The 57,144-nt window shown below is 64.9% G+C and carries 54 protein-coding genes and 1 tRNA gene (1 of these 55 only partly in view); 24 read left to right on the top strand and 31 right to left on the bottom strand.

The features are described from left to right. On the bottom strand, positions 1-1,032 hold the 5' portion of the coding sequence (gene fusA, locus Y882_RS05135; RefSeq protein ID WP_046970815.1) for an elongation factor G. It extends 1,098 nt beyond the left edge of the window; only the first 1,032 of its 2,130 coding nucleotides appear in the window; its start codon is at positions 1,030-1,032; its stop codon lies beyond the left edge, outside the window. 416 nt (positions 1,033-1,448) lie between these two features. On the opposite strand from fusA, the gene Y882_RS05130 reads away from it, so the two are divergent. The 4 genes from Y882_RS05130 (at position 1,449) to Y882_RS05115 (ending at position 5,205) form a co-directional block, all read left to right on the top strand. Next, on the top strand, positions 1,449-1,823 hold the full coding sequence (locus tag Y882_RS05130; protein WP_046970814.1) for a TraR/DksA family transcriptional regulator: 375 nt from the start codon (positions 1,449-1,451) through the stop codon (positions 1,821-1,823). An 82-nt stretch (positions 1,824-1,905) separates the two neighbouring features. Then, the gene (gene msrB / locus Y882_RS05125; RefSeq protein WP_046970813.1) at positions 1,906-2,394 is read left to right on the top strand and encodes a peptide-methionine (R)-S-oxide reductase MsrB; all 489 of its coding nucleotides are present in this window, start codon (positions 1,906-1,908) and stop codon (positions 2,392-2,394) included. A 30-nt stretch (positions 2,395-2,424) separates the two neighbouring features. Further along, on the top strand, positions 2,425-3,717 hold the full coding sequence (locus Y882_RS05120) for a thiolase family protein (RefSeq protein WP_046970812.1): 1,293 nt from the start codon (positions 2,425-2,427) through the stop codon (positions 3,715-3,717). 54 nt (positions 3,718-3,771) lie between these two features. Continuing rightward, the gene (locus Y882_RS05115) at positions 3,772-5,205 is read left to right on the top strand and encodes an amidohydrolase family protein (RefSeq protein WP_052949688.1); all 1,434 of its coding nucleotides are present in this window, start codon (positions 3,772-3,774) and stop codon (positions 5,203-5,205) included. 171 nt (positions 5,206-5,376) lie between these two features. Here Y882_RS05115 and Y882_RS05110 read toward each other — a convergent pair whose 3' ends face one another. Beyond that, positions 5,377-6,615 carry an OprO/OprP family phosphate-selective porin gene (locus Y882_RS05110; RefSeq protein ID WP_046970811.1) on the bottom strand — a complete coding sequence of 413 codons (1,239 nt, stop codon included), beginning with the start codon at positions 6,613-6,615 and terminating at the stop codon, positions 5,377-5,379. 219 nt (positions 6,616-6,834) lie between these two features. Here Y882_RS05110 and Y882_RS05105 point away from each other — a divergent pair, with 219 nt between their 5' ends. From Y882_RS05105 to Y882_RS05080, 6 genes are all read left to right on the top strand, one after another. Further along, positions 6,835-8,592, top strand: a complete 1,758-nt coding sequence (locus Y882_RS05105) for an amidohydrolase (RefSeq protein ID WP_244466233.1) — start codon at positions 6,835-6,837, stop codon at positions 8,590-8,592. 257 nt (positions 8,593-8,849) lie between these two features. Next, positions 8,850-9,599 carry an SDR family oxidoreductase gene (locus Y882_RS05100; RefSeq protein WP_046970810.1) on the top strand — a complete coding sequence of 250 codons (750 nt, stop codon included), beginning with the start codon at positions 8,850-8,852 and terminating at the stop codon, positions 9,597-9,599. A 48-nt stretch (positions 9,600-9,647) separates the two neighbouring features. Then, positions 9,648-10,595, top strand: a complete 948-nt coding sequence (locus Y882_RS05095; RefSeq protein WP_046970809.1) for an alpha/beta fold hydrolase — start codon at positions 9,648-9,650, stop codon at positions 10,593-10,595. 153 nt (positions 10,596-10,748) lie between these two features. Further along, positions 10,749-11,465, top strand: a complete 717-nt coding sequence (locus Y882_RS05090; protein WP_046970808.1) for an HAD family hydrolase — start codon at positions 10,749-10,751, stop codon at positions 11,463-11,465. Positions 11,466-11,505: 40 nt separating this feature from the next. After that, positions 11,506-12,318: an NAD-dependent protein deacetylase gene (locus Y882_RS05085; RefSeq protein ID WP_244466251.1), complete on the top strand. Its 813-nt coding sequence runs from the start codon at positions 11,506-11,508 to the stop codon at positions 12,316-12,318. Positions 12,319-12,394: 76 nt separating this feature from the next. After that, on the top strand, positions 12,395-13,321 hold the full coding sequence (locus tag Y882_RS05080) for a CHAD domain-containing protein (protein WP_046970807.1): 927 nt from the start codon (positions 12,395-12,397) through the stop codon (positions 13,319-13,321). Here the strand turns inward: Y882_RS05080 and tadA are convergent. Next, complete coding sequence (tadA, locus tag Y882_RS05075) at positions 13,318-13,806, bottom strand: tRNA adenosine(34) deaminase TadA (RefSeq protein WP_046970806.1); 489 nt, start codon at positions 13,804-13,806, stop codon at positions 13,318-13,320. The genes Y882_RS05080 and tadA overlap by 4 nt on opposite strands. Positions 13,807-13,847: 41 nt before the next feature. Beyond that, entirely contained in the window at positions 13,848-14,759 is a 912-nt protein-coding gene (locus Y882_RS05070; RefSeq protein ID WP_046970805.1) for a LysR family transcriptional regulator, read from the bottom strand. A 116-nt stretch (positions 14,760-14,875) separates the two neighbouring features. On the opposite strand from Y882_RS05070, the gene Y882_RS05065 reads away from it, so the two are divergent. Both Y882_RS05065 and Y882_RS05060 read left to right on the top strand, forming a co-directional pair. Beyond that, positions 14,876-15,739 carry an NmrA family NAD(P)-binding protein gene (locus Y882_RS05065; protein WP_046970804.1) on the top strand — a complete coding sequence of 288 codons (864 nt, stop codon included), beginning with the start codon at positions 14,876-14,878 and terminating at the stop codon, positions 15,737-15,739. Between the two features lie 24 nt (positions 15,740-15,763). Next, positions 15,764-16,465: an SDR family NAD(P)-dependent oxidoreductase gene (locus Y882_RS05060; protein ID WP_046970803.1), complete on the top strand. Its 702-nt coding sequence runs from the start codon at positions 15,764-15,766 to the stop codon at positions 16,463-16,465. A 41-nt stretch (positions 16,466-16,506) separates the two neighbouring features. Here Y882_RS05060 and Y882_RS05055 read toward each other — a convergent pair whose 3' ends face one another. The 4 genes from Y882_RS05055 to Y882_RS05040 all read right to left on the bottom strand — a co-directional run bounded on the left by Y882_RS05055 (position 16,507) and on the right by Y882_RS05040 (position 20,928). Continuing rightward, positions 16,507-17,637: a porin gene (locus Y882_RS05055; RefSeq protein WP_046970802.1), complete on the bottom strand. Its 1,131-nt coding sequence runs from the start codon at positions 17,635-17,637 to the stop codon at positions 16,507-16,509. 81 nt (positions 17,638-17,718) lie between these two features. Next, on the bottom strand, positions 17,719-18,204 hold the full coding sequence (locus tag Y882_RS05050; protein WP_052949686.1) for a GAF domain-containing protein: 486 nt from the start codon (positions 18,202-18,204) through the stop codon (positions 17,719-17,721). Beyond that, positions 18,201-19,571 (bottom strand): MFS transporter, encoded by a 1,371-nt coding sequence (locus Y882_RS05045; RefSeq protein ID WP_046970801.1) that lies wholly within the window; start codon positions 19,569-19,571, stop codon positions 18,201-18,203. Before Y882_RS05045 ends, Y882_RS05050 begins: the two co-directional genes overlap by 4 nt. Positions 19,572-19,683: 112 nt before the next feature. Beyond that, positions 19,684-20,928, bottom strand: a complete 1,245-nt coding sequence (locus tag Y882_RS05040) for a metal-dependent hydrolase family protein (protein WP_046970800.1) — start codon at positions 20,926-20,928, stop codon at positions 19,684-19,686. 130 nt (positions 20,929-21,058) lie between these two features. Between Y882_RS05040 and Y882_RS05035 the strand changes: the two genes are divergently transcribed. After that, positions 21,059-21,991, top strand: a complete 933-nt coding sequence (locus Y882_RS05035) for a LysR family transcriptional regulator (protein WP_046970799.1) — start codon at positions 21,059-21,061, stop codon at positions 21,989-21,991. Between the two features lie 51 nt (positions 21,992-22,042). Here Y882_RS05035 and Y882_RS05030 read toward each other — a convergent pair whose 3' ends face one another. From Y882_RS05030 to folD, 4 genes are all read right to left on the bottom strand, one after another. Further along, a complete protein-coding gene (locus tag Y882_RS05030) occupies positions 22,043-22,393 on the bottom strand; it encodes a gamma-glutamylcyclotransferase family protein (protein ID WP_046970954.1) in 351 nt (116 codons plus the stop codon). A 74-nt stretch (positions 22,394-22,467) separates the two neighbouring features. Continuing rightward, positions 22,468-24,048, bottom strand: coding sequence for a glutamine-hydrolyzing GMP synthase (gene guaA, locus Y882_RS05025; RefSeq protein WP_046970798.1), 1,581 nt, complete (start codon positions 24,046-24,048; stop codon positions 22,468-22,470). Positions 24,049-24,173: 125 nt separating this feature from the next. After that, positions 24,174-25,631 (bottom strand): IMP dehydrogenase, encoded by a 1,458-nt coding sequence (gene guaB, locus Y882_RS05020; protein ID WP_046970797.1) that lies wholly within the window; start codon positions 25,629-25,631, stop codon positions 24,174-24,176. 186 nt (positions 25,632-25,817) lie between these two features. After that, on the bottom strand, positions 25,818-26,684 hold the full coding sequence (folD, locus tag Y882_RS05015) for a bifunctional methylenetetrahydrofolate dehydrogenase/methenyltetrahydrofolate cyclohydrolase FolD (RefSeq protein WP_046970796.1): 867 nt from the start codon (positions 26,682-26,684) through the stop codon (positions 25,818-25,820). Positions 26,685-26,749: 65 nt separating this feature from the next. Here folD and Y882_RS18760 point away from each other — a divergent pair, with 65 nt between their 5' ends. After that, positions 26,750-27,871: a GNAT family N-acetyltransferase gene (locus Y882_RS18760; RefSeq protein WP_052949685.1), complete on the top strand. Its 1,122-nt coding sequence runs from the start codon at positions 26,750-26,752 to the stop codon at positions 27,869-27,871. On the opposite strand, the gene moeB is transcribed toward Y882_RS18760, so the two are convergent. The 8 genes from moeB to ndk all read right to left on the bottom strand — a co-directional run bounded on the left by moeB (position 27,872) and on the right by ndk (position 36,132). Continuing rightward, on the bottom strand, positions 27,872-29,038 hold the full coding sequence (moeB, locus tag Y882_RS05000) for a molybdopterin-synthase adenylyltransferase MoeB (protein WP_046970795.1): 1,167 nt from the start codon (positions 29,036-29,038) through the stop codon (positions 27,872-27,874). Positions 29,039-29,309: 271 nt separating this feature from the next. Next, complete coding sequence (der, locus tag Y882_RS04995; protein WP_046970794.1) at positions 29,310-30,710, bottom strand: ribosome biogenesis GTPase Der; 1,401 nt, start codon at positions 30,708-30,710, stop codon at positions 29,310-29,312. Between the two features lie 23 nt (positions 30,711-30,733). Then, on the bottom strand, positions 30,734-31,960 hold the full coding sequence (gene bamB, locus Y882_RS04990) for an outer membrane protein assembly factor BamB (protein WP_211259119.1): 1,227 nt from the start codon (positions 31,958-31,960) through the stop codon (positions 30,734-30,736). Further along, a complete protein-coding gene (locus Y882_RS04985) occupies positions 31,957-32,601 on the bottom strand; it encodes a YfgM family protein (RefSeq protein ID WP_046970793.1) in 645 nt (214 codons plus the stop codon). The genes bamB and Y882_RS04985 overlap by 4 nt, the downstream gene beginning before the upstream one ends. Before the next feature lie 151 nt (positions 32,602-32,752). Beyond that, positions 32,753-33,781, bottom strand: a complete 1,029-nt coding sequence (locus tag Y882_RS04980) for a helix-turn-helix domain-containing protein (RefSeq protein WP_082120928.1) — start codon at positions 33,779-33,781, stop codon at positions 32,753-32,755. After that, a complete protein-coding gene (gene pilW / locus Y882_RS04975) occupies positions 33,778-34,578 on the bottom strand; it encodes a type IV pilus biogenesis/stability protein PilW (protein WP_046970792.1) in 801 nt (266 codons plus the stop codon). Before pilW ends, Y882_RS04980 begins: the two co-directional genes overlap by 4 nt. Continuing rightward, on the bottom strand, positions 34,568-35,707 hold the full coding sequence (rlmN, locus tag Y882_RS04970; RefSeq protein WP_046970791.1) for a dual-specificity RNA methyltransferase RlmN: 1,140 nt from the start codon (positions 35,705-35,707) through the stop codon (positions 34,568-34,570). The genes pilW and rlmN overlap by 11 nt, the downstream gene beginning before the upstream one ends. After that, the gene (ndk, locus tag Y882_RS04965) at positions 35,707-36,132 is read right to left on the bottom strand and encodes a nucleoside-diphosphate kinase (RefSeq protein WP_046970790.1); all 426 of its coding nucleotides are present in this window, start codon (positions 36,130-36,132) and stop codon (positions 35,707-35,709) included. The genes rlmN and ndk overlap by 1 nt, the downstream gene beginning before the upstream one ends. A 237-nt stretch (positions 36,133-36,369) precedes the next feature. Between ndk and Y882_RS04960 the strand changes: the two genes are divergently transcribed. The 3 genes from Y882_RS04960 (at position 36,370) to Y882_RS04950 (ending at position 40,774) form a co-directional block, all read left to right on the top strand. Then, positions 36,370-36,993 (top strand): TetR/AcrR family transcriptional regulator, encoded by a 624-nt coding sequence (locus tag Y882_RS04960; RefSeq protein WP_046970789.1) that lies wholly within the window; start codon positions 36,370-36,372, stop codon positions 36,991-36,993. A 75-nt stretch (positions 36,994-37,068) separates the two neighbouring features. Then, positions 37,069-39,453 (top strand): 3-hydroxyacyl-CoA dehydrogenase/enoyl-CoA hydratase family protein, encoded by a 2,385-nt coding sequence (locus Y882_RS04955; protein WP_046970788.1) that lies wholly within the window; start codon positions 37,069-37,071, stop codon positions 39,451-39,453. 112 nt (positions 39,454-39,565) lie between these two features. Beyond that, positions 39,566-40,774 carry an acetyl-CoA C-acyltransferase gene (locus tag Y882_RS04950; RefSeq protein WP_046970787.1) on the top strand — a complete coding sequence of 403 codons (1,209 nt, stop codon included), beginning with the start codon at positions 39,566-39,568 and terminating at the stop codon, positions 40,772-40,774. A gap of 211 nt (positions 40,775-40,985) precedes the next feature. On the opposite strand, the gene Y882_RS04945 is transcribed toward Y882_RS04950, so the two are convergent. Then, positions 40,986-41,369 (bottom strand): YidH family protein, encoded by a 384-nt coding sequence (locus Y882_RS04945; RefSeq protein ID WP_046970786.1) that lies wholly within the window; start codon positions 41,367-41,369, stop codon positions 40,986-40,988. Positions 41,370-41,496: 127 nt separating this feature from the next. On the opposite strand from Y882_RS04945, the gene Y882_RS04940 reads away from it, so the two are divergent. The 3 genes from Y882_RS04940 (at position 41,497) to cycA (ending at position 44,328) form a co-directional block, all read left to right on the top strand. After that, positions 41,497-42,036 carry a DUF2058 domain-containing protein gene (locus tag Y882_RS04940; protein ID WP_046970785.1) on the top strand — a complete coding sequence of 180 codons (540 nt, stop codon included), beginning with the start codon at positions 41,497-41,499 and terminating at the stop codon, positions 42,034-42,036. Positions 42,037-42,107: 71 nt separating this feature from the next. Further along, positions 42,108-42,845: a 2OG-Fe(II) oxygenase gene (locus tag Y882_RS04935; RefSeq protein ID WP_046970784.1), complete on the top strand. Its 738-nt coding sequence runs from the start codon at positions 42,108-42,110 to the stop codon at positions 42,843-42,845. 70 nt (positions 42,846-42,915) lie between these two features. Beyond that, complete coding sequence (cycA, locus tag Y882_RS04930; RefSeq protein ID WP_046970783.1) at positions 42,916-44,328, top strand: D-serine/D-alanine/glycine transporter; 1,413 nt, start codon at positions 42,916-42,918, stop codon at positions 44,326-44,328. Between the two features lie 133 nt (positions 44,329-44,461). Here the strand turns inward: cycA and Y882_RS04925 are convergent. From Y882_RS04925 to Y882_RS04910, 4 genes are all read right to left on the bottom strand, one after another. Further along, positions 44,462-44,537: transfer RNA gene (locus Y882_RS04925), tRNA-Gly, on the bottom strand. A 60-nt stretch (positions 44,538-44,597) separates the two neighbouring features. Beyond that, positions 44,598-45,206 (bottom strand): CDP-diacylglycerol--glycerol-3-phosphate 3-phosphatidyltransferase, encoded by a 609-nt coding sequence (gene pgsA / locus Y882_RS04920; protein WP_046970782.1) that lies wholly within the window; start codon positions 45,204-45,206, stop codon positions 44,598-44,600. A gap of 129 nt (positions 45,207-45,335) precedes the next feature. Then, positions 45,336-47,165, bottom strand: coding sequence for an excinuclease ABC subunit UvrC (gene uvrC / locus Y882_RS04915; RefSeq protein WP_046970781.1), 1,830 nt, complete (start codon positions 47,163-47,165; stop codon positions 45,336-45,338). A 17-nt stretch (positions 47,166-47,182) separates the two neighbouring features. Beyond that, positions 47,183-47,656: a low molecular weight protein-tyrosine-phosphatase gene (locus Y882_RS04910; RefSeq protein WP_046970780.1), complete on the bottom strand. Its 474-nt coding sequence runs from the start codon at positions 47,654-47,656 to the stop codon at positions 47,183-47,185. A 164-nt stretch (positions 47,657-47,820) separates the two neighbouring features. Here Y882_RS04910 and Y882_RS04905 point away from each other — a divergent pair, with 164 nt between their 5' ends. Continuing rightward, the gene (locus tag Y882_RS04905) at positions 47,821-48,234 is read left to right on the top strand and encodes an energy transducer TonB (RefSeq protein WP_046970779.1); all 414 of its coding nucleotides are present in this window, start codon (positions 47,821-47,823) and stop codon (positions 48,232-48,234) included. 57 nt (positions 48,235-48,291) lie between these two features. Further along, positions 48,292-48,450: an LPXTG cell wall anchor domain-containing protein gene (locus tag Y882_RS19910; protein ID WP_156171322.1), complete on the top strand. Its 159-nt coding sequence runs from the start codon at positions 48,292-48,294 to the stop codon at positions 48,448-48,450. Positions 48,451-48,454: 4 nt separating this feature from the next. Here the strand turns inward: Y882_RS19910 and kdsB are convergent, their stop codons facing one another. From kdsB to Y882_RS04880, 5 genes are all read right to left on the bottom strand, one after another. Beyond that, entirely contained in the window at positions 48,455-49,228 is a 774-nt protein-coding gene (gene kdsB / locus Y882_RS04900) for a 3-deoxy-manno-octulosonate cytidylyltransferase (RefSeq protein ID WP_046970949.1), read from the bottom strand. A 211-nt stretch (positions 49,229-49,439) separates the two neighbouring features. Then, positions 49,440-50,741, bottom strand: a complete 1,302-nt coding sequence (gene aroA / locus Y882_RS04895; RefSeq protein ID WP_046970778.1) for a 3-phosphoshikimate 1-carboxyvinyltransferase — start codon at positions 50,739-50,741, stop codon at positions 49,440-49,442. Positions 50,742-50,783: 42 nt separating this feature from the next. After that, the gene (gene pheA, locus Y882_RS04890; protein WP_046970777.1) at positions 50,784-51,872 is read right to left on the bottom strand and encodes a prephenate dehydratase; all 1,089 of its coding nucleotides are present in this window, start codon (positions 51,870-51,872) and stop codon (positions 50,784-50,786) included. A 79-nt stretch (positions 51,873-51,951) separates the two neighbouring features. Then, positions 51,952-53,037: a 3-phosphoserine/phosphohydroxythreonine transaminase gene (serC, locus tag Y882_RS04885; protein ID WP_046970776.1), complete on the bottom strand. Its 1,086-nt coding sequence runs from the start codon at positions 53,035-53,037 to the stop codon at positions 51,952-51,954. An 88-nt stretch (positions 53,038-53,125) separates the two neighbouring features. After that, positions 53,126-53,893: an FHA domain-containing protein gene (locus Y882_RS04880; protein ID WP_046970775.1), complete on the bottom strand. Its 768-nt coding sequence runs from the start codon at positions 53,891-53,893 to the stop codon at positions 53,126-53,128. Positions 53,894-54,054: 161 nt separating this feature from the next. On the opposite strand from Y882_RS04880, the gene Y882_RS04875 reads away from it, so the two are divergent. Then, positions 54,055-54,330 carry a polyhydroxyalkanoic acid system family protein gene (locus Y882_RS04875; RefSeq protein WP_046970774.1) on the top strand — a complete coding sequence of 92 codons (276 nt, stop codon included), beginning with the start codon at positions 54,055-54,057 and terminating at the stop codon, positions 54,328-54,330. Positions 54,331-54,411: 81 nt separating this feature from the next. Continuing rightward, positions 54,412-54,630: a translation initiation factor IF-1 gene (gene infA, locus Y882_RS04870; RefSeq protein ID WP_019466733.1), complete on the top strand. Its 219-nt coding sequence runs from the start codon at positions 54,412-54,414 to the stop codon at positions 54,628-54,630. A 165-nt stretch (positions 54,631-54,795) separates the two neighbouring features. Here infA and Y882_RS04865 read toward each other — a convergent pair. After that, positions 54,796-57,144 (bottom strand): YadA family autotransporter adhesin (locus Y882_RS04865; protein ID WP_046970773.1); only part of this gene is annotated, 2,349 nt, incomplete at its 5' end.

Genomic DNA, 57,144 nt, shown 5'->3' with positions numbered 1-57,144 from the left:
GAAGGTGAGCGTGCCGAACTGGTCGTTGATCACCTTGAAGGCCAGCGCACGCGCCGGCGCATCATCGATCACGCCCTGCTCGCCGGTGACATGGCCGTCCTCATCGACCAGCGCGATGCCGCCGTTCTCGCCGGGGTACGGCATATAGTCGATCACCGCATCCAGCAGCTGCTGCACGCCCTTGTTGCGATAGGAGGAGCCGCAGAACACCGGCACCAGCTTGCCGGACACGCAACCCTTGCGGATGCACTCCTTCAACATCTCAGGATCGAACTCGCCGGTTTCGATCAGGCGATCAAACGCGGCGTCGTCCATCGCCAGGGCGTATTCCAGCGTTTCGTGGCGCAGTTTTTCCAGGTTGTCCACCCACGCCTGGTCGGCCGCCGTGCTGAACTTCACGCGGCTGGCCACTTCGTTGAGGGGCACGGTATCCCAGGGGCTGTCCTTGTCGTCGCCCTTCCACAGGTAGGCTACGCCAGCGACCAGGTCGGCCATGCCGACGAATTCGTCATGGCTGCCCAGCGGCACCTGGCAAAGCAGCACGCTGGCGCCAAGGCGCTCGCGGATGCCCTTCACGCAGTGCTCGAAGTTCGCGCCGGTGCGATCCATCTTGTTGACGTAGCACAGGCGCGGCACGTTGTACTGGTCGGCCAGGCGCCAGTTCGTTTCGGTCTGCGGCTCAACGCCCGCCACGCCGTCGAATACCACCACCGCGCCATCGAGCACGCGCAGGCTGCGATTCACCTCGATGGTGAAATCGACGTGTCCCGGCGTATCGATCAAATTGATCTGGTGACCCTTCCACTCGGTGGACACGGCCGCGGACTGGATGGTGATGCCGCGCTTGCGTTCCTGTTCCAGATAGTCGGTGGTGGTCGAACCCTTGCCATCCTTCGTGTCGTGCACGTCGACGATCTGATGCTTCTTGCCGGTGTAATACAGGATGCGCTCGGTCGTGGTGGTCTTGCCGGCATCGATGTGCGCGATGATGCCGATGTTGCGATACAGCTCAAGCGACTTCTTGCGTGCCATGGGGTCCTGCCTTGATGAAAAGGTGCATTCCGACCAGGCACTCCACCGATAACGACAGGCTGCCCAGCGCTCCGCCCGATATAGGGTCGTTCAGCCAAGCATCAACGTTGCGTGAAAATCCATGGAATCAGCCACTTGCAAAAGCAGCGTCGGAAGCTTGCGTGAAAAGCCCGCCCCGGGAGGCTGCCTGATGGACGCACCTCCTGGCCATGGACACGAACTGGCAACGGTTTGCACGTAACGTCACGGCCTCTGCGGTCGACCGCCATGCAGCGAAACCGTTTGGACGTCTACTCCGTTGTCCCGCTCCCAAATCCACCCAGAAAGCGGAGCCAGCGCGGGGTTCTTGCCTTCACCGCGCGCGAACGAAAGCTGTGCAATAGCTAGTTGATATTTCACCTGCCGGAGTCGTCCCCATGGCCGCCGAACAACACCTCACCCCCGAGTTCATCGCACAGCAGCGCAAGCGCCTGGAGGCGTTGCGCAAGCAGGTGCTGGGCGGTGAACTGGACGTCAATGCGCGCAAGCGTGCCTTCACCGAGGAGCACGGCGACGAGGCCGAAGAGTTCGAGGATTCCGCGCAGGACCTGGCCCAGGAAGAAGTGCGCCAGGCCACCCACGACGTGGACGAGCAACGTGTGAACAACATCGAGCGCGCCCTGCAGAAGATCGACGACGGCACCTACGGCTACTCCGATGAAAGCGGGGACCCCATCCCCAAGGCCCGGCTGGAAGCGGCCCCGGAATCGGTGCTCACCGTGCAGGAAGAACAGGCCCGCGAGCGCCGCTGACCCCTTGAGCCCGCCGCGTTCGCCCCGATCTTGAGGGCGTTCGGGCACACGCTGCCCATGGGTTCATCGAGGAGAGCACGCAGTGAGCAGTCGTCCCACTTTCGACCTGTCCCCTCCCACCCCGCTGCAGTTCGATGCGCTGGCCGCCAAGTTGACCGCGGAGGAGCGCGAGGTGCTGCTCGATCACGGCACCGAGTCGCCGTTCTGCGGCGTGTTGCTGACCGAAAAGCGCGCAGGCGTCTACGGCTGCCGGCTGTGTGGCCTGCCGCTGTTCCTCGCCGGCAACAAGTTCGACAGCCGCACCGGCTGGCCGAGCTTCACCACGCCGTTCGACGAAACACACCTGGCCTATGTGCGCGACAGCAGCTACGGCATGGTGCGCACCGAGATCCGCTGCGCCCGCTGCGGCAGCCACCAGGGCCATGTGTTCGACGACGGCCCGCCGCCGACGCACCAGCGCTACTGCATCAATTCGGTGTCGCTGGAATTCGTCGCCGCCACTGACCCACTGCCCGACAAGCTGGGCCGCGGCGCACCTGAAGGCGCCGTGTGGAACCTGTTCGCCAACTGATTCCTTCATCCTCGCCATCAGGACACGTCCATGCCTTTGAAGTCGCGTTATAGCCGACCCGTGTGGCTTGCCTCGGGTGTACGTACGCCCTTCTCCAAGGTGGACGGCGCACTGGCCTCGCACGACGCCATAGCGCTGTCGGTGCCGGTGGTGCAGCACATGCTGGCCAGCCTGCCCGAGGGCAAGCGACCGGATTTCGCCGCGTGGGGCGCGGTAGTGCCCAACCTCACCTGGAGCAATATCGCGCGCGAAGTGCTGATGGACGCCGGTGCGCCGGCGACCATCCCGGCGTTCTCCACCATCATGGCGTGCTCCACCAGCATGATCGGCATGATCGAAGCGGCCGGCATGCTCGACGACGACAGCCTGCAACTGGCCCTGGTCGGCGGCGTAGATAGCCTGAGCCGCATCCAGCTGGGTCTGCCGCAAAGCCTTTCCGACTGGATCCGCCAGTTCCAGAAAGCGCGCTCGGTCGGCGAGAAGGTCTCGCACGCCCTCACGCTGAAGGCGGGTGACGTCCGCCTGTATATCCCGGGCATCGTCAATCGCACCTCGGGCCTGAGCATGGGCGAGCACACCGAGATCACCGCCAAAGACTGGCATATGCGCCGCGAGGATGAGGATGCCTGGGCACTGGGCAGCCACCAGCGCACGGTGGCGGGCTGGAATAGCGGGTTCTTCGATGACCTGGTGATACCGGTGGGCGACTTCCGCCGCGACAGCATTCCACGCGCGGATAGCACGCTGGAGAAACTGGCCAAGCTCCCACCGGCATTCGATCGCACGACCGGAGAAGGCACATTGACCGCGGGCAATTCGTCGCCGCTCACGGACGGCGCCGCCGGCCTGTGGGTCTCGAGCGAGAAAGGCCTCGAGCGCATTCCGTCGCACGTGCCACGCGTCAAGCTGGTCGACTGGGAAATCGCCGCCGTCGACTTCCGCGTGGAAGGCCTGCTGATGGCGCCCGCGTTCGCCATACCCAAGCTGCTGGCTCGCCACAACCTGCGCTATGACGACGTGGCCCTGTGGGAAATCCACGAAGCCTTTGCGGCGCAGGTGCTGTTCCACATGGCTGCATTGGAAAGCCGCGAGTTTCTCGCGCGCAAGGCGGGCGTGGACCGCGACTTCGGGCCGTTCCCGCGCGATCGCGTGAATCCGAACGGCGGCAGCCTGGCCATCGGCCATCCCTTCGGTGCCACCGGTGCGCGCATCCTCAGCCAGGCGGTGAAGGAGCTCGCGGCGCAGCCTGCGGGCACGCTGGGCATTGTCAGCATCTGTGCCGATGGCGGCCAGGGCACGGTCGCGCTGCTCGAAGCGGGCTGAGCCATCGGCAACGCTGCTTGCTACGATGCTCCCACTTTCGAGAGGGGGAGCACCATGGCATTGCAGCGTTCGCTTTTCACCGTCGCCATCACCGGCCTGCTGTGCGCAGCCAGCGCATCGGCCGCCGACACCAAGCCGGCGAGCGACAAGGACTTCGTCGCCTACGATCAACCGCTGATCGCCTTCACCCATGCCACCGTGATCGACGGCACGGGCGCGAAGGCCGCGCGTGACCAGACGCTGGTGATCGACCACGGCCGCATCGTGGCGCTGGGCAAGAGCAGCAAGGTGAAGCTGCCGCAGGATGCCAAAGTGATCGACGCCCAGGGCAAGACGCTGATGCCCGGCTTCGTGATGGTCCACGAGCACATGTTCTATCCGGCCGGCGGCGCCGAGTACAACGAGATGAGCTACAGCTTCCCGCGCCTCTATCTTGCCGGCGGCACCACCACCATGCGCACCGCCGGCTCGATGATGCCGTACGCCGACATCAATGTGCGCGACGCCATCGCCAAGGGCACCGTGATCGGCCCCGACATGGACGTGACCGGCCCCTACCTCAACGGCCCGGGCCTGCCCATTCCGGCGGTGCACGTGCTGAGTGGTCCGGACGATGCCGAGCGCACCGTCAACTACTGGTCCGACGAGGGCGTCACCTCGTACAAGGCCTATATGCAGATCAGCCGCGATGAGCTGAAGCGCGTGATCGACACGGCGCACGAACGCAAGGCCAAGGTGACGGCGCACCTGTGCTCGGTGACCTATCGTGAAGCGGTGGACATGGGCATCGACAACCTGGAGCACGGCTTCTTCGTCGCCAGCGATTTCGTCAAGGACAAGCAGCCCGACCAGTGCCCGAAGAGCCCCGGCGTCAACGACTCGCTGGCCGCGGTCGATCCGAAGTCGGCCGACGTGAAGCTGCTGATGCGCGACATGATCAGCCACCACGTCGCGCTGACCTCGACCCTCACGGTGTTCGAAACCTTCGTGCCGAACCGGCCCAAGGCGCCGCAGGGTGCACTCGACCTGATGCTGCCGGAAGTGCGCGCGCAATACGAAGCCACCTGGAACAAGGTGCAGGGGTCCAAGGCGCGCATGACGCCGGAGACTTACCTCAAGCTCGCCCGCATGGAAAAGCAATACGCCGACGCCGGCGGCCTGCTGCTCGCCGGCACCGATCCCACCGGCTACGGCGGCGTGGTGCCGGGTTATTCGTCCAAGCGCGAAGTGGAGCTGCTGGTGGAAGCGGGCTTTGGCTTCGAGCAGGCGGTGAAGGTGGCCACCTCCAATGGCGCGAAGTATCTGGGCCGTGATGCCGACGTAGGGACGCTCGCCGTGGGCAAGCGCGCTGATCTGGTGGTGATCGATGGCGACCCGGCGAAGCATGTGGCCGATATCGAGCACATGGCCTTCGTGTTCAAGAATGGCGTGGGTTACGACACGCAGAAAATCTTCGACGCGACGCGCGATAGCGTGGGCCTGCACTAAGGCATTCCCAAGGCCTTGCCTTGTAGGAGCGCACCCTGTGCGCGATCTCATCGAAACGAGCGGCTGCCAGACGCTCGCGGCGCCCCGGGGTCGCGCACAGGGTGCGCTCCTACAATTTTTTGAGACGGTCTTGCTGCTGGCGCAAGACCTCTTCGACTGGCACCAGTCCCGTCAGAAATAAACCTGCGCCCGCATCTCGAAAATCCGCGGATTCACCTGCAGATTGCCGCGATCACTGAAGGCCCACACATAGTTGGCCTGAAACTTCAGATGCTCGCCGATGTACCAGTTCGCGCCAGCCGTCCAGTCGTGTTCCTTGCCACCGGTGATGGCGCCATCGTTGAGATCCAGCTCGCTGTAGCGCACCGCCAACTCCACTGCACCCCAGGCATGGGTCGGTCGCACCGCCTGCAGGTCGCGGCCGTTGTAGCGGCGATCGGCCACATTGCCGTCGCTGTAGAAGCGCGACTCGCCGGTGAGCGTCCAGGTGGTAAACACATAGTAGCCGTTGATATCGACGTTGGGCTTGCCGTTGTAGCGATCCACCTGCGCCTGCAGATACTCGCCCTGCAGCGACCACGGTCCCTGGATCCACAGTGCCTCCAGTCCCTGGCGATCGACGCTCTTGCTATAGGGCAGATTCCCCGTATCGACCAGGCGCACCGGTGACAGCCCATCTTCCGGCCGCGCGCGCAGGCGGGCCGACGGTGGCACCGAGCCCTCGTCGGCCCAGTCGAGCTTTTCGCGCGATGCGGACAGACCCAGATGCAGCACATGACCAGGCTTGTTGAGCGGTATCCACGCCGCACGTGCGGCCCAGGTGCGTCCCGGATTATTGCCGTCCAGGTCCTTGCGCCAGAAATAGTCGCCAACGTTGAGGATGAAATGCGGCCTCACCCAGGCCCAGTCGAGACCCGCGCGACGCCCTTCCCATACGGCCTGCGTGGGCAACGCGGTTTCGACGAAGGTGGTCGCGGACGAACTGGTCACACCCTCGAAGCCCACCGGCGTTTTCGAATAACCGAAGCGGAAGTTGCCGATGTCCTCGCCGATCACGCCGCTGCTGCGAAATCGGATGAAGGTATCGACCCACTGCTTGGCCTGGAAGTCGTACTGCACGATGGCATCGTACAGGCCCGGCTTGCGCAGATAGAAACCGAGATAGCGACGCCGATTGGTGTTGGCGTCTTCGAACTTGCCTGCATCGTTGGAGAACTGGTTGACGTCGTATTGATAGAGCACCGCCAGGCCAAAGTCCGTGCCGTCGGACGCGGTCACGTGGGTGGGCCAGTTGCTGTAGAAGTCATAGTTGTCCGCCAGACAGTACACCGGCCACGCGCATGCCAGCGCCAGCGCGAGCAGCGCGCGGCGAAAACGAACGGCAGTGCGTGCAGAGTCGGTGTGGTGCATGGTCTCGCCTCCCAACGAGTACCGAGCATGCTGTCCAATCGCCCGCATGGCGAGAAATGACTTTTGTGCATATGCACATGACGTGGGCGGCTCCCAATCTACCGGTACGGCGGAGCGCTCCTGTGATCTTCCTGCGCAGGCTGCGACAACGCAGTCACGAAAGCTCGACGCGCTTGGCCTTACATCTGATCGCCAGCGGACTGGCATCAAGGCATCGCCGTGTACCCGACGCTCATCGTTCACAACGCGAAGATCCACACGGGCGTCGCGCACCGGCCTGAAGTCCAGGCGCTGGCCGTGAACGGACGGCGCATCGCCGCCGTGGGCAGCAACGGCCAGATACGCTCGCTGGCTGGCCCCGCCACCGTGCTGATCGATGCGGGAAGGCGGCGCATCATCCCGGGGCTGATCGACGCGCACCAGCACCTGGTCGCCACCGGCCTGGACTACAACCAGCAATTGCGCTGGGACGGGATACCCACGCTGGATGCCGCGCTCAACCTGCTGGCCGAACAGGTACGACGCACACCCTCGCCGCAATGGGTACGCGTGGTCGGCGGCTTCTGCGAGCACCAGTTCGCCGAACAGCGGCTGCCCACGCTGGATGAATTGAACCGCATCGCGCCGTCCACGCCGGTCTATATCCAGCACCTGGAAGACCGCGCCCTGCTCAATGCCGCGGCCATCGCCGCCTGCGGCTACGACGGCCAGACGCCCGACCCGCCCGGCGGCCATATCGAATGGGACAGCGCCGGCGCACCCACCGGCCTGTTGATCGCCACGCCCGCGACCGAGGTGTTCCACCAGGCGCTCGCGCACGCGCCGGTATTGCCGCACGAATACCAGATCAACAGCCTGCGGCGGACCATGCGCGAACTCAATCGCCTCGGCGTGACCAGCGTGATCGATGCCGGCGCCGCGCATCTGCACTATCCGGACGATTACCGCGCGCTGGAAGAACTCGCCCATCACCATTTGCTGACCGTGCGCGTCGCCTACCACCTGGCGGCGCATGCCGCCGGTGCCGAGACGGCGGATTTCCTGCACTGGTCCACCATCAATCACTACGGCGACGGCGATGAACTGCTGCGCTTCAATGGCGCCGGCGACGTGCTGGTGCATGCCGCCATCGACGACGACAACTTCCGCCAGCCACCACCGGCGATGACCACGCAGACCGCGGCCGAACTGGAAGACATCGTCAGCCGGCTGGTGGCGCGGGGCTGGCCGTGGCGCATGCACGCGGTGTACGACGAAACCATAGCCATGGCGCTGGATGCGTTCGAGCGCGTGGACGCGGACATGACCTTGCGTTCCCTGCCCTGGTTTTTCGACGGGGCCGAAACCATCAGCCAGCGCAATATCGAACGTGTTGCGCGACTGGGCGGCGGCATCACCTTGCAACCGCGCATGGCCTACCAGGGCGAGTATTTCCTCGAACGCCACGGCGCGGACGTGGCGGCGCACACGCCGCCGATCCGCCGCATGCTGGACGCCGGCCTGCACCTGGGGCTGGGCTCGGGCGGCGCCACGATCGCCAGCATGGATCCCTGGGCCACCCTGCACTGGCTGACCACCGGCCACACCCTCGGCGGCAATACGATCTACCCACCCGACGAACGGCTCGATCGCGCCCAGGCATTGGCGCTACACACCCAGGCCAACACCTGGTTCTCCGGCGAGGCTGGCGGCAAGGGGCAACTGGACATTGGCCAGTACGCCGATTTTGCCGTGCTCTCGCAGGACTACTTCAGCGTGCCCGACGAGGCGATCCGGCAGACCGTGGCCGAGCTCACCGTGATGGACGGACGCGTGGTCTACGCCGAGGGCGACTTCCGCGCGTTCGATCTGACGCCTCCCATGCCACTGCCGGAGTGGTCGCCGGTGAGCCATGGCAGCGGTGTCTGGCGACCCTCGCGGCAGGCTGACCCGGGCACGGTCGCGTCGGCCCGTGACAGCAGCCGCGTCTCGCATTGAAGGCGTCATCCTTCTCCTCGATGCTGTCCTTGAGAAGCACCTGGGCGCACGCGGTATGTAGGCGGCTCACTCACTCGCGGCATGACTTGTAGGCACACACAGATCGCCTGCCCATGGAGGCTCGCGGGACATCGGAAAGTGGTTCACACAACACGTTCGATCGCTTCGAACGTGTTCATCGGAAAGGCGGTACGGCAAGGCCCACGCTGACGCGCAATATCTCTCCATCGACCACACATCTAGCAACGGAGCACGTCATGAACCGCTTCACCAACAAGACCATCCTCGTCACCGGCGGCAACAGCGGTATCGGCCTGGCCACCGCACAGGCCTTCGCCGCCGAAGGCGCACGCGTCATCGTCACCGGCCGCGACCAGACCGCACTTGAGCAGGCCGCTGCCACGCTGGGCGCACAGGCGCTCGCCATCCGCAACGACGCCAGCTCGGTGGCCGGCGCCAGGGAACTGGCCAGCACGCTGAGTGCCCAGGGCATCCGCCTGGATGGCATCTTCCTCAATGCCGGCATCGCCAAGCTCGCGCCGTTCGAAACCGTGGACGAGGCGCTGTGGGACCAGACCTTCAACGTCAACGTGAAGGGCCCCTACTTCCAGATCCAGGCGCTGCTGCCGCTGCTCAACAAGGGCGCGTCGATCGTCATCAATGGCTCGATCAACGCCCATATCGGCATGCCGACCTCGTCGGTCTACGCCGCCAGCAAGGCCGCGGTGATCTCGCTGGCCAAGACCTTGTCGGCGGAACTGCTGCCGCTGGGCGCGCGCGTCAACGTGGTGAGCCCGGGCCCGGTGGAAACGCCGCTCTACGGCAAGCTGGGCATGGACCAGGCCACGCTGGAAGCCACCGCCGCGCAGATCCAGTCGCAGGTGCCGCTGGGCCGCTTCGGTACGCCCGCTGAAATCGCCTCGACCGTCCTGCACCTCGTCGCACCGGAGTCCGCCTTTATCGTCGGCACCGAAATCATCACCGACGGCGGCATGAGCCAGCTGTAAACCATCTGCCCGGCTGCACCCGCAGCCGGGCCTACCAGGGAGCTCAACATGAAGACCTTGCAGTGGATGCGCCGCCTTGCGGTGGCGTTGCTGGCTACGTTCGCCCTTCAGGCGACGGCGAATGCCAAGACACCTACCATCGAACAACACACCGCCAGCGCCAATGGCGTGCAGTTGCACTACCTGCAAGCGGGCGAAGGCTCGGACACGCCGGTCATCCTGTTGCACGGCTACGCCGAAACCAGCCATATGTGGCTGCCGCTGATCGCCAAGCTCGACGATCGCCGCACAGTGATCGCACCGGATCTTCGCGGCGCCGGTGATTCGTCGATGCCTGCCTCGGGCTACGACAAGAAGACCATGGCGCAGGACATCCATGCCCTGGTACAGCAGCTGGGCTATCGCAAGGTGAAGATCGTGGGCCATGACATCGGCCTGATGGTCGCCTATGCCTATGCCGCGCAATACCCGGACGAAGTGGACAGCATCGTGCTGATGGATGCCTTTCTTCCCGGCGTGGGCGACTGGCAGAAGGTGTGGCTGCTGCGCGACAAGTGGCATTTCAATTTCTACGGCGACACGCCGCTGAAACTGGTCGACGGACGCGAGCGCATCTACTTCGAGCACTTCTGGAACGACTTTGCCGCCGACCCCAAGCACTCGATGTCCGAAGCCGATCGCCAGTACTACACCCGCCAGTACGCACGGCCAGGCCGCATGAAGGCAGGCTTCGAATACTTTCACGCCTTCCCGCAGGACGCCGAGGATTTCGCGGGCTTCGCCAGGCAGCCACTGAGCATGCCGATGCTGGTGCTCGCCGGCGAAAAAGCCTCGGGCGACTTCCTCATCGCCCAGGCCAAACTGGTCGATACCCACGTGCAGGGCGTGATCATCAAGGGCTCGGGCCACTGGCTGATGGAAGAAGCACCCGCGCAGACCATTCCCGCGCTGGTCGGCTTCCTCAATGGCGACGCCAACGCCCAGGCGCAGCGCTGAGCTTCAGCACGAATGACGCGGCCGGCGCCTGCCGGCCGCGTTCATGCCTCCGCGTCTCAGCCGGAGCAGGACGCCAAAGCCACCTACCACCGTGTTTTCTGGAAAAATCACCCCCATATCGCTGGCACGGCCAGATCGGCAGACGGGTGAAAAGTGATAGAGCTGGTAGGTTTCGACGGCGACGACACGCTGTGGCACAGCGAGGGTCATTACCAGTCGGCGCATGGTGAATTCGAGCGCATCGTGGGCGAGTACGTCGACCTGGTCGATGTGCGCGTGCACGAGCGGCTGCTCGCCACCGAGCGCCGCAACATCAAGTTGTTCGGCTACGGCGCCAAGGGCATGACCTTGTCGATGCTGGAATCGGCCATCGACATCACCGACCAGCGCATCAGCGCCGCCGACCTGCATCGCATCATCGAGCTGGGCAAGCAGGTACTGGCGCACCCGGTGGATCTGCTGCCGGGCATCCGTGCCGCGGTAGAAGCGGTGGCGCAGCATCACCGCGTGGTGCTGATCACCAAGGGCGACCTGTTTCATCAGGAGCAGAAGGTCGCCAGCAGCGGCCTGGCCGACCTGTTCCATCGCATCGAGATTGTTTCGGAGAAGGACGAACGCGCCTATCGCAACGTGCTGGAGGAATTCCAGCTCTCGCCGACTCGCTTCGCCATGGTCGGCAATTCGCTGCGTTCGGACATCGCGCCCGTGGTGGAGCTCGGTGGCTGGGGCGTGTACATGCCCTACCACGTGACCTGGGCACATGAGACCGATACCGATTTCGTGGACCACACGTCGCGCGTGGTGCAGGTGGCTGACCCCACTGGCATCGCCGACGCCCTGGAGGAGTTGCAGCATCGTGCCGTCGCCTGATCTCGATCTTGACCTGTCCATCGATGCCGGCGCCGCCAGCATCGAACGCGACCGCGCGCGCCTGCGCGACTTCGTCCAGGCGCATCCACGCCTGTTCGTCCTCACCGGAGCCGGCTGCAGCACGGATTCGGGCATTCCCGATTACCGCGACACCAACGGCGGCTGGAAACGGCCGCAGCCGGTGACCTATCAGGCCTTCATGGGCGAAACCGCCACGCGCCAGCGTTACTGGGCGCGCAGCCTGGTGGGCTGGCGGCGCTTTGGCCGCGCACAGCCCAATGCCACCCATCGCGCACTGGCGCGGCTGGAACAGCAGGGTCGCGTCACCACACTGCTCACCCAGAACGTCGATGGGTTGCACCAGGCCGCCGGCCACCAGAGCGTCATCGACTTGCATGGACGCCTGGATGAAGTGCGCTGCATGAGCTGCGACGTGCGCCTGCCCCGCGACACGTTTCAGCAGTCGCTGGTGGACCGCAATCCCGCCTGGGCATTGCTCGATGCCGGCGACGCCCCGGACGGCGATGCCGATCTGGACGGCCGCGATTTCACGCAGTTTGTCGTGCCGTCGTGCCCGAGTTGCGGCGGCATCCTGAAGCCGGACGTGGTGTTCTTCGGCGAAAACGTGCCGCGCCATCGCGTTGACGCGGCCGTCACGTCACTGAACGAGGCAGACGCGATGCTGGTGGTGGGTTCGTCACTGATGGTGTTTTCCGGCTACCGCTTTGCGGCCGCGGCCGCGCGGGAAGGCAAACCCATCGCTGCCGTGAACCTGGGCAAGACGCGGGCAGACCCCTTGCTCAGCCTCAAGATCGAACAATCGTGCGCCGAGGCCCTGGCCTTCGTGTCATGAGGACGCGGCGCGATGCCGCTCGCGAATTGTGACCATTTGATGCAGAGTAGACATCCCGGTCGTCTGGAATCACTGCATGAATGCCAGGCTGCAACATCGCGCGACGCCCTCGCGGTCTTCCTCGGCCCACGCCAAGAGCGGGCCGGGCAAGCCATCGGAGTTCGACCGGATCTGCGAGGCGTTGGACGGCTATTTCGCCAAGGCATTCGACGCGCGCAAGCGCCTGCTTGAACAACCCTACGAACCCAAGCTGCTGCATGCCTGGCGCGTCAACCTGCGCCGCGTGACGGCCACGCTGAAAGACCTCGCCTCGCTTTCCGACGACGACCTGCGCGATGTGCTCGCCTATCTGCGCTCCTGCCGCGAAGCCACCGGGCAATCGCGCGACCTGGACATCCTGGCGCAGGAAACCCTGCCCGCCTTCCTGGACAAGGACAACGCCAGGCTGCCCGGCGTCGAGGCCGCCACCAAGGCCTTGTCCGAACGCCAGCAACAGGCGCACAAGCAGGCCGTGGTCGAGCTCAAGAAGCACAATCTGGCCGCGTCGCTGCAGTCATGGCGCCACTGGGTACAGACGGTCGAGCCGCCGACCGACAACCAGGTGCGCAAGGTGGCCGCTGCGGCCATCCAGCAACGCTGGAATACCTTGAAAAAGCGTGCCAGCAAGCTCGACGGTGGCCAGAAACGCCTGCACCGCCTGCGCAGCGCCACCAAGAAGATGCGTTACAGCATCGAGCTCTACCAGCACGCCTTCCCCAAGCAGGCGACCTCGGCCTGGCTCAAGCAGCTGACCGATCTGCAAAGCGGCCTGGGCCTGGCGCACGACCGCATGACGGGACGCACGCTGATCGGCGACTTTCTCGTCGCGGAAGACACCCAGACCCTGCTCAAGCCGTTCCGTCAGTGGGGCAAGCGCACCGCGTTCCATGCCTCGGAAGAGGCCATGCAGTCATTGGCGAAGCTGGAAAAGTTGAACTCGTTCTGGCGCAAGGCCGCGCACTAGCGCCGGGCGCGGAAAAACTCGCGCAGCATGCTCGATGAGTCGTCGGCCAACAGGCCGCCCTCCACCGTCACGCGATGATTGTGGCGATCGGAGATCAGGGTATCGAACACGCTGCCTGCCGCGCCGGTCTTGGGATCGGTCGCCGCATACACCACGCGCCCGATGCGCGCATGCACCAGCGCCATCGAACACATCGCGCACGGCTCCAGCGTCACGTACAGCGTGGCGCCCGGCATGCGGTAGTTGGATAGCTTTTCGCCCGCGGCGCGCAAGGCCATGATTTCCGCATGGGCGCTGGGATCGTTCAACGTGATGTTGCGGTTCCAGCCCAGCCCGATGATCTCATCGCCCTGCACCAGCACCGCACCCACCGGCACTTCGTTTTCCGCATCACGCGCGTGCGCGGCGAGCTGCAGCGCGCGGCGCATGTAGCGTTCGTCCGCGTCGGAAAAGGCCGGGGCGGGCAATGGTGTCTGATCGGTCATCAACAAGGCTGCAAAGGCGTGCTAAACCACCATTCTACCGCCTAGATCGCCGCGGTGATCCCGATGACGAAATCGAGAAACGCGCGCACCTTGGCCGATGGATGGTGGCGCGAGGGATACAGCGCATAGAGCGGGAAGCGCTCGTCCGGCCAATCCGGAAACAGCTCCACCAACTGACCGCGGCTGACCAGTGGCCCGGCGGCCACCGCCATCACCTGCGCGATGCCATAACCTGCCACGCAGGCGCTGTGCATGCTGCCGCCATCATTGACCACCAGCCGCCCCGAGGTCTTCACCGATAGGCGCTTGCGCTTGCGATGAAACTCCCAGGGAAAGGTGTGACCCGTCGCCGGATCGCGAAACTCGATGCAGACGTGTCGATCGCCTTCCAGCTCCTGCGGATGCGCAGGCCTGCCGTAACGGCGCAAATAGGCCGGCGATGCCACCGTGAGAATGCGCGTCTCCAGCAGCTTACGCGCCACCAGGCTTGAATCGGGCGGCTCGCCGAAGCGCACCGCCAGGTCGAAGCCGTCGGCCACGATATCGCCCAGTTGGTCGCGCGTGGCCAGCTCCACGTCGAGATGCGGATGGGCCGCCATGAACTCACCCACGCGCGGCGCCAGCACCAGCCGCGAGAACAACGGGTCCGTATGCACGCGCAGGCGCCCACGCACCATGGTGGCGCCTTCCGTCGCGCTCGCGGCAGCCTCTTCCAGCCCCGCCAGCAAGGGCATCACCTGGGCATGGAAACGACGTCCTTCATCGGTCAGGCGAACGGATCGCGTGGTGCGGTCGAACAGGCGAATGCCCAGCCGCGCTTCAAGCCGCGCAATGGCACGGCTGACGCCGGGCGGCGACATGTCCAGCGCTTCGCCGGCGGCGGCAAAGCTGCCGCCATCGACCACGGCGGTGAACACACTCATGCCGTTCAAGATGCGCTCGTCGAAGGCCATGCGTTCATGCCCTTTTGTCACTTATCCATTGCCATTGATGTTATCGCGAAAGCAGTGGCCGGCGCGGAAAATCCTCATCCGAACGCGGCAGGCGCCGCTCTCTTGAGGATCCGAACATGTATGCAGTCATCGGTATCACCGGCCAGGTCGGCGGTCAGGTGGCCAACGAACTGCTGGCCGCCGGCCAGCGCGTACGGGCCATCGTTCGCGACCAGGCCAAGGCCGCTCGCTGGATCGAGCGCGGTTGCGACACGGCGATCGCCACGGCCAACGATGCCGATGCCTTGGCCGCCGCCTTCGAGGGCGCCAGCGGCGTGTTTCTGATGATCCCGCCCGACTACGATCCGGCCCCTGGTTTTCCGGCCGTCCGCGAGATCATCGCCGCCGTGCAGCAGGCCGTGAAAATGGCCCGCCCCGGCAAGCTGGTGTATCTCTCCACCGTCGGCGCCCAGGTGGACACCTTCTCGCTGTTGAACAACGGCCGTTTGGTCGAAGCGGCGCTGCGCGAGCTGCCCTTGCCCACGGCCTTCGTGCGTGCCGGCTGGTTTATGGAAAACGCCGCCTGGGACGTCAGCGCAGCTCGCGCGGGCCTTATTCCCAGCTATCTGCAGCCGCTGGACCACGCCATCCCGATGGTCGCCACCGCGGACATCGCACGCACTGTGGCGAGCACCCTGCTGGACACCTGGCAGGGCACGCGGGTGATCGAACTCGAGGGACCGCAGCGCTACTCCGCGCTCGACATCGCCAACGCCTTCGCCACCGCCCTTGGCCACCCCGTGCGTACCGAGCCGGTGCCTCGCGAAAGCTGGGAAGACCTGTTCCGCACGCAAGGCATGCAGCACCCTGAGGGCCGCATGCGTATGCTTGATGGCTTCAACGAAGGCTGGATCGACTTCGAACAAGGCCAGGCCGGCTCGCAGAAGGCTTCGACGACACTGGAACATGTCCTGCGCGATCTGGTCGAACGATCACCCTGATTCACAGCTCACCAGGCGACCCTCATGACTACGAACAAGCAGCAAACCGCTCTCATCGTCGGCGCGTCCCGCGGCCTTGGACTGGCTTTGGCGGCCGAATACCTCAAGCGCGGCTGGCAGGTGATCGCCACCGTGCGGGGTTCGGCACGCACGCCGTTGCACGACCTCCAGGCCTCGGCCGGCGATCGGCTGGAGATCGAACATCTGGACATTGATGTCCCTGAGCAGCTCGACACGCTGCGCGCCCGCCTCAAAGGCCGCGTGCTGGAGGTGTTGTTCGTCAACGCCGGCGTCGCCATCGAGGCCGAGAAGCCGATCGGCGACGTCAGCACCGAGGGCTTCACCCGCATGATGGTGACCAATGCGCTCAGCCCCATGCGCGTGATCGAAACGCTCGACAAGCTCGTCGTGCCAGGCGGCGCCATCGTCGTCATGTCGTCTGGTCTGGGCAGCGTGGCCAACAACGTCGATGGCGGCTGGGAAACTTATCGCGCCAGCAAGGCGGCGCTCAACACGCTGATGCGCAGCTACGCCTCGCGCCAGCCCGAGCCCAGCCGCACCCTGCTGTTGATCGCACCGGGTTGGGTGCGCACCGACATGGGCGGCCCCGACGCGGCGCTGGACGTCAGCGAAAGCATCCCGCTGGTGGTCGACGTGGTGACCCAGCAGACCGGCCGCAGCGGCCTGCAATTTCTCAACCGGCTGGGCGAGACCATGCCCTGGTAAATGGCAAAGACGGTGCCGTGGTTGCACGGCACCGCCATCGGCTAGAACGTCACCCGCAAGCCCACCCTCATGGCACCCTGCTGGCCATTCGACGAAGGGATGAAATACGGCAAGGCCGCCACCGCCAGCTGGCCGGTCGAGTCCCGCCCCGTGGCCTGCTGGCGATACAGCAAGGCATACAGCAACACCTGCTTGGAGAGGTTGTACCAGGCACCGGCATTCCACTGCTGGTAAGTCGCGGTCTGGGCCTTGGTGTAGTCGTATGAAGCGCCCAGCATCCAGGTCGGGTTCAAGCGGTAGGTCGCCAGCACTTCGTAATTGTCGAAGGTCGCCGTGCCCGAAAACGGCGTCGACGGGGTGCGCACGACGTCCTCGAATCGGGTCGACGTATAGGTGAATCCAGTCAGCACCGGGCCCCAGAGATAATTCACTCCCGCACCGAACTCCACCCGCGTCTGTGCCGACACATAGCCGCTGAAGACGGGACTGGTGATCGGATTGCTGAAGCTTGCACCCGCCACCGGCATCGAGCCCGCATCGTAAAGCGTCGTTGCGGGCTTGCCGATGCGCGAATAGAAGGCACTCGATGTCAGCACCTCGTTCGCATAGCTCACGCTCGCCGAGCGCTTGCTGCCCACCGAAGGCTCGCTGCCGCCGCCGGCAGGGCCGAACAGCGCCGCAAACTTGAATCCGTCAAACACTGGCGAGTTGTACTTGATGACGCCGGTGAGCGAGTAGCTGCCCCACATATTGTCTTCGTCCGACGCATGGGTAGCCGCCACGCCGCCGAAGCGTCCCGCACCCGACAGGCCAATCAACGAATCAAGCGCGAGATCGTATTGCCGGCCTACGGTGATCGTGCCGTAGGGAGACTCCAGGCCCGCAAAGGCCTGGCGGCCAAACAGACGTCCACCATTGGCAAGCTTGCCCGTGTTGATGTCGAAGCCGCCTTCCACGCGACCGAACGCGCGATAGCCGTTGTCCAGTTTGTAGTCGGCCACCAGTCCAAACTTGCTGCTGCCGAGCGAACCGTTGGTGAGCTTCAGCTGGCTGTGCCCCGACTGGTTGGTGGTGTAAGTGAGACCGTCGTCCAGCACGCCATAGAAGCTGACATTCTCGGCGTGGCACGTCAGCGCCGTGGTCAACGCAAACCCAGCGAAAATCCTTTTCATGAGCAATCCACCCCTGTGCATTGAACAGACGATTGAGTGATGGCGTGCGAGCTCTCCCGTGTTGCGAGAAAGCGCGCTGCTTCAACCGGCGAGCAGCGCCGGTACTGCCGTGTGGGCAATGATTCGAACGAGGTCGATATCGAGATGGGCGTAGCGCCCTTGGGCATCGAGCATGTTCACGCTGCCCAGCACCTGGCCTTGCCAGCGCAGCGGCATGTTCACCACGCTGCCCAGGCCGAGAAGAATCAGCCGTTCGTGGTGAGCAAACACCGATGCGAGTTCTTCTGCGCGATGCCCCACGAACGGCAACCCCCAGTGCAGCACCTGGTCAGCCCAGGCGGGCGACGCCACCGGATCGGTCGCCCCTTCGGGATACGTCGCCGGATCGCTGGAGTAGAGTCGTGTGGCGAGCGCGCCGGCATCGTCGTAGACCAGCACGGTCAGCAGGCGGTGCCCGACCAGGCGCTGCAATGCGGAGTCGACCGCTCGGAACACATCGCTCGCGCGTCGGGCGTGGAAGCAGGCGCGTTCGAGCACACCCAGCTCTTCGATCAGGCCATCGCTCATCGACTGCCCTCCTCTGCGGCAATGGCTTCCAGCGAGCGGCCCTTGGTTTGCGGGCCCAGCACGATCACCGCGCAGACACCCGCAGCCAGCACCACCGTGGTCATGGCGAACACACCGCCAAAGCCCAGCACCGGGTACAGCAAGCCCACCAGCAGGGGTGCGCTGATCGCGCCGATGCGTCCCACTGCCGACGAACTGCCGGCACCGATCGCGCGAATGGCGGTGGGAAAGATTTCCGCCGTATAGGCGTAGACGCCGGCATAGGCGCCATTCATCGCGAACGAGAGGCAGGCACCTGCCAGCAGGATCGCCTGGTGATCGCGTGCGAAAGCCATGGCCAGGGCGAAGGCGGTGCCCATCGTCATGTACAGCACGATGGTGCCCTTGCGCCCGATCTTGTCGTTCAGCAGCGCCGCGGAAAAATAACCGGGAATCTGCGCCAGATAGATGATGAACGAATAGCCGAAGCTCTGCGTGATGCCCATCCCTTTCTGCATCAGCAGGCCGGGAATCCAGGTAAAGAACAGGTAGTAGCTGAAAGTGAGCGAGAGCCACATCAGCCATGCCATCGCCGTGATGCGTGCCTGCCTGCCCTGCCACAGGCCCTGCAGCAACGCCTTCAACGACGGACGTCCCATCTCAGTGCTGCCAGGCGCCGGTGTCGCCTCGGCTGCCGAACGGGGTAGATACGTGCCCTGATCGAAGCTCGATTCGATCTTGGCGATGATCGCCTTGGCTTCCGCATGCCGGCCGCGACTTTCAAGCCAGCGCGGCGATTCGTCGAGCGATCGGCGCCACCACAGCAGCATGCCCACCGGCAACGCGGTGATGATCAGCACGACCCGCCAACCCTCCGCGGACGAGCGGACCACGAAGTAGCCGAGCGCCGCGGCGGCCACGAAGCCGAACGAGAAGAAGCCGGTGAGTGCGCCAACGAAGGTGCCGCGATAGCGCTTGGCCACGAACTCCACCAGATACGGCGCAATGATCGCGCTCTCGGCACCGGTGCCGATGCCGGCGATGATGCGCAGCACCAGGAACATCGACCATGACGTCGACCATGCCGAGGCCAGCGAGGCCGCCGCATAGATGGCCAGCGCATACATCATCACGCGACGCCGGCCGAACACGTCGCCGAGCAAGCCGGCGCCAAGCGCGCCGAAGAAAAAACCGATGTACGCCACGCTGCCCAGCACGCCGGTCTGGGCGCTGCTCAAACTCCATAGCGATCGCAGGACTGGCAGGATGAAGGCCAGCACAGCGGTATCCATCGCATCGAATGCGTAGCCCAAGCCGCCGATCAGGAACAGGCGGCGGTGATAGCGGGCGTACGGCCAGCTTTCCGTCCTTGACGAAACGAATGACAAAGTAACCCCCATGCATCGGCAAGCGACGCTGTTTGACGAGAACGACGAGTGGGCTGGACCGGCGGCCATCCCCATGGCCACACGGCGTTGCGGTGTCCGGCCTTGCCGGCTTTCAGGCTTGCGCGGGCGCGAGCCGGTTGATCACCGGCTTGCCCGCTTTGAGCACCATCAAAAGATTGGATTCGTGCTGGAAGGCGCGCAGATCGCGCAGAGGGTCACCGTCCATGACCAGCAGATCGGCGCACGCCCCTTCGGCGATGACGCCCAGCCGCCCCGACTCTCCTATCAGCTCTGCGTTGACGTGGGTCGCGCTGCGCAGGACCTGCGCCGGCGACATCACCTGTTGGCGCAGCACGAGCTCGTCGTACTGCAGATCGTGCATGTCGCCCAGCAGGTCCGAACCCAGCGCAATCTTGACCCCGGCCGCCTGGGCGATGCGGATGGCCTCGAGGCCCCGATCCTTTACCTGCGCGCATTTCTCCAGCATGGCGGGCGACCAGCCGAGCGCTTTCCCGCGTTCGCCCAACGCCGCGTAAGTGGCCAGGGTGGGCACCAGGTAGACGCCGTATCGCGCCATCAACTCGGCCGTGGGCTCGTCGAGCAGATTGCCGTGCTCGATGGAACGCACACCCGCTCGCACGGCACGACTGATGGCCTCCGGCGAATAGGCGTGCGCCATTACATAGGTCCTGGCGGCATCCGCCTCTTCCACCAGCGCGTTCAATTCTTCGATGGAGAATTGCAGGCCCTCCAGCGGATCGTTCGGCGTCGAGATGCCGCCGCCAGCCATCACCTTGATGTGATGGGCGCCATTGCGGATCTGCTCCCGCACGGCGCGGCGAACCTCGGGCACGCCGTCGGCGACATGGCCGAGCAGGCCGGCCGAGCCGCAGCAAATGCAGTTGGTAGGGGAGAAGTGCGGAGGACGCGGATCACCATGCCCGCCGGTCTGGGTGATCGCCTGCCCGGCAATCAAGAGCCGCGGTCCGGCGATATGTCCTTGCTCGATCGCCTGCACCAGCCCCGAATCGGCCCCGCCCGCATCGCGTACCGTGGTGTAGCCACGCCTAAGCATGGCCTCCAAGACGGTCTCAGCCTGGGCGGTGATGAGCGATTGCGTCATCAAAGAGAGCTTGAAGAAGTCAGTCACTATCGCGGTGACGTGTACGTGTGCATCGATCAGCCCTGGAAGCAAGGTAAGACCGTCGAGCGCGATGCTGACTCCTCCGTTGTCAGGCAAATCTCCATGGACGACAGCGGTGATGGTCTCACCCTCGATGCGCACTGACATCTGGGTTAGAAGCTCGCCGGTACTGCTGTCGAACATGCTTGCGTTGCGGAACGTCAACGATGCCATCGGCGAATCCCTTCGTGTGCCTTGGCATCGATTGTGTTGACCGCCTGCTATGCGAACAATGACATCGTCCCGACTGCGTCTTTGCCTTCAAGGCAACACGCTCTGCTCGATGTTTCGCCAAGGATTGCGAATGAATGGTTTGTCGATGGGTCGCCTGAAATACCTGTTTGAAGCATCGCGGCTGGGCAGCATGCGTGCGGCGGCAGACTTCCTCGACGTCGCGCCTTCGGTGGTCAGCAGACAGATCGCCGAACTGGAGAAAGTCACCTGCACGCCGCTGGTCGAAACCAATCGCCGCGGCGCCAAGCCGACCGAGGCCGGTCGCTTGCTGATCGAGCACTATCGCAACCACCTGGCCCAGGAGGAATCGCTGGCGTCGCGCCTGAACGCGCTGGTGGGCTTGTCGATCGGCACGGTGAGCATCGGTGCGGTGCAGGGTTTTGCCGATGACCTCATGCGGCATGTGCTGCAGCCCTTCCATGCGCAGCATCCGGGCATCGCCATCAAGCTGCAGCTGGGCAGCATCAACGACATACTTGGCTGGCTCGAACAGGATGAGGTCCACCTCGGCCTGATCTACGGGCCGGGCTTTCACTCGCATCAAGGCCGCCTGAAGGAAGTGCGGTCCCAGCTGCAGCCGCTATGCGTGGTGGTTTGTGCGCAGCATCCGCTGGCCGATGCGCCGCTGCTGCCGGTCGAGGCGCTGTTCGAGCATCCCTTTGCGCTGGCGCATGCCGGATTCGGAACGCGCAAGATCGTCGAGCAGGTCGAAGCCAACCTGCACCGACGGCTCAAATTGGCGATGGAATCGGATCATCTGATCTGCCTGACCGGTTTCGCCCGCTGCGGCATGGGCGCGACCCTGCTTCCCGCCTTTGCCGTCTACGACGACCTCAAGCGCGGGACCCTGAAAGCGATCCCCGTGGCGCACCCCTTGTTGACCGAGGTACAGGCGCAGCTGGTGGCACGACGCGGTCGGGCGCTGCCCACCGCCGCGCAGCGACTGCAGCGCCACATCGTCCAGCACATGGAGGCGTTCAATGCGCTTAGCGCGCCAGGCTGATGCCACGCCGACAGGCAACGATGCGGCACAAGCATGCCCTGGTGAAGGCGCTCAGGCTTTGATGTAGACCCAGGCCTGTTTGCCCGACTTCAGGCGCACGGCAACACGCTGGTAGTCGGCGACCTCGTAACGATCAGCCGCGGCCAGCTCGGTCGCGGTGATGCGAAAGACCTTCCCGGCGACTTCGTCCGACGGATCGTCGCTGGGCGCCACGATGGGGTGGAAGCGCTCGCCGCTCTGGCGCAGCACCTCCGGATCGGTGATCTCGATCAGCGTCCGGTGGTAGCCCGGCATGGCGTCGTCTTCGCCCTCGAGCACGCGGCCGAACGAGGTGAGCTGCACGCGCTCCAGTTGCAGGGTGCCGTAGGAGAACAACAGCTCGTTGCGGGCCTCGTCTACCATCACGATCATTCCTTTGATATCAATCAATTACGGCGACTTCCTGAGAAAGTCGCCGTCGCTCCATGCCCTAGAGCCTACTCCCACTCAATGGTTGCGGGCGGCTTGCCACTGATGTCATAAACGACACGAGAAACGCCACGCAACTCATTGATAATACGATTGGAAACCTTGCCAAGGAAGTCATACGGCAGGTGCGCCCAGTGCGCCGTCATGAAGTCGATTGTCTCGACCGCACGCAGGGCGATCACCCATTCGTAGGCACGTGCATCGCCGACCACGCCCACCGACTTCACCGGCAGGAACACGGCAAAGGCCTGGCTGGTCTTGTCGTACAGGTCCCAGGCGCGCAGCTCTTCGATGAAGATGGCGTCGGCACGGGCCAGCAGTTCGGCGTATTCGGGCTTCACTTCGCCCAGGATGCGCACGCCCAGGCCGGGGCCGGGGAATGGGTGGCGGTAGACCATGGCGCGCGGCAGGCCGAGTTCCACGCCGATGCGGCGCACCTCGTCCTTGAACAGCTCACGCAGCGGTTCGACCAGCTTGAGCTTCATGTGCTCCGGCAGGCCGCCCACGTTGTGGTGGCTCTTGATCACGTGCGCCTTGCCGGTCTTGCTGCCGGCGGACTCGATCACGTCGGGGTAGATGGTGCCCTGTGCCAGCCACTTCACCTGGCCGTGGCCGGCGTTGGTGACCTTGGCCGATTCCTCGTCGAAGATCTCCACGAACAGGCGGCCGATGATCTTGCGCTTGGCTTCCGGATCGGCCTCGCCTTCCAGCGCCTTGAAATAGCGCTCGGCGGCGTTGACGCGGATCACCTTCACGCCCATGTGCTCGGCCATGGTGGCCATCACCTGGTCGCCCTCCTGGAAGCGCAGCAGGCCTGTATCGACGAACACGCAGGTCAGCTGATCGCCAATGGCCCGGTGCAGCAGCGCGGCCACCACCGAGGAATCCACGCCGCCGGAGAGGCCCAGCAGTACGTGGTCATTGCCCACCTGCTCGCGCACGCGGGCGATCTGGTCTTCGATGATGTGCGCCGCGGTCCACAGCGTCTGGCAGCCGCAGATTTCCGTGACGAAACGCTTAAGCAGCGAGGTGCCCTGCTTGGTGTGCGTCACTTCCGGATGGAACTGCACGCCGTACCAGCGCTTGTCCTCGTTCTCCATCACGGCGACCGGGATGCGGTCGGTGGTGCCGGTGATGACGAAGCCCGGCGGCGCCTTCGACACGTGATCGCCATGGCTCATCCAGACGTCCAGACGATGCGCGCTGTCGTGGTCACTCAGGCCGGCGAACAGCCGGCTGGTCGTGGCGATATCCACTTCGGCGTGACCGAACTCGCGCGCGTCCGCAGCCTCGGTGGCACCGCCCAGCTGCGCAGCCATGGTCTGCATGCCGTAGCAGATGCCCAGGATCGGCAGCTTGGAATCGAACACTTCCTGCGGGGCAGCGGGTGCGCCCGGCAGCGTGGTCGACTCCGGACCGCCGGACAGGATGATGCCCTTGGCGCCGAACGTGGCGATCTCGGCCGGGTCGTGGTCCCACGCCCAGATTTCGCAGTAGACGCCGATCTCGCGCACGCGGCGGGCGATCAGCTGCGTGTACTGCGCGCCGAAGTCGAGGATGAGGATTTTGTCGCTATGGATGTCGGTCACGGTCCGGCTCCGATGCGCTGCAGGCTTGCCCTGCCCGCGCTTGATTCAGTGAATGCGAAGGCGACGCGCGTGGCGTCGCCTCCCGTCAAAACGAATGCGCCGGCCATCAGGCCGGCGCGTATCCATCAGGAATTGAGCCGGTAATTCGGCGCTTCCTTGGTGATCTGGATGTCGTGCGGGTGCGCTTCGGTGACGCCGGCGCTGGTCACCTTCACGAACTGCGCGTTGTTGCGCACATCGTCGACCGTGGCGGCACCGAGGTAACCCATCGAGGCACGCAGGCCGCCGATCAGCTGGTGAATGATGTTGCGCAGCGAACCGCGATACGGCACGCGACCTTCGATGCCTTCGGGCACCAGCTTGTCGGCGTCGGCTTCGTCCTGGAAATAGCGGTCCTTGGAACCCAGCGCCATCGCGCCCAGCGAACCCATGCCGCGGTAGCTCTTGTACTGGCGACCCTGGAACAGTTCGACGTCGCCCGGCGATTCTTCGGTACCGGCGAACATCGAGCCCAGCATCACGGTGGATGCACCGGCGGCGAGCGCCTTGGGGATGTCGCCCGAGTAGCGGATGCCGCCATCGGCGATCAGCGGGATTTCGTCCTTGAGCGCCGTGGCAACCAGGTCGATCGCAGTGATCTGCGGCACGCCCACGCCAGCGACGACGCGCGTGGTGCAGATCGAGCCCGGGCCCACGCCCACCTTCACCGCATCGACGCCGGCATCGAGCAACGCACGCGCCGCTTCGCCGGTGACGATATTGCCGGCGATCACCTGCACCTGCGGGTAGCGCTTCTTCACCCAGCCAGCGCGTTCGATCACGCCCTGCGAATGGCCGTGCGCGGTGTCCACCACCAGCACGTCCACGCCGGCATCCACCAGCGCTTCGACACGCGCCTCGGTGTCGCCGCCCACGCCTACCGCGGCGCCGACCAGCAGACGCTCGAGGCGGTCCTTGGCGGCGTTCGGGTTGTCACGGGCTTTCTGGATGTCCTTGACGGTGATCAGGCCACGCAGCTGGAAGTCATCATTGACCACCAGCACTTTCTCGATGCGGTGCTTGTGCAGCAGCTGCAGCACTTCGTCCTGGCTGGCGCCCTCACGTACCGTCACCAGCTTCTCCTGGCGGGTCATGATGTTGCGCACGGGATCTTCATGCTTGCGCTCGAAGCGCAGGTCGCGGCTGGTGACGATGCCGACCAGCTGTTCGCCATCCACCACCGGCACGCCGGAGATGTTGTGCGCGCGGGTGAGCTGCAGCACTTCGCGAATGGACGTATTCGGACCGACGGAAATGGGGCTGCGGATCACGCCAGCTTCGAACTTCTTCACCAGGCGCACTTCGGCGGCCTGCTGCTCGGCGGTCATGTTCTTGTGGATGATGCCGATGCCGCCCTGCTGGGCCATGGTGATGGCGAGGCGGGCTTCGGTGACCGTGTCCATGGCGGCGGACACGATGGGAATGTTCAGGCGCAGGTTTCGGGTGAGCCGCGTGGAAGTGTCTACATCACGTGGCAGAACGGCCGAATGAGCCGGAACCAGATAAACATCGTCGTAGGTGAGAGCCTCGGCGAGGATGCGCATGCGTTTTGTCCCGCTGCAAAGAGGAGATTATACGCAGAAGGCTTTAGGCCCGCCACTCTTTGCATGAACGCAATGTCGCAGCCCGCCTTTTGTGGGAGCGCACCCTGTGCGCGACAAACCTACCGAGCGACATGCCGCAACGTTGCAGTCGCGCACAGGGTGCGCTCCCACAACTAACGAGACGGCTCAGCCCTGGCGAGCCGCATCCCGTGCCTCGGCCGCTTCCAGCGTATTTTCCAGCAGCGTCGCTACCGTCATGGGACCCACACCGCCCGGCACCGGCGTGATCCAGCTGGCACGTTCGGCGGCCGTGGCAAAGTCCACGTCGCCGACCAGCCGACCGTCTTCCAGGCGGTTGATGCCCACGTCCACCACCACGGCGCCCGGCTTGATCCATTCGCCCTTGACCAGGCCAGGCCGGCCGACGGCGACGATCACGATGTCGGCCTGGCGCACGAAGCTTTCCAGGTCGCGGGTGAACTTGTGGCAGCACGTCGTGGTGCAGCCGGCGATCAACAGCTCCAACGCCAGCGGTCGGCCCACGTGATTGGACACGCCCACCACCACCGCATGCTGACCACGCACCGGACGATCGGTATGACCCAGCAAGGTCATCACGCCACGCGGCGTGCACGGGCGCAGGCCGAAGCGACGCAGGGCCAGGCGGCCGACATTGACGGCCTGGAAGCCGTCCACGTCCTTGCCCGGATCAATGCGATCGACCAGCGCATCCTCATCGATGTGGTCGGGCAGCGGCGATTGCACCAGGATGCCGTGCACGGCCGGATCGGCGTTGAGCTGGTCGATCAGGGCGATCAGTTCTTCCTGGGTGGTGCGCGAAGGCAAGTCGAAATCGAACGAACGGAAGCCCACCTGGTGGCAGGCTTTGCGCTTGTTGCGCACATACACCGACGAAGCCGCGTCGTCGCCGACCAGCACCACGGCCAGGCCCGGCACGTCCAGCCCCTTGGCCGAACGCTCGGCCACCCGGCGCCCGATCCGATCCATCAGTTCCTGCGCGATGCGTTTGCCGTCGAGGATACGTGCGCTCATGATCGGGGCTGCCTGCAAAGGAACGTATTATCCCGGCTAGAGCGCACGCATACAAACGAGATTCAATGGCTGACACACCACTCCCGACCGCCCCGCTCGAACTGGAAGCGCAAGGCATCCGCCTGCGGCCATGGCAGGCCGACGACGCGCAGGCCTTGTTTGAAGCCACGCGAGAATCGATCGCCGCGGTCGGGCCATGGCTGCCCTGGGTGCATGAGGGCTACACCCGGGAAGACAGCGTTCAGTGGATCGCCGACTGCCAGGCCGGCCGTGAGCGCGGCGATGCTTACGCCTTCGGCATCTTCGACGCGCAAGGCCGCGTATTGGGCGATGTGGCGCTCAATCGCATCGACCCCAAGCGCGGCGGTGCGAACCTCGGCTACTGGGTGCGCCAGTCGGCCCAGGGCCAGGGCGTGGCCACGCGCGCCGTCCGCGCCCTGGCCGAGTTCGGCTTCGACGTCCTGGGCCTGGTGCGCATCGAGATCGTCATCGCCGTCGACAACGTGGCCAGCCGGCGCACCGCCGAACGCCTGGGCGCTGTTTTCGACAGCATCTCGCCCAACCGCATCATTCATCGTGGCGAAGCCGCGCCAGCCGCGGTGTACTCGCTGTTGCCGCCGGAGCGCGATGAACCCTCACCGGGGCCGGTGCTGGAAGAAGGCCATCTGCGCCTGCGTCCGTACCGACTCTCCGACCTGCATGCCTTGCACGCGGCCCTGCACGAATCGATCGCCACCATCGGTCGCTGGCAGGACTGGTGCACCCCGGCATACAGCCTGGACGACGCCCGCCACTGGATCGCCAAGACCCGGCTGGCCTGGCAGGGTGCCGGCGACGAATGCGCGCTGGTGATGGCCGATCGTGCGACGGACGAACTCGTCGGCAGCATCTCGCTCAACCACTGGCAGCCCGAATACGGCATGGCCAATCTTGGTTACTGGGTGCGCCAGACGCGCCAGGAGCAAGGCTTTGCCACCCGCGCCGTGCGCTTGCTGGCACGGCACGCGCTGCAGGCTACGGATCTGCGTCGACTGGAAATCGTGGTCGCCGTGGACAACCAGGCAAGCCGCAGCGTCGCCAAGAAAGCCGGCGCCCGCTTCGAAAGCATCGCCCGCCAGCGGCTTATGTTGCGCGGCGAACCGATGGACGCGGCGATCTATTCGCTGATCGCCAACGACCTGCGCTGATCAGCCGGCCGAGGCGCAGAGCTGCACTAGGTCCTCGTAACCCTTGAAGGTGGCGCCAGTGCCGCAGCCGGGGCAAGCCGGATCGCGCGGCAGCCGGGTTTCGCGGAAACGCATGGCCAGCGCATCGAAGTTCAGCAGACGGCCGACCAGCGGCTCGCCGATGCCAAGGATCAGCTTGAGTGCCTCGGTGGCCTGCAGCAGACCGACGATGCCGGGCAGCACACCCAGCACACCTGCTTCGCTGCAATTGGGTGCGTCGGCGGCGGCAGGCGGTTCGGGGAACAGGCAGCGATAGCACGGCGAATCCGCGCGACGCGGATCGAACACGCTGACCTGTCCGGTGAAGCGCTCCACCGCGCCGTAAACCATGGGTAGCCGCAAACGCTGGGAGGCTGCTGCAATCAGATAGCGCGCAGGAAAATTGTCGGCGCCATCGATCACCAGATCGTGATCGGCCAGCAGGCGCTCGACGTTGTCGGCCTGCAGACGTTCATTGCGGATTTCAACACGCACACGCGGATTGAGTGCAGCCAGCGCGATGCGCGCCGACTCTGTCTTGGCCATGCCGACGCGCGCATCGGCGTGGATGACTTGCCGGTGCAGATTGGATCGCTCGACGCGATCGTCGTCGATCAGGGTGAGCTGTCCCACGCCAGCGGCTGCCAGGTAAAGCGCAGCCGGCGCACCGAGGCCGCCTGCACCCAGCAAGACCACGCGTGCCGACGTCAACTTCGCCTGCCCTGCTTCGCCTACCTGGGGCAATTGCAGTTGGCGTGCGTAGCGTTCGGCGGCATCGGTGTCCAAGGCACCCTGGGCAACCGGCAGACCTTCCGCCTTCCAGCGCTGGAAGCCGCCGGCCACCGAGAACACCTGCTGATAACCCATGCGTTGCAGCGCTTCGGCGGCGAGCAGCGAGCGTTGGCCGCTGCCGCAGAGGAGGAGCACGGGGTGGTTGCGATCGGGCAGCAATTGTTCGATACGCAGCTCAAGAAAGCCGCGCGATACACCGACCGCGCCCAGCGGCAGGCCGCTGGCACGTTCGCCGTCTTCGCGCACATCGATCAGGAAGCTGCCTTGCGCCTGCCGGGCCAGCGCCTCGGCGGGGGATATCTCGGCAATGCTGGCGCGCAGGGAGGCCAGCCAGCTGTCGCGGTTGAGGCTCGTCATCGCGTTAGCTTACTCCAGCCCGCCTGCCACCCGCCTTCTCTGTGGGAGCGCACCCTGTGCGCGACGGTGCGGAGCGCGGCACCGGAGCGTCCTCAGGCTACCTGCAAGGACTGAGGTGGAACGACAGGCCGCGGTCGCGCACAGGGTGCGCTCCCACAAGGCCTGAGGTACAACGAAGCGCTGCGGTCGCGCACAGGGTGCGCTCCCACAGGGTCTGAGTTACAACGATGCGCCGCGGTCGCGCACAAGTGCGCTCGTACATGGAGCGAGGTTAGCGCTTGCGCTTCTTCATCTCGCGCACCATGCGCTGGCGCTTGCGCTGCTGGGCTTCGGTGAGCACGTTCTTCTTGCCGGCGAACGGGTTCTCGCCGTCGCGGAAGGCGATGCGCACGGGTGTGCCTTCGAGCTTGAAGCGCTTGCGGAAGAAGTTTTCCAGATAGCGGCGATAGGCCGGCGCGATGTGCTTGGTGCGGCTGCCGTGGATGACGATGGTCGGCGGGTTGTTGCCGCCCGGATGCGCAAAGCGCAGCTTGGGGGCGTGACCACGCACCAGCGGCGGCTGGTAGCTTTCGTAGGCCTGCTCGAGCGTCTTGGTCAGCTCGGACGAACCCAGTTCCTTGGTCGCGGCATGATGCGCACGCACCACCGCCTTCATCAGCTCGCGCAGGCCCGAGCCATGCAGCGCGGAGATGAATACCGTCTTGGCCCAGTCGACGAACTGCAGGCGACGCTCCAGCGCGCGCTCGCACTGTTCGCGCTGATAGCTGTCCATGCCGTCCCATTTGTTGACGCAGATGACCAGCGCCCTGCCCTCGTCGACAGCGTGGCCGATCAGCGTGAGATCCTGGTCAGCCAGGTTCTCGCGCGCGTCGATCATCACCACCACCACCTGCGCGGCGGCCATCGACTGCAGCGTCTTGATGACGCTGAACTTCTCCACGGCCTCTTCGACGCGTGCCTTGCGGCGCACACCGGCGGTGTCGATCAGGGTGTACTTGCGGCCGTCGCGCTCCAGCGATACGCGGATCGGATCACGCGTGGTGCCGGCGACGTTCGAAACGATCAGGCGATCCTCGCCCAGCAGGCGATTGATCAGCGTCGACTTGCCCGCATTCGGACGACCGACGATGGCGACACGGATGCTCTCCGGGTCGACCGGATCGATTTCCTCGTGCGTATCTTCGGGCAACAGCAGGATGCCCGAAGCGATCAGGTCGTCAGTGCCACGATTGTGGGCAGCCGACAGCGGCAACGTGTTGGCGATGCCGAACACGGCGAACTCGGCCATGGCGTCCTGCAGATCCATGCCGTCGGTCTTGTTGACCGCCGCGATGATCGGCTTGCCGCTGCGGCGTAGCTCGTCGAGGATGCTGCGGTCCTGCGGCAGCAGGCCGTCGCGTGCATCCACCACGAAGACCAGCACGCTGGCCTCTTCGATGGCCAGGCGCACCTGCTGCGCAGTCAGGCCTTCGATGCCTTCCTCTTCGCCGGACAGACCGCCGGTATCGACCACCACGAACGGGCGTGTGCCGGTGCGGCACACGCCGTAGTGTCGATCTCGCGTAACGCCCGGCATATCAGCCACCAGGGCGTCACGACTGCGCGTCATTGCGTTGAATAGGGTCGATTTACCGACATTGGGACGACCGACCAGGGCAACGACGGGCAGCATGATTCAAACAACCTTTATGACGATCAGTGGCCGCCGAGACGGTAAGCGCCGATGCGGCCCTTCACGTCTTCGACGTACACAATGTCGCCAACCACCAGGGGTTGGGCGCGAATGGCTTTCTTGGACAGGCGCTCACGTGCGGCCAGCGCGCCGTCACCGGTCTGCAGGAAGTGCACGTAGCCCTCGAGGTCGCCGACCACGACGTAGTCGCCGAGCACGGCCGGCGCAGTGAGCCAGCGGTACTTCAGTGCATCGTTCTTCCACATGTCGGCGCCGCCGGCCTTGTCGAACGCCCACACCTGCGACTCGTCGCTCACGCCGTAGAGACCGTTGCCGGTGACGTCCAGCGAGGTGAAGGTCGAGAACGGGCGCCCCCACAGCGGGCGACCGCTGGGACCGTCGATCGCGGCGATATTGCCGTGATAGGCGGCGCTGTACAGCGTGGTGCCTTCGAGCAGGATCGAACCGTCGGCATCGGCCAGGCGATCGATTTCGGTGCGGCCTTCACCGCTGGCGAGGGTCTGTTCCCACAGCTTTTCGCCGTTGTCCAGACGCAGCGCGACCAGCTTGCCGGCATCGTTGCCGTAGAACACCACGCCGTTGGCCACCAGCATCGGGCCATTGCCACGCAGGCTGAGCAGCGGCACGGAGTCCTGGTCGTAGACCCAGCGGCGTTCGCCATTGGAACTATCGAAACCGTACAGACGGCCGTCCTGGGTGCGGGCAACCACGAGGTTGCCGGAGATCACCGGCGGGGAGATCACTTCGGAGTTGACCACCGATTCCCAGCGCGGACTGCCGTCCTTCGCATTGATGCCGTAGACGTGGCCATCGAGCGTGCCGACCACGAGCAGGTCGCCCGAGACCATCGGGCCACCGGCGTACAGGGCGTCGGCGCGCTTCTTGTCGCCCCAGCCAAACCAGCCCTGGGTGCGCGAGCTCTTGGTCCACAGCGTCTTGCCGCTGGTGGCGTCGATGGCGGCGATCTTGCCGTCGGTGCTGCAGGCGTAGAGCACGCCGTCGGCAAACGCCGGGCGCAGACGCACGCCGCTGTCACCGGAGCCGTCACCCACGCTGGTGGTCCACAGCTTGGTCACCTGGGTGGTGGGCTTGAAATCCTTGGCCAGCGGAGTCGGCGGCTGGACGTTTTCTTTCTTGAACGAATGGCAACCGGCGAGCACCACCAGAGAGGTCAGCGCCACCAGCCATACGCGCTTCATCGCACCGCGCTTGTTCACTTCAGGTTTCATGCACCCTGCTTCCCGGCCACGGCCAGATCATCGATTTTCATCTGCACGCTCTGAGGCGCGTTCTCACCCAGCGCCGCCTTGGCGGCTTCATATGCCTTGCGGGCATCGTCTGGGCGCCCAAGCTTGACCAGCGCATCGCCGCGTAGTTCCTGTGACACACCTTCATAGGTCTTGGCCTGCATGCGATCGAGCGCGGCGATCGCGTCGGCGGCCTTGCCCTGCGCCAGCTGCACGCGCGCGATGCGCATCTGCGACAGCGCCTTGAGGTTCGCATCGGCGGCGTGGCTCTCGGCCCAGCCCAGCGATTCGATGGCCTTGTCCAACTGCTTGGCCTGCACCTGACGCTCCGCCCGATCGCTCACGGCGAACACGGCGTAGGTGGAATCGGTGTAGTCCTTGAGCAACTGCTCGGTCAGCGCATCGGCGTTGTCGGACTTGCCGGCGGCCACGGCGACCTGGATCTGCTGATACAGGTTCGCGGCGTCAGCCTGATGCTCTGCCTTGTGCTTGTTCCATTGCTGCCAGCCGAAGATGCCGACCAGGCCGATCGCGATGCCGACGACGATGGACAAGCCGTTCTGGCGCAACCACTGTTGTACGCGTTCGCTCTGTTCGTAATCGTCGTACGCTTCAAATGCCATGCAATCACCCTTGGGGAACCGCACGCCAAAGGCACCTGGCGGCGCCCGTCATGCGGAAAAGAAATCAGCCCGAATGCCCGCTCGTTGCCGAGCGGACAATGGGCAAGCATAACCGATTGCGCCAGGCCGCACAGGCCTGGCGCGCTGGGACTCAGGCGCCGGCCGGGGTGGCCTTGCCGTCGCGCATTTCGATGCGGAAATGCGCCACATTGGAACGGCGATAGCTGTCCAGCGCCATCGGCTGGCCATCCAGCATCACCTGCGCGCCACCGGCGTTGCCGATGCGCACTTCCAGCGGCTGATCGCTGTGGTAGGTCTTGGAGCTGCCAGCCGGCAGCAAGCCGTATTCCAGACGCGAGCCGTCCTTGCTGGTGACTTCGACCCAGCTGGCGTTCTGCAGGCTCAGCACGAGGCTGTGCGCGCCGCCGCCTACCGAGCCGGCATCCGTGGTCGGCGTCGGTGCCGCCGGCTGCGCTGCCGCATGGGTGTCGCCCAGGAACGGCGTCATCGAAGCCATCAGCGGCTGGTCCTGTGCAGGCGTGGCCGCCGGCACCGGCGTGGTGGCCGGCGTGGACGTACCTTCCTGCGAATTGGGTGCAGCGCTTGCCACGGTCGACGCCGCGATGCTCGAACTGTTGGCCGGCGCATCGACCTGCGCCACCGGCGCAGCATCGAGCGGCGCCAGATGACTGACGTCGCGATCCAGCGTGCCGCGCACACCCAGCCAGATGGTCGGCACCACGATCGCGGCGGTCAGCACCACATAGGTCGCTGCGCGCGCGTAGTTCTCCAGCAGATAGCGCGAGTGCGAGATGCCGCCCGTCGCCACCAGGGTGGGTTCCGGCGGCTTGATGCGATCGAGCTCGAGCCTGACCTCGGCCTCGTCGACGCCGAGATAGCGCGCGTACTTGATCAGATAGCCGCCCAGATACACATGGTCGATGCCGCGGTATTCGTTGCTCTCCACTTGCTTGAGCACACGGGTCGGCAGGCGCAGCGCATGCGCGCAGGTTTCGACGTCCAGCCCGCGCGCTTCACGCGCCGCGCGCAGACGACCGCCCAAGGTACCCTTGGTCGCTTCCAGCGAATTGTGTTCGGTTTCCATGGTGGCGTTGGGCGCTTCGGTGAAAGGGAATTCTCGGTTGCCGCTGTTGGCCGAATTTGACTGCTGAGTGGTCATTGGCGTGCAGTTGCGTCGAGGGCGCGGGCCTGTTCCGAATCCGGGAACTGGCTTTGCAGTCGCCTGCTGTAGTTAAGAGCAGCATCCGTGTTGCCCAACCGTGCTTCGATATCGTGTCCGAGCTTGAGCGATCCCGCGGTCGGCTGGCCCAGCGCATCGAAGCGCTGGATGAAGGCACGAGCACGGAACGCATCGTTCTGAAGATAAAGCACATTGGCGAGCTGATACAACGCCCCGCCGTTTTGCGCGTCGATTTCGATGGCCTTGCGGAAATCTGCCTCAGCCGCCGCCATGTTCTGCGCCTTGGCCTGGCAGATGCCGGCATTGGTCCAGGCCAGCGACGGCGTCTGGTAGAACGGGTCGGCCACGGCCTTCTGGAAATACGCCTGCGACTCGGCCGCCTTGCCCTCGCGATTGCACAGGAACCAGCCGAGGTTGTTGTTGGGATCGCCCTTGTCCGGCGCCAGCGTGACGGCCTTGCGGTAATGCAGCTCCGCATTGGGCAGGTCGTTGATGCGCTCGTAGATCACCGCGGCCACGGTTTGCGCAGGCACGTAAGTCGGATCGAACTGCATGGCCTTGTTGATCTTGACCATGGCGTCTTCCAGGTCACCGTTGGCCATGTACTGCTGGGCCAGCTCGGTGTGGATGCGCGCGCCTTCCTGTTTCTGCTCGGCCTTGGACTGGCGGGTGATCTTGCTCCCCTCGCTAGAACTGGAACCGGTTTTCGACACCGGCACGCACGCAGCCAAAAGCATGGCTACGCCCGCACCCAGCACCACTCGATCAAGCCGCATGACTCGCCCCTTCGTCCAGACGCTTGCGAAATTCGGCCTGGCGACGGGTGCGGTCCAATACCTGCCCTTTGAGCTGGCCACATGCCGCATCGATGTCGTCGCCGCGGGTACGGCGCAACATGGTCAGCACATTGGCATTGAGCAACTGGGTCTGGAAGGCGCGGATGGTCTCGGCGTCGGAGCGCTCGAAACGCGTGCCAGGAAATGGATTGAACGGAATCAGGTTGACCTTGCACTGGGGCATGCGGCGCATCAGCTTGATCAGCTGGCGGGCGTGCTCGGGCTGGTCATTGACACCCTTCATCAGGGTGTACTCGAACGTGATCGAGGTGCGCGGCTTGCGATCCAGCCAGCGCTGGCAGGACGCCATCAGCTCGGCGATCGGATAGCGCTTGTTGAGCGGTACCAGTTCCGTGCGCAGCTCATCGTTGGCTGCATGCAGCGATACCGCCAGCGACACATCGATGGTCTCGGACAACTTGTCGATCATCGGCACCAGGCCGGCGGTGGACAGCGTGACGCGCTTGGAGGCCAGGCCGAAGCCCAGGTCGTCGCGCATCAGGCTCATCGCCTTGGTGACGTTGTCGAAATTCAGCAACGGCTCGCCCATGCCCATCATCACCACGTTGGTGATGCGACGGTTCTGGTGCGTGATGTTGCCGAGGTATTTGGCCGCCACCCACATCTGGCCGATCACTTCGGCCGTGGACAGGTTGCGGTTGAAGCCTTGCGTGGCGGTGGAGCAGAACTGGCAGTTCAGGCCACAGCCCACCTGCGAGGACACGCACAGCGTGCCGCGGGTCGGCTCGGGGATGTACACCGCTTCGATGGCGTTGCCGCCATCCATGCCGAGCAGCCACTTGTGCGTGCCGTCGGTGGCGCCCTTGTCGAACAAGGTCTTCGGCGGACCGACATAGCAGGACGCTTCGAGCTTGGCCCGAAGCGTCTTGCCCACATCCGTCATGTTTTCAAAGTTGTCTTCCAGGCGGTGGTAAATCCACTTCATCACCTGCTCGGCGCGATACGGCTTCTCGCCCAGCTGCGCAAAAAAATCACGCAGTCCCTGTCGATCGAAATCGAGCAGGTTGACCTTGTCGGTGGTGGTGGGTACTGCCTGGCTCACAACAATTACCTGCTAAAAGTTTCAGTCGTCGCGAAGAAGTACGCGATCTCGACGGCAGCCGTGTCGGCAGCGTCGGAACCATGCACAGCGTTCGCATCGATGGAGTCGGCGAAGTCTGCGCGGATCGTGCCCGGCGCAGCGTCCTTCGGATTGGTGGCGCCCATCAGGTCGCGATGCTTGAGGATCGCGTTCTCGCCTTCCAGTGCCTGGATCATCACCGGACCGGAGATCATGAACTCGACCAGCGCGTTGAAGAACGGACGCTCTTTGTGCACGGCGTAGAAGCCCTCGGCTTCCTTGCGCGACAGATGCTTCATCTTCGCGGCAACGATCTTCAGACCGGCCTTTTCGAAACGGGCATAGATTTCACCGATCACGTTCTTGGCAACGGCGTCGGGCTTGATAATGGAAAGGGTGCGCTCCAGCGCCATGAGGGTCTGCTCCGGAAAAAACTGGTATCTGAGTGGGCGGGCCGGTCGTTACCGGCGAACTTACGCCAAATCCCGACTAGATATGGGGATTTAGCTCACGAAAGTTTGACAGATTCTACCTGATACGCAAGCCGGGCGCAGGGGATCTCGGCGCCCCTTGAAACGACCGTTTGACGGGCGCAAATCGTCCCGCGTATCCTCAAACGATCGTTTGATTCCTGCCCGGGGTTGCGCACCATGTCAGTCTCCAGTGCTTCCATGCCGACCAAGGAGCGCATTCTCGGCGCCGCTGAGGAATTGTTCGCCCGGCACGGCTTCGAAGGGGCCTCCCTGCGCCAGTTGACCGCCGCCGCCGGGGTCAACCTGGCCGCGGTGAACTACCACTTCGGCTCCAAGGACCGCCTGATCGAAGAGGTGTTCCGCCGCCGCCTTGACCAGCTCAACGGCCGCCGCATGGCCGCCCTGCAAAAGATCGCCGGCGAGCCGGGCACCACCATCGAGGACGTGCTGGCGGCCTTCATCGTGCCTGCACTGGAGCTCTCCCACGATGGCAACGGTTCGCTGTTCATGCGCGTGCTCGCCCGCGCCTTCGCCGAACACGACGACACCCTTCGCAAGTTCCTGTCGGACAACTACGGCCACGTGATGCGCCAGTTCACCGCGGAATTCGCTCGCCTGTTGCCCCAGCTGAGCAAGGAAGAACTGTACTGGCGCGTCGACCTGGTGACCGGCGCGCTGACTCACGCCATGTCGGGCTTCGGCATGATCCAGCGCAAGAGCGACGTGCCCGAAGAGCGCCATCGCGCGCAGACCGCCGAGCACCTGATCCGCTTTGCCGCCTCCGGTCTCAAAGCCCCCTGATTTGCCCCAACCACTCCCCTCGGCCGCTCGCGGCCGTTCGTCTCACTACCAGCGTTTCGCATTACGGAGAAGCCAATGACCGCTCCATCCACCCCTAAAGCGCTACGAATCCGCAAGGCCGCGGTACTTGGCGCCGGCGTCATGGGCGCGCAGATCGCCGCGCACCTGAGCAACGCCGGCGTCGAAACCGTGCTGTTCGACCTGCCCGCCAAGGAAGGTCCCAAGAGCGGCATCGCGCTGAAGGCCATCGCCAACCTGCAGAAGCTCTCGCCTGCCCCGCTGGCCGACAAGAACGTCGCTGCCACGCTGATCCCGGCCAACTATGACGAGCACCTGGATCATCTGAAGGACGTGGACCTGGTGATCGAAGCGATCGCCGAACGGATGGACTGGAAGCTGGATCTCTACAAGAAGATCGCGACCCACCTGTCGCCGACCGCAGTGATCGCGTCCAACACCTCGGGCCTGTCGATCAACCAGCTGGCCGAGGCGCTGCCGGAAGAGATGCGCCACCGTTTCAGCGGCGTGCACTTCTTCAACCCGCCGCGCTACATGCACCTTGTCGAGCTGATCCCGACCAAACTCACCAACAAGAACGTGCTGGAAGGCCTCGAGGCCTTCCTCACCACCGCCCTCGGCAAGGGCGTGGTGTATGCGAAGGACACGCCGAACTTCATCGGCAACCGCATCGGCGTGTTCTCGATGCTGGCCACCATGCATCACACGCAGCAGTTCGGCCTGGGCTTCGACACCGTCGATGCGCTGACCGGCCCGGCCGTGGGCCGTCCCAAGAGTGCGACCTACCGCACCGCCGACGTGGTCGGCCTGGACACCATGGCGCACGTGATCAAGACCATGGCCGACACGCTGGCCGATGATCCGTGGCACGAGTACTTCAAGGCGCCGGTGTGGCTGTCCGCGCTGATCGAAAAGGGCGCACTGGGCCAGAAGACCGGCGCCGGTTTCTACCGCAAGGCGGGCAAGGACATCGTCGTGCTCGACGTGGCCAAGCAGGATTACCGCCCGTCCGAGCAGAAGGCTTCCGACGAAGTCGCCGCGATCCTCGCCATCAAGGATCCGGCCGAGAAGTTCGGCAAGCTGCGCGCGTCGAATGATCCGCAGGCGCAGTTCCTGTGGGCGACCTTCCGCGACCTGTTCCACTACAGCGCCTATCACCTGGCCGACATCGCCGATACCGCGCGCGACGTCGACTTCGCCATCCGCTGGGGCTACGGCTGGAAGCTCGGTCCGTTCGAGACCTGGCAGGCCGCCGGCTGGCAGCAGGTAGCGGGCTGGATCGCCGAAGACATCGCCGCCGGCAAGGCCATGAGCAAGGCGCCGCTGCCGGCGTGGGTGACCGATGGCCGCAACGGCGTGCACGGCAAGGACGGCTCCTGGTCCGCGGCCGAAGGCAAGAACAAGCCGCGTTCGCAGCATCCGGTGTACCAGCGCCAGTTGTTCCCCGATCCGATCCTGGGCGAGAAGTTCGACCAGGGCACCACGGTGTGGGAAAACGAGGGCGTGCGTCTGTGGACGCTGGGCGACGATGGCGTCGGCATCATCTCGTTCAAGACCAAGATGAACACGGTCAACGACCATGTGCTCGATGGCGTGCAGCAGGCGATCGACGTCGCCGAGCAGCAGCTCAAGGCCGTGGTGATCTGGCAGACCGGCGAGCCGTTCTCGGCTGGCGCGGACCTTAAGGGTGCACTGGGTCTGCTGCAGGCCGGCAAGTTCGACGACTTCGAGAAGATGGTCGCCAACTTCCAGGCCACCAGCATGCGCATCAAGCATTCGCTGGTGCCGGTCGTGTCCGCCGTGCGCGGCCTCGCCCTGGGCGGCGGCTGCGAATTCCAGATGCATTCGGCCCGCACCGTGGCGGCGCTGGAAAGCTATATCGGCCTGGTGGAAGCAGGCGTGGGCCTGTTGCCGGCCGGTGGTGGCCTGCACGAACTGGCCATCCGCGCGGCGAAGGCCAACCCGGAAGATCCGTTCGAAGCGCTGAAGAAGGTATTCGAGACGGTCGCCATGGCCAAGGTCTCCGGCAGCGCGATGGAAGCCAAGCAGCTGGGCCTGCTGCGCGACAGCGACATCGTCGTGTTCAACGCCTATGAGCTGCTCTATGTCGCCAAGAAGGTCGCGCTGTCGCTGGCCGAAAGCGGCTGGCGTCCGCCGATGATGGCCCGCAACATCCCGGTCGCCGGCGATGTGGGCACGGCCACGTTCCAGGCATCGCTGGCCAATCTGGCGGAAGGCTATTTCGCCTCGCCGCACGACGTGGCGATCGCCACGCGCATCGCGGACACGCTGTGCGGCGGCAAGATCGAGCGTGGTTCGCAGGTGGACGAGGAGTGGCTGCTGCAGCTGGAGCGCAAGCACTTCGTGGAGCTGGCCAAGACTGAAAAGACTCAGGCCCGCATCGCGCACACCATGACCACGGGCAAACCATTGAGGAACTAGTGAGCGCGCAAGCGCGCAGGAGTGAGAAGCGAGAGAGAGCCCCGCTTCCTCTCACTACTCACTCCTCTCCCCTCACTACTTTTCCATCCTCGCCTGATATCTGGAGTTCCCCATGAGCAAGCAAGTGCAAGACGCCTACATCGTCGCCGCCACCCGCACGCCGGTCGGCAAGGCGCCGCGCGGCGTATTCCGCAACACCCGTCCGGACGACATGCTCGCCCACGTGATCCGCGCCGTGATGGCGCAGGCGCCGGGCATTGATCCGCATCGCATCGAAGACGTGATCGTCGGCTGCGCCATGCCCGAAGCCGAGCAAGGCATGAACGTGGCGCGCATCGGCGCCCTGCTCGCCGGCCTGCCGTACACGGTGCCGGGCGTCACCATCAACCGCTTCTGCTCGTCGGGCGTGCAAGCCATCGCCATGGCCGCCGACCGCATCCAGCTCGGCGTGGCCGACCTGATGATCGCGGCCGGCACCGAGAGCATGAGCATGGTGCCGATGATGGGCCACAAGGTGGCGATGAACCCCGCCATCTTCGCCAACAAGGAAGATGTCGCCATCGCCTACGGCATGGGCATCACCGCCGAGAAAGTCGCCGAGCAGTGGAAGATCACGCGTGAGCAGCAGGATGCGTTCGCGGTGGAAAGCCATCGCCGCGCGCTGGCCGCCATCGCCGCCGGCGAGTTCAAGGACGAGATCACTCCGTTCCAGCTCGACGACCATTACCCCGACCTGGCCACGCGCGGCATCAAGACCGACAGCCGCCTGATCGACACCGACGAAGGCCCGCGCGCCGGCACCACGCTGGAAGTGCTGTCCAAGCTCAAGACGGTGTTCCGCAACGACCGCTTCGGCGGCTCGGTGACGGCCGGCAACTCCTCGCAGATGTCCGACGGCGCCGGCGCATTGCTGCTGGCCAGCGAAAAGGCGATCAAGGAATTCAACCTCACCCCGATCGGCCGTTTCGTCGGCTACTCGGTGGCGGGCGTGAAGCCGGAGGTCATGGGCATCGGCCCGAAGGAAGCGATCCCCAAGGCGCTCAAGCAGGTGGGCCTGACCAAGGACCAGCTGGACTGGATCGAACTCAACGAGGCCTTTGCCGCGCAGGCGCTGGCCGTGATCGGCGATCTGGGCCTGGACCCGGCCAAGGTGAACCCGCTGGGCGGCGCCATCGCGCTCGGCCACCCGCTGGGCGCCACTGGCGCCGTTCGCGCCGCCACCCTGCTGCACGGCATGCGTCGCCGCAAGCAGAAGTACGGCATGGTGACTATGTGCATCGGCACCGGCATGGGCGCGGCGGGCGTGTTCGAGGCGCTTTGATCGTCCGGTTTGCGCAGTAAGCGAAACGGCGCCGTAGCGATACGGCGCCGTTTTTTTGTGGCTGCAAGACGGCACACCACTGCCATAGCCTCGCCCCCTCACCGTCATTCCTGCGAAAGCAGGAATCCAGTGCCTTCTTTTCTTGTGGTGCCTCCAAAGACGCTGGATTCCTGCTTCCGCAGGAATGACATTGTCGTTGCCTGGATTCGGCTCAACTCAGCGCCGCAATCTGCCTTGCCACGTACATGGTGAGAAAAATCGCCATCAGCACCAACAGCACGGCCATACCCCGGGCCGTCCACGAGTCGCCATACATCGAGGTATCGGCTGCCTCGATCGCCTTGCGATTGCGATAGAAGCGAATCGTGGCGCCCACGATCATCAAGGCTCCCACCAGCAGCAACCCCAGGCCCAGCCATTGCGACGCTTGCGTATGCAGGCCCTCGGTCACCTTGGTGGCGGCACGCAAGGTGAACAGCAGGAAGATGTCGAAGCGCTCCAGCAGGAAGCCGAACGCCATCACCGAGATGGCGGTGCGCACCCAGGCGAGATAGGTGCGTTCGTTGGCCGAATGGTCGGTGAAATGGGGGATCACGGCACATCCTTAGGTGAGGAACCCTGCCCGCCCGCATCATGCCACGACGCGTCTCCCCCGGCCCCGGATCGAGTCGGGCCGGAGCCGCGCTACAATCCCCGGGCTATGTTTTCCGGACGCTCCACGCATGCGCAATCCCCTGCAGGAACAGCTACTCAAGGCCGGCCTCGCCAAGAAGGGCAAGGTCGATCAGATTGCCCGCGAACAGGCCAAGCAGCGCCAGGGCAAGCCTGTCGCGTCCGAGGCCGCCGAAAAGATCGATACCCAGCGCCTGCAGGCCGAGCGCGCCGAACGCGATCGCGCTCTGGCCGCCGAGCGCAATGCGCAGGCCCATGCCCGCGAGATCGCCGCCCAGGTGCGCCAGATCATCGATGCCAACAAAGTGAAGCGCGAGGGCGAGATCAGCTACCGCTTCAACGACGGCGAGAAGATCCACAGCGTGCTGGTAAATGAAACCCTGCGCACCCAGCTGGCCAAGGGCACGCTGGTGATTGCCCGCGCTGGCGACAGCTATGAACTCTTGCCGCGCGCCGCGGCGGACAAGATCCGCGAGCGCGACGCCAGCGTGATCGTGCTGGACCACGGCCAGGCCGCGGACACCAGGCCGGCCAGTGAGGACGATGAGTTCTACAGCCAGTTCAAGGTGCCCGACGACCTGATCTGGTGATGCGCAAGAAACGGAGTGTGGCAGCGGTCGGCGGCGGCTAGTTTTGAGGTTACGCCAACTGACTTGCCACCATGCACGCACAACTCGCCAACTCGCCCAACCAGCCACTTGTCTCGCGCATCGAGGCCATCGATTGGCCGACCCTGCTGGCGGATCTCGTTGAACGCGGCAGCACAGTGATTCAAGGCTTGCTCGACGCCGAATCCTGCCGCGACATCGCCGCCCACTACACCGACGAGTCGCGCTATCGCAGCCGCGTGGTGATGGCTCGCCATAATTTCGGACGGGGCGAATACAAGTACTTTCGCTATCCCCTGCCCGATCCCGTGCAGCAGTTGCGTGTCGCGCTCTATCCGCAGCTGGCGCCGCTGGCCAACCAATGGAACGCCCGCATGGGCATCGACGTGCAGTATCCGGCCACGCACGAGGCCTTCCTGGCCCGTTGCCACGACGCCGGCCAGACGCGGCCCACGCCGCTGCTGCTCAAGTACGGCCCCGGCGACTACAACTGCCTGCATCAGGATCTTTACGGCGAACACGTGTTTCCGCTGCAGGTGGCGATCCTGCTGTCGGAACCCGGGCGCGACTTCGCTGGCGGCGAGTTCGTGCTCACCGAACAGCGTCCCCGCATGCAGTCTCGCGTCGAGGTGGTACCGCTGCGCCAGGGCGACGCGGTGATCTTTGCGGTCAACCAGCGTCCCGTCGCCGGCACTCGCGGTTCATATCGAGTCACCATGCGTCACGGCGTGAGCCGCGTGCGCAGCGGCCAGCGTCACACGCTGGGTGTCATATTCCACGACGCCATCTAGGTAGGCAGCACGACCAGGTGCGTATCCTTTAGGATGGACGCTTTCGACCATCGAAAGGATCGTGCCGCCTATGCAGAACCACGAACCGACCGTTGCGAGCGGCCAACCCGAACATCACCTGCAGCGAAATCTGCGCAACCGTCACCTGCAGCTGATCGCCATCGGCGGCGCCATCGGTACCGGCCTGTTCATGGGTTCGGGCAAAACGATCAGCCTCGCGGGCCCATCGGTGATCTTCGCCTACGCGATCATCGGCAGCGTCCTGTTCTTCATGATGCGGGCGATGGGCGAGCTGCTGCTGTCCAACCTGAACTACAAGTCGTTCGTCGACTTCAACTACGACTTGCTCGGCCCCTGGGCGGGCTTTTTCACCGGCTGGACCTACTGGTTCTGCTGGGTGGTCACCGGCATCGCGGACATCGCCGCCATCACCGGCTATATCCAGTTCTGGGCGCCGCACGTGCCGTTGTGGCTGCCCGGATCGGCCTGCATTCTCCTGCTGCTGGGCCTGAATCTGCTGACCGTGAAGCTGTTCGGTGAAATGGAGTTCTGGTTCGCGCTGGTGAAGATCATCGCCATCGTCGCGCTCATCGCCGTCGGCATCGTGCTGATCGCGATCGGCTTCACCTCGCCCACCGGTGCCAAGGCGGCCGTATCCAATCTGTGGGCGAATGGCGGCTGGTTCCCGCACGGCGGTTCAGGATTCATGGCAGCGTTCCAGATCGCCGTGTTCGCCTTCGTCGGCATCGAACTGGTGGGTACCGCATCGGCCGAAGCGCGCGATCCGGAAAAGACCCTGCCCAAGGCGATCAACTCCATTCCCATCCGCGTGATCATCTTCTATGTGCTCGCCTTGCTGGTGATCATGACGGTCACGCCATGGAACGAAGTGGCGCCCGATCGCAGCCCGTTCGTGAACCTGTTCATGCTGATCGGCATCCCGATCGCCGCCAGCCTGATCAACTTCGTGGTACTCACCTCGGCGACGTCCTCGGCCAACAGCGGCATCTATTCGACGGGACGCATGCTCTACGGTCTGTCGGCAGGCCGGCTCGGCCCCAAGCCATTTGCCAAGCTGAGCAACAACAACGTGCCGGCGAACGGTCTGGCGTATTCGTGTTTCCTGCTTTTCATCGGCGTGTTCCTGCTCTACCAGGAAGGCGACGTCATGAAGGTCTTCACCATCGTCACCACGATTTCGAGCATCTGCTTCATCTTCGTGTGGTCGCTGATCATGATCGCCTACATGCGCTACCGGAAACTGCATCCGGAACGCCACACGACGTCGATCTTCAAGATGCCCGGCGGCGTGGCGATGTGCTGGATCGTGCTCGCCTTCTTCGCCTTCGTGCTGTGGGTGTTTGCGCAGAAGCAGGACACGCTGCAGGGCCTGATCTATACGCCGATCTGGTTCGTTTGCCTGGCCATCTGCTACCCGCTCTACCGCCGGCAGGCGATCGAACATCGCAAAGAGACCCATTGACGGCGCGACGCATGGCGGCGCGCGGCCCAGGCCCGCGCCGCCACGGCAGGTTCAGGGTCCGGATCGCGGGCATAAAAAAACGGCCACCAGGGCCGTTTTTTTTGTGAATGGCGATGCTTCCATTCACTGAATCTGGAGCGGGAAACGAGACTCGAACTCGCGACCCCGACCTTGGCAAGGTCGTGCTCTACCAACTGAGCTATTCCCGCATCGGAGTCGCGCATTGTAATGGCTAATCCGCAGCCGTCAAGCACCTGTCACACAGAAAGTCAGTCTTCGTTACGGGGCAGCGGATGGCCCGAGCCGTCGCCCTTCAGGCTGGGCCAGGCGGCGCGCAGGTAGTACAGGCCCGACCAGATGGTGAGGATGCCGGCGATCACCAGCAGCCCCTCGCCGATGTGATACAGGCGCAAGGCCTCGGCGTCTTTCTCGTGCTGAACGATCAGCACGATCAGCGCCACCATCTGCATGGCGGTCTTGAGCTTGCCGATGAAAGCCACCTTGATGGTGGCGCGCATGCCGATCTCGGCCATCCATTCGCGCAAGGCGGAGACGCTGATCTCGCGCCCCACGATAATCGCCGCCGTGATCGCCATCAGGATGCCCGGCCAGCCGCCGCGGTGGGTTTCCACCAGCAGGAACAGCGTCACCGCCACCATCAGCTTGTCGGCCACCGGGTCGAGGAAGGCGCCAAAGGCCGAGGTGAGATTCATGCGCCGGGCGAGATAGCCGTCCAGCCAATCGGTGATGGCCGCCAGCGCGAACACGATGGCCGCGGTGATGTTGTGCCCCGGGAACTGCCAATAGAACACCACCACCATCACCGGCAACAGCAGGACGCGAAACAGGGTCAGCCAGGTGGGCAGGTTGATGTGCATAAATCCTTTCCGGTTTGCAGCAGTCAGCAGGGCAGCTTGTGGATCAACGACATCATCGACCATGCGCGCCTTCGATCATGCACGATTGTGGCGTACGCCGGCATGACCGTCTGCATCGACTCGCACGGATCAGCCATGGAGTGCAGCATAAATGCGTTCGGCCAGTCCGCGATCAATGCCTTTCACGCGGGTGAGTTCCTCCACGCCGGCCGCCTCCACGCCGGCGAGACCGCCAAACGCCTTGAGCAGGGCCGAGCGGCGGCGCGCACCGACCCCGGCGACATCCTCAAGCACGCTGCGCTCGCGCGCTTTCTCGCGCCGCTTGCGATGACCCGTGATGGCAAATCGATGCGCCTCGTCGCGCACGGCCGCCACCAGGTGCAGCGCCGGCGATGACGGACCCGGATGCAGGTTGCGGCCCGAATCGGCCAGCACCAGCGTTTCCTCGCCGGCGCGCCGGCCCGGGCCCTTGGCCACGCCCACCACATGGATGCCGGTCACGCCTAGCTCACGCAGCACAGCCAAGGCCTGCGCCACCTGCCCGCTGCCGCCGTCGATCAGCAGCACGTCGGGTCGCGCGCCCTCGCCTTCGGCCAGTTTGCGGAAGCGGCGCACCAGCGCCTGATGCATGGCCGCGTAGTCGTCGCCGCCGGTGATGCCGGTGATATTGAAGCGGCGGTAGTGCGATTTCTCCGGACCTTCCGGGCCAAACACCACGCAAGACGCCACGGTGAGCTCGCCCTGCGTGTGGCTGATGTCGAAACACTCGATGCGCCGCGGCGGCTCGTCCAGCTCGAGCAGCTTCTGCAGATCGTCGAAACGCGCGCCCAGGGTCTGCCGGCTGGCCAGCCGGGCCGTCAGCGATGCCTGCGCGTTGCGCTCGGCCATCTGCAGGAAACGCGCGCGTTCCCCGCGCACGCTGGATTTGAGCTCGACCGCGTGGCCCGACTGCTGCGCCAGCATCTCGCCGAGGATCTGCTGGGTGGGCAAGGTTTCACCCAGGATCAGCTCGCGCGGCACCGGGCGGTCCAGGTAGTACTGCGCGATGAACTGTTCCAGCACGTCAGACGGTTCGGCATCCAGCGGCAGGCGCGGGAAGAAATCGCGCGTACCCAGACTGATGCCGTTGCGGAAGAACAGCACGCTGACGCAGGCCATGCCCGCCTCGATGCGGCAGGCAAGCACGTCCATGTCCGCGCTCGCGCCCTGCACATGGTGCTCTGCCTGCAGCTTGCGCAGGGCCCCGACCTGGTCGCGGAACGAGGCCGCGCGCTCAAATTCCAGCGCCTTGCTGGCCTGCTCCATCTGGCCGGCCAGCTCGTCGATGACCGCACTGCTGCGGCCTTCGAGGAACATTTCCGCGTGACGGACGTCGTTGCGATAATCCTCGACCGTGACCAGCTGCACGCACGGCGCGGTGCAACGACCGATCTGGTGCTGCAGGCAGGGCCGCGAGCGGTTCTTGAAATAGCTGTCCTCGCACTGGCGCACCTTGAACAGCTTCTGCATCAGGTTGAGGCTTTCGCGCACGGCGAAGGTGCTCGGGTACGGCCCGAAGTAGCGCCCCGGCAGGTTGCGCGCACCACGATGAAAGGCCAGCCGCGGATAGTCCTCGCCGCCGGACAGATAGATGTACGGGTAGCTTTTGTCGTCGCGCAGCAGGATGTTGTAGCGCGGCTTGAGCGACTTGATCAGCTGCGATTCGAGCAGCAGCGCCTCGCCTTCGGTGCGCGTGATGGTGATCTCGGTCCGCGCGATCTGCGCGACCATCGCCGCGATGCGCGGCTCCATGCGCGGCTTGAGGAAATAGCTGCCGACGCGCTTCTTGAGGTTGCCGGCCTTGCCCACGTACAGCAGCTCGCCGTCCTCGTCGAAATAACGATAGACGCCGGGCGACGTGCTGAGATTTTTGACGAAAGCCTTGCCGTCGAAGGCTTGCGGCGGCGGTGTGGACTGCATCGTGTGATTCTATCCGTTCACCGCTGCCGCAGGCGGGCGATCAGGCCATCCACGCCCTGCTCCGCCAGCGCCACGGCATGGCGAAAACCTTCCGTATCGCCAAAGTACGGATCGGGAAACTCCTCCGGCGCGGCCACGCCTGCCCACGGCAGGAACAAGGCAGGCGCCGTGCCACCCGACCGCCGCAGCCCCTCGAGCGTCTCCAGGTTGTCCCGGTCCATCGCCAGCACCCAGTCGAACGCCTGGAAATCGTCCGCCCGCACCTGTCGCGCGCGATGCGGCGACAAGTCATAGCCCGCCTCTGCGGCCGCCTGCAGCATGCGCGGATCGGCGCCCTTGCCGATATGCCAATGGCCGGTGCCGCAGGAGGCCAGCGAAAGCGACAGGCCGGCCTGCGCCGCGCGCTGGCGCGCCACCGCTTCCACCAGCGGCGAACGGCAGATATTGCCCAAGCAGACAAACAAAATGGACGGGACCGCCGCGGTTTTCATCAGTAATCACGTCCTCGTCGCGACGCCCTGGCGCAGGGATCGCATGAAAACCCGAAATGGCTGCGGAGAGGGCCGCAATCAAGTCCTGCGGTAGTGACCAAAGTCACGATTGTTGTGTAACGCGAAGTCTGCCTATGCTTGCGCGGTCCACAGGGAGGAAGAAAGTGAATCGCAAGCTCTTTACGATAGCGGCCGCCGCCATGCTGCTGTGCCAGGCGGCCATCGCGGGAAGCGCCGGGCAAGACGCGCCGGCTCCGGCAGCCGCCTCGTCCACGGCGGGGGCCAGCGGCAACACCGCGGGCGATCATCCGGCGAGCATCGACGAGGATCGCCCCCAGCCCGCCCCGCGTTTTTCCGCCGCCATGAAGAACAACGCCGGCACCGGCACGGTGGTAGTGATGGTGCAGGTCGGCCCCGACAACAAGGCCAAGTCCTTCCACGTGATGATGTCGTCAGGCTCCAAGGCCCTGGACGACGAGGCCATTCGCACGGCGAAGGGCTGGTCGTACAAGTCGGCCGTCAAGAACGGCGCGCCTGCCGATGGCTATGTGCAGGTGCCGATCAGCTTCAACAAGTAATCGGAGCCGTTCCCTGTCGACGGTCGCCCGTCGGCAAGACGGCTCGGAGTAGCGCTCGTGGGCTGCCTGCCACTCCCCATCCTGTTCGTGCTCGGCTTTCTGATCGGCCGCGCCGTTGCCGGCGACAACGGCGCCCTGTGGGGCGCCGGCATCGGGCTGGGGGTGGGTCTGGTCCTGGGCGGCCTGTTCGTGATGCTGATACGTCGCCGGCGCTGACGGCTCAGCGCTGGGCCAGCCAGCGCTCCGCACGCTCAAGGTCGGCCTCGGTATCGATGCCCGGCGGAAACGGCTCGGGCGTCAGCCGCGCGGCGATCGCAAAGCCGTGCTCGAGCACGCGCAGCTGCTCCAGCGATTCGGCCTGTTCCAGCAGCGTGCGCTCAAGCGTGGTGTAACGCTTGAGGAAGCCCGCGCGATACGCGTAGATGCCGATATGGCGCAGGAACGGCACGTTTGCCGGCAACACGTCGCGATCGACCGCAAACGCGTCGCGCGCCCACGGCAGCGGCGCACGGCTGAAGTACAGCGCCCGTCCGCTGGCCGAACGCACCAGCTTGACGACGTTGGGATCGAACAGTTCGTGTGCGTCGGTAATCGGCGTGGCCAGCGTGGCCATCGGCGCATCGTCCTCGGCCAGCGCGCGCGCCACTTCGCGGATACCCGCCGCCGGCGCGAACGGCTCATCACCCTGCAGATTCACCACGATGGCGTCGTCGGGCCACGCGTAGAACTCGGCGCATTCGGCCAGGCGATCGCTGCCCGAGGCGTGGTCGCTGCGGGTCATGCATACGTCCACACCATGTCCCTGCAAGGCATCGGCAATGCGTTGGTCGTCCACCGCCACCACCACCTGCGTGGCGCCAGCCTCAAGCGCGCGCTGCGCCACCCGCACGACCATCGGCACGCCGGCAATCTCGCGCAGAGGCTTGGCCGGCAAGCGCGTGGAGCCGTAGCGGGCGGGAATGGCGACGATGAAGGATGGGGTGGCAGTGGGCATGGCGATCTCGAAGCGGACGGCCAAGGGTAACGTGAGGACCTCAGGTTCGCCTACGCCTGTAGGAGCGCACTGGTGCGCGACCGCGGCACATCGGCAGGCGCCGGTCGCGCACAAGTGCGCTCCTACAAGGGTTCAGAGTGTCTATTGTGGGAGCGCACCCTGTGCGCGACTGAGGGTGCCCCAGTCGCGCACAGGGTGCGCTCCCACATGGTCACTCCTCGAGGAGGAAACCGCAGCCGTTGGCAAGCTCAAGGAAGCCAGGGAACGATGTGGCGACGTTCGCGCAATCGTTGATGCGCACCTCGCCATCGGCGATCAACCCCGCCACCGCAAAACTCATCGCAATACGATGATCACCATGGCTCTCGATCGTGCCGCCATGCAGGGGACCGCCGTGGATGGTGGCGCCGTCAGGCGTTTCATCGATGACGGCACCGAGCGCCCGCAGTCCCGTAGCCATCGCTGCCAGGCGATCCGATTCCTTCACGCGCAGTTCGGCCGCACCGCGCACCACGGTGTTGCCCGTGGCCGCCGTGGCCGCGACGAACAGCGCGGGGAATTCGTCGATCATGTCCGGCACCAGCGCCTCGGGCAGTTCGATGCCGTGCAGCGGCGCATGGCGCACCAGCAGATCGCCGACCGGCTCGCCGCCGCTCTCGCGTTCGTTTTCGACGCGGATATCCGCCCCCATCAGGCGCAGCGCCTGCAGCAGGCCGGTGCGGCGTGGATTGAGGCCCACCGCCGGCAGGCGCAGCTCGGCACCCGGCACGATGCTGCCGGCGACGAGGAAGAACGCTGCCGACGAGAAGTCCGCCGGCACGTCCACTGCCGTGGCGCGCAAGGTGTGTCCGCCACTCAATCGCGCACGTCCCGGCGCGAAATCGATGGGCCAGCCAAACGCCGCCAGCATGCGCTCGGTGTAGTCGCGCGTGGGATGCGGCTCGATGACTTCGGTGTCGCCTTGCGCATACAAGCCAGCTAGCAACAGCGCCGACTTCACCTGGGCGCTCGCCACGGGCAAGGTATAGGCGATGCCCTGCAGCGTCTGCCCGCCGCGCACCTGCAGCGGCGGAAGGCCGTCCTGCGTATCGATCTTCGCACCCATGCGGGCCAGCGGATCGGTCACGCGGCGCATCGGACGTTTGGACAGCGATTCGTCGCCGATCAACGTGCTATCGAAAGCCTGTCCTGCCAACAATCCTGCCAACAGACGCATGCCGGTGCCGGCATTGCCGCAATCGAGCAACTGCGTGGTTCCTTTCAAACCGTGCAGTCCAACGCCATGCACCAGGCGTTCGCCATCGGCCGGTGTTTCGATGCGCACGCCCAGCTGCTGCAGCACCGCGGCCGTGGCGCGCGTGTCTTCGCCTTCGAGGAAACCACGGATATGAGAAGCGCCTTCCGCCAGCGCACCGAGCATGAGCGCTCGGTGTGAAACGGATTTATCGCCAGGCACGCGCACGCTGCCCTTGAGCGCGCGCGCGGGGTGACTGGTCCAGTCGAGTCGGGTCACGAAACATTCTCCAGCGGCTGCCCAGTGGCGGCCTAAGTTCTATCAGGGCAGCGCCACCGGGTAGGAGCCGAGCACGCGCACCTGCGCGGCGGCTTCGCCCATTTCCTTCATCGCGGCCTGCATGGGCTCGTCGTTGATGTGACCGGAGACATCGATGAAGAAGGCGTACTGCCACTTGCCCGAATGCGCCGGACGCGATTCGATGCGATTGAGGCTGATGTCGTGTTCGGCAAACGGCTTGAGCACGTGATACAGCGCGCCCGGCTTGTCGTTCACAGTGATCAGCAGCGAGGTGCGATCGTTGCCGGACGGCGGGAACAGCGAGCGGCCGATGACCAGGAAGCGCGTAGTGTTGTCCGCGCGATCCTCGATGCCTTGAGCCACCGTCTTCAGTCCATACACGCGGCCAGCGGTTTCACCGGCAATCGCAGCAACGTCATCGGCGTGACGCGCCATGCGCGCCGCCTCGGCATTGCTGCTCACCGCCACGCATTCGACGCCGGGCAGATTGATGCGCAGCCAGGTCTTGCACTGCTGCAGCGACTGCGCGTGCGCGTAAACGCGCTTGATGCCTTCCAGCTTGCCCTGCATCGAATGCAGGCACTGATGCACGCGCAGCTCCACTTCGCCGCAGATGGTGGCTTCGGAAGTGAGGAACATGTCCAGCGTGACCTGGATCATGCCCTGGCCGGAATTCTCCACCGGCACGACGCCGAAATCGGCGTGGCCCGCCGCCACTTCCTGGAACACTTCCTCGATGCTGCCCAGCGGCAGGCCGTACGCGGCGTGGCCGAAATGCTTGCGCACGGCCTGTTCGCTGAAGGTGCCCTCGGGGCCGAGAAAACCGACCTTGAGCGGATCCTCCTGGGCCAGGCACGAGGACATGATTTCGCGGAACAGCCGCACCATCTCCACGTCGGTCAGCGGACCATCGTTGCGGTCCACCACCATGCGCAGCACGTGGGCTTCGCGTTCCGGGCGGTAATAGTCGATCGCCGAAAGCCCCTCGCCCTTCACGCGGGCCACTTCCTGCGCCCAGCCGGCGCGCTCGGAGATCAGCTGCTGGATCTGCTGATCGATGCTGTCGATGCGCTCGCGCACATCGGAAAGCGAGGATTTCTTATCGGTCATGTCGTGGGCTGCGCAAGCTACGGAAGTCCAAATGGGAATCGGGGATAGTCCTTGATGTACGACCAGGCGTGCAACGGTTTCATCCGTGACGATGCGCGAAATCGCGCATGAAGCCCACCAGCGCCTGCACGGCCTCAAGCGGAACCGCGTTGTAGAGCGAGGCGCGCATGCCGCCCACCGCCTTGTGTCCCTTGAGCGCGAGCAGGCCGGCTGCTTCGGACTCCTTGAGGAAATCCGCATCCAGCGCGCTGTCGTGCAAGGTGAACGGCACATTCATGCGCGAGCGCGAGTCCAGCGCCACCGGATTGCGATAAAAACCGTTGGAGTCGTCGATGGCGCCATACAGGAGCGCAGCCTTGGCCGTGTTGCGCTCGCCGATGGTGGCCAGGCCGCCCTGCTCCTTCAGCCACTGGAAGGTGAGGCCCGCCAGGTACCAGCCCCAAGTATTGGGCGTGTTGAGCATGGAATCGTTGGCGGCGTGCTCGGCATAACGGAAGATCTTCGCCATCGGCCGCGTGGCGCGCTCCAGCAGGTCGCGGCGCACGATCATCACGACCAGGCCCGAGGGGCCGATGTTCTTCTGCGCGCCGGCGTAGATCAGCCCGAATCTGCTGACATCGATGGGCCCGGAGAGGATGTCCGACGACATGTCCGCCACCAGCGGCACGTCGCCCACCTGCGGAATATCGTGGAATTCCACGCCATGAATGGTTTCGTTCGGCGTGTAGTGCACGTAGGCGGCACGCTCGTCGAGCTGCCACGTCTCGCGTGGCGGCAGGCGCATGTAGTGCTCGTCCTTGCTGCTGGCAGCCGCGTTCACTTTGACGTACGGAGCGGCCTCGCTGGCGGCCTTTTCGCCCCAATGGCCGGTCACGATGTAGTCGGCGCTATCGCCGTCACCGGCCAGATTCATCGGGATTTGCGCGAAATGCTGGGTGGCGCCGCCCTGCAGGAACAACACGGCGTAATTCTCGGGTACAGCCAGCAGCTCGCGCAGGTCGTTCTCAGCCTGCTTGGCCAGGCCCATGAAGGCCTTGCCGCGATGAGACAGCTCCATCACCGAGGCGCCGCAGCCCTGCCAATCCAGCAATTCGCGCTGGGCGCGCTCGAGCACCGGTTGCGGCAATGCAGCCGGGCCAGCGCTGAAATTCCAGAGTCTGCTCACTGACGACGCCTTTGAAGGAACATCGCCGCATTATGCCGCGTCGCAGCAACCGCGAGTCAACCAAGGTTGACCATGTCTCGGAACTGCCTCAGAAACGCACCAGCAAGGCCACCGCAATGCCCAGGGCGAGCACCGCGGCGGTAGCGATCAGCCACCAGACTTCGCCGCGCGGGCCGGCATCTTCTTCGGGCAGGTGCGGACGCTCCGGCTCCGGCTGGATGATCTCCGGCTCCGGCTCCAGCCCCGGCGCATCGACCACGAAGCGGTGCATGCCCAGGCCCACCTGGTCGCCGGGCCGGAGCGCGGCCTGGGTCACCGGCACGCCGTTGACGCGCAGGGGATAGCGCTCGGACTGCTGCCCGGCCTCGAGCATCAGCTGGCCGTCGCGCCAGAACACCACCAGCGAAGCCGTCTCGCCCTGCGGGAGCTCCAACGGAACGCGCCCATGCGGGCCCAAGTCCAGCTTGTCCTGCAGGGTCAGCACCCGACCGGACAACGGCCCCGCCACCGCACGCAACGCCACCGTGCAACGCCCTTCGGCCGGCACGGTCACGGGCAGATTGTGGGCGGGCTCTTCCTCCGCACGCAGCAGCATGCGGCAATCGCCGACGCTCAGGATGTCGCCGGCGCGCAGCAAGGCCTTTTCACGCACCGGGCGCGCATTCACGTAGATGCGGTTGCCCTGGGGCAGGACCTGCAGCACCCAGCCGCGGCGATCCAGCTGGATGCGCAGGTGATAGGTGCCGGCCTGATGCGCGGCCAGGATCAGGTCATTGTCCGGCGCACTGCCGATGCGCAGCGCCGGCCCGTCCCAGTGGAAATCCTCGCGGGGCGAATTGGGAAACTCGATGCGCATCTGTGAACCAGTCGATGGACGGGCGGGACTCTAGCAGATGCCTACGTGGTTAAGGATGCTCTGAACTCGTGCACGAGCCTCGCTGGCAGCGCCCATCGCGCTGCTGACGGCAGTTCCGGGTGGTCTGGCTTACCATGTGTCTTTGCCTCCGAGGAACGCCCATGCCCAAGATCGACATCCGCCGCCCCCATCAGCTCTCCGTGACCGAGGCCCGCGCGGTGGTCGACAAGGTGGCAGCCCGCATGCACGAAAAATTCGGCATGGAGGGCCAGTGGCAGGGCGACATCCTGCGTTTTTCCCGTCCGGGCGTGAACGGCAGCATTGCCGTGGGCACCGACGCCATCCAGGTCACGGCCGAGCTGGGCATGATGCTGGCGCCCCTCAAGGGCATGGTGGAACAGGAGATCCGTCGCAAGCTGGATGAGCATTTTGGCTGATGATTCTTTAACCATTGGAACTTCCGTGGCATAATCGACGGATTAAGCAGCCACGACGGCTGCCCTGCCCCCACGGAACGCATGGCCAAAGACGACGTCATCGAAATGGAAGGTACGGTCCAGGAGACCCTGCCCAACACCATGTTCCGCGTGCAGCTGGAAAACGGCCACGTCATCACGGCCCATATTTCCGGCCGCATGCGCAAGCATTACATCCGCATTCTTACCGGCGACAAGGTGAAGGTCGAAATGACCCCCTACGACCTGACCAAGGGTCGCATCACCTACCGCATGAAATAATCGCTCCTCTGTAGGAGCGCACTTGNNACAAGTGCGCTCCTACAAGGTATGGCACCACGAAGGCCGCGCCATGACGCGGCCTTTTTGTTTGCCCTTTCTTCGACACCAACAAAAACGGCGCCGTATTGCTACGGCGCCGTCCTCTTGTGCAGCTAAAACCCAGCCTTACCAGTTGTAGCTGGCGCCCACACCCACGCCGGCGTCGCCCTGGGAGGTGGCGCTGACGTTGAGCTTCACGGCAAATTTGCCCGTGGCGCTCATGGCCGACATGCTGACCGCCACGCTGGACTGGCCACGGAAGCTGCCCACGCCGGCACCGATGGAGTGACCACCATTCACCACCGCCTGCGGGATGGCGGACATCGCCATCGCCGAGGCCACGCCGCTGTTCGCCTGCCGGCCCATGTTGCGAACCTGCTGGTCGGTGTAGCTCTTGGACCAGTCGGCCACCTGCTGCACCTGGCCCACCGTGGCCGCGTCCGATGCCGACGTACCCGGGGCCACGTTGTGGATCACCGCCGCATTGCCGCCACCATTCAAGGTCACGCTGGTGCTGCCATCGGCGTTGGTGTCATAGGTCACCGCCGTATTGGTCGAGCCATCGGCATTCATCACACCTGCGGCCTTGAGCTGGCCTACGTTCACGGCGTCCGTGTTGGCCGTACCGGCCGCCACGTTGGTGAGCTGACGCTCATGGCCGGCCGAGCCCACCGACACGCTGTTGCTGCGGTCGGCGACCGAATTGGCGCCCAGGGCCACGCTGTTGTCAGCCGACGCCACTGCAGCATTGCCCAAGGCCGTGCTGTTGTTGCCGGACGCCACGGTGCCGTTGCCGCCAGCCGTCGACTTGCTGCCCGAAGCCACCGGCTGCGTGCCGTTGCTGTCCTTGCTGACCTGGAACATGCCGCTCTGACCGTTGGTGATGTTGGTGACATTGCTCACGGCGCCAGCCATGTTGTTCACCGTGTTTTCCACGTTGGTCACGCGGCCATCGAGGTTGTTGACGGCCTGGTTGGTGGCGTTGAGCTGACTGCCGTTCACCGCATCCGTGCTGGTGGCGGACAGGTTGCCGGCCGCCACGTTGGTGATCTGGCGTTCCTGCCCTGCCGAACCCACCGATACACTGTTCGCACGATCAGCCACCGAACCGGCACCCAGCGCCACGCTGTTGGCCTGGCTGGCCTGCGCGCCGTTGCCGATCGCCACCGCATTGGCTGCGGAAGCCTTGCTGTTGCCGCCCACGGCCACGCTATCTGTGCCCGCAGCGCTGGCGCCCGCCGCCGTCGAATTGACCTGCACGTACTTCAGGCCACCGGTGTTCATGTTGTTGATGGTGCTGTTGATGTTGGCGATATCACCGGTGTTCTGCGCCACCTGCTGGTTGGTCGCATACAGCTGCGAGCCGTTCACCGCATCGCTGCTGGTCGCCGACAACGCACCGTCCTTCACATTGGTCACCTGCACCGGTGTGCCGGCATTGCCCAGTGTCACCTTGTCGTGGGCCGCGGAGTCGTACTTCACCGCGTCAGCGAGCTGACCGTTCATGCCGGTGATGGTGCTGTTGATGTTGGTGATGTCGGTGGTGTTCTGCGACACGCGGCCGTCGAGATTGGTCACCGCACTGCCCACATTGTTGACCGTGGTGATGGTGCCGTCCGCCTGGTGCACGACGTAGCTCGGTGCCGAGATGGAACCGTCGCTGTTCACCGTCGAGCCGCCGCCGATGGCATTGGCCACCGACTGGCTCGCGCCGTACAGCTGACCGCCGTTGACGGCATCCTTGCTGCCAGCAGCGACCGTGCCGTCGGCCACGTTGAGCAGCTTGCGAGCGCCCGTGGTGCCCTGGAAATCGACCGCCGCACCGTCGGTGCCCTTGCCCACCGTAAGGTTGGCACCGGCAGCCGCCTGCTGCACCAGACCGATCGTGCCGCTGTTGATCTGGGTGTTGATGGTGTTGATGTCGGAGGTGTTCTGCACGACACGGCCATCAATGTTGCTTACCGCAGTGCCCACGTCGTTCGCCGTGGTGACGGTGCCGTCAGCGTTGTGCATCGTGTAGCTCGGCGCCGTGATGGCACCGGTGCTGCTGCTGTAGCTGGCACCGCCGCCCAGCGCCGCCGCCGTCGTGCTGCCCTGCTGGTCGGCCTTGCCTTCCACGCGGGTCACGCTGGCGTTGGTGGTGTTGAGCTGCGACATGTTCACCGCATCGGTCGCGGCCACGCCAGCCGTCACGTTCTTCAGGGTGCGGGTGTTGCCGTTCTTGTCGGCAAAGTCGACCGCCACGCCGTCGGTGGCCTTGCCCACCGTGAGGTCGGCACCAGCCGCCGCCTGCTGCACCAGGCCCACGGTACCGCCGCTGATGTTATTCACCGTGGTCTGCAGGTTGCTGATCGAGGTCGTGTTACCCGCAATGTCGGTGGTGTTCTGGGTCACCTGCTGGTTGGTCGCGTACAACTGCGAGCCGTTCACCGCATCGGTGCTGGTAGCGGACAGCGCACCGCTCTTCACGTTGGT

The organism is Dyella japonica DSM 16301 (assembly GCF_001010355.1).
GTDB classification, from domain to species: domain Bacteria; phylum Pseudomonadota; class Gammaproteobacteria; order Xanthomonadales; family Rhodanobacteraceae; genus Dyella; species Dyella japonica.
The sequence above is the reverse complement of the archived record's forward strand: the minus strand, read 5'-3'. Positions and strand labels throughout refer to the sequence as shown.

Bases quoted from the DNA above. Each gene is read 5' to 3' on its own strand.
- Y882_RS04960 (WP_046970789.1), top strand. From the start codon at position 36,370: ATGTCAGTCTCCAGTGCTTCCATGCCGACCAAGGAGCGCATTCTCGGC.
- Y882_RS04980 (WP_082120928.1), bottom strand. From the start codon at position 33,781: ATGACCACTCAGCAGTCAAATTCGGCCAACAGCGGCAACCGAGAATTC.
- Y882_RS04880 (WP_046970775.1), bottom strand. From the start codon at position 53,893: ATGCGCATCGAGTTTCCCAATTCGCCCCGCGAGGATTTCCACTGGGAC.
- bamB (WP_211259119.1), bottom strand. From the start codon at position 31,960: ATGAAACCTGAAGTGAACAAGCGCGGTGCGATGAAGCGCGTATGGCTG.
- Y882_RS05115 (WP_052949688.1), top strand. From the start codon at position 3,772: ATGGCATTGCAGCGTTCGCTTTTCACCGTCGCCATCACCGGCCTGCTG.
- Y882_RS05050 (WP_052949686.1), bottom strand. From the start codon at position 18,204: ATGAGCGATGGCCTGATCGAAGAGCTGGGTGTGCTCGAACGCGCCTGC.
- Y882_RS05070 (WP_046970805.1), bottom strand. From the start codon at position 14,759: ATGGCCTTCGACGAGCGCATCTTGAACGGCATGAGTGTGTTCACCGCC.
- Y882_RS04935 (WP_046970784.1), top strand. From the start codon at position 42,108: ATGCACGCACAACTCGCCAACTCGCCCAACCAGCCACTTGTCTCGCGC.
- Y882_RS05130 (WP_046970814.1), top strand. From the start codon at position 1,449: ATGGCCGCCGAACAACACCTCACCCCCGAGTTCATCGCACAGCAGCGC.
- Y882_RS05080 (WP_046970807.1), top strand. From the start codon at position 12,395: ATGAATGCCAGGCTGCAACATCGCGCGACGCCCTCGCGGTCTTCCTCG.
- Y882_RS05055 (WP_046970802.1), bottom strand. From the start codon at position 17,637: ATGAAAAGGATTTTCGCTGGGTTTGCGTTGACCACGGCGCTGACGTGC.
- infA (WP_019466733.1), top strand. From the start codon at position 54,412: ATGGCCAAAGACGACGTCATCGAAATGGAAGGTACGGTCCAGGAGACC.
- pilW (WP_046970792.1), bottom strand. From the start codon at position 34,578: ATGCGGCTTGATCGAGTGGTGCTGGGTGCGGGCGTAGCCATGCTTTTG.
- der (WP_046970794.1), bottom strand. From the start codon at position 30,710: ATGCTGCCCGTCGTTGCCCTGGTCGGTCGTCCCAATGTCGGTAAATCG.
- Y882_RS04955 (WP_046970788.1), top strand. From the start codon at position 37,069: ATGACCGCTCCATCCACCCCTAAAGCGCTACGAATCCGCAAGGCCGCG.
- Y882_RS04985 (WP_046970793.1), bottom strand. From the start codon at position 32,601: ATGGCATTTGAAGCGTACGACGATTACGAACAGAGCGAACGCGTACAA.
- Y882_RS05035 (WP_046970799.1), top strand. From the start codon at position 21,059: ATGAATGGTTTGTCGATGGGTCGCCTGAAATACCTGTTTGAAGCATCG.
- Y882_RS04940 (WP_046970785.1), top strand. From the start codon at position 41,497: ATGCGCAATCCCCTGCAGGAACAGCTACTCAAGGCCGGCCTCGCCAAG.
- Y882_RS05110 (WP_046970811.1), bottom strand. From the start codon at position 6,615: ATGCACCACACCGACTCTGCACGCACTGCCGTTCGTTTTCGCCGCGCG.
- pheA (WP_046970777.1), bottom strand. From the start codon at position 51,872: ATGACCGATAAGAAATCCTCGCTTTCCGATGTGCGCGAGCGCATCGAC.
- cycA (WP_046970783.1), top strand. From the start codon at position 42,916: ATGCAGAACCACGAACCGACCGTTGCGAGCGGCCAACCCGAACATCAC.
- guaB (WP_046970797.1), bottom strand. From the start codon at position 25,631: ATGCGCATCCTCGCCGAGGCTCTCACCTACGACGATGTTTATCTGGTT.
- Y882_RS04875 (WP_046970774.1), top strand. From the start codon at position 54,055: ATGCCCAAGATCGACATCCGCCGCCCCCATCAGCTCTCCGTGACCGAG.
- Y882_RS04910 (WP_046970780.1), bottom strand. From the start codon at position 47,656: ATGAAAACCGCGGCGGTCCCGTCCATTTTGTTTGTCTGCTTGGGCAAT.
- Y882_RS05040 (WP_046970800.1), bottom strand. From the start codon at position 20,928: ATGGCATCGTTGACGTTCCGCAACGCAAGCATGTTCGACAGCAGTACC.
- Y882_RS18760 (WP_052949685.1), top strand. From the start codon at position 26,750: ATGGCTGACACACCACTCCCGACCGCCCCGCTCGAACTGGAAGCGCAA.
- ndk (WP_046970790.1), bottom strand. From the start codon at position 36,132: ATGGCGCTGGAGCGCACCCTTTCCATTATCAAGCCCGACGCCGTTGCC.
- Y882_RS05065 (WP_046970804.1), top strand. From the start codon at position 14,876: ATGTATGCAGTCATCGGTATCACCGGCCAGGTCGGCGGTCAGGTGGCC.
- pgsA (WP_046970782.1), bottom strand. From the start codon at position 45,206: ATGCACATCAACCTGCCCACCTGGCTGACCCTGTTTCGCGTCCTGCTG.
- folD (WP_046970796.1), bottom strand. From the start codon at position 26,684: ATGAGCGCACGTATCCTCGACGGCAAACGCATCGCGCAGGAACTGATG.
- moeB (WP_046970795.1), bottom strand. From the start codon at position 29,038: ATGACGAGCCTCAACCGCGACAGCTGGCTGGCCTCCCTGCGCGCCAGC.
- Y882_RS05030 (WP_046970954.1), bottom strand. From the start codon at position 22,393: ATGGTAGACGAGGCCCGCAACGAGCTGTTGTTCTCCTACGGCACCCTG.
- Y882_RS05120 (WP_046970812.1), top strand. From the start codon at position 2,425: ATGCCTTTGAAGTCGCGTTATAGCCGACCCGTGTGGCTTGCCTCGGGT.
- Y882_RS05095 (WP_046970809.1), top strand. From the start codon at position 9,648: ATGAAGACCTTGCAGTGGATGCGCCGCCTTGCGGTGGCGTTGCTGGCT.
- Y882_RS05100 (WP_046970810.1), top strand. From the start codon at position 8,850: ATGAACCGCTTCACCAACAAGACCATCCTCGTCACCGGCGGCAACAGC.
- uvrC (WP_046970781.1), bottom strand. From the start codon at position 47,165: ATGCAGTCCACACCGCCGCCGCAAGCCTTCGACGGCAAGGCTTTCGTC.
- Y882_RS04950 (WP_046970787.1), top strand. From the start codon at position 39,566: ATGAGCAAGCAAGTGCAAGACGCCTACATCGTCGCCGCCACCCGCACG.
- tadA (WP_046970806.1), bottom strand. From the start codon at position 13,806: ATGACCGATCAGACACCATTGCCCGCCCCGGCCTTTTCCGACGCGGAC.
- kdsB (WP_046970949.1), bottom strand. From the start codon at position 49,228: ATGCCCACTGCCACCCCATCCTTCATCGTCGCCATTCCCGCCCGCTAC.
- Y882_RS05060 (WP_046970803.1), top strand. From the start codon at position 15,764: ATGACTACGAACAAGCAGCAAACCGCTCTCATCGTCGGCGCGTCCCGC.